A 57,671-nucleotide genomic window follows, 5' to 3' on the forward strand; every position below is an offset into this window, starting at 1 on the left:
GATGCGATAATAAACCGTGCCGCTCTTTTCTTTCAGGATCCACTTGTGAAGCGGCATAAGCAGCAGCTACTTGATCCAGCGGATGGCCAAGATAAGATGTCACAATTTTGCGCTGGTTGCCCTTTTTCCGCCACTCCTGTTCCGGTTGAACAGCAGGCTTAAAAATGAGCACTTTTGCCGCTTCGGGCCGATTAACGGCTGACTGGACTTGCCGATCGCAGGCAAGCGTCCACCCTTCCATTTGTATAGCCTCCCACGGCTTGTTTTGAAAAGGAAACGGATCTTCGATAAAGTCCATAGCAGTCTTTAAGGAAGAAATAAGGGAGAGAAAAGAGCGGAAAGAAGCTTCTGTTAGGCATTCATTGAAATCTAGCCGTAGGGCAAGCGAAGTTCCTTCAAAAAGCCTAACCAGTTGGCCGGCCTCTTGCTTGGGATCCCGTCCCACCTTTATTTTTACATGCGTGTAGCCTTGCAGCTTAATTTCGCTCACCATTTCTTTTGAAGCCGCCGTTATATTTGTCAGCAGATAGTGGCTCAAAGGAATGTGCGCGGCGCGAACTAAAGGCTCTTTTTTTTCTCTTGCCTCAGCATCCAAGCGGGCGAGGGCCAACGTGCAATGCGTCAAGGGAGTCGCTCCTCCCTTTTTTAGCGCTTCTAGCTGAGCCTCCAAAGGCAAATCGCCTAATTCCGGCCAAGGATGACAGTCGGCATAACCGATTTTATTCTTATCAAAATATACGCGCACTAATGCGCCTGACCGGCAAGTTTGCGAGGAGCGCGACTGAAGCGATCCGCTTGCATAAAGCTCATAAAGCGAATAATCGATCTTCATGAGAATAGACAGGCTGCAGTCAAAGCCAATCCGAATGCGACCATGCTCATCACGCTTCCCACAAAAAATTCATTGTATTTTGCACTTGGCTCTGTCGTCCATATGGACTGCACTGTGCGATAGGCTATCGGAAGCGCCGCTAAAGGCAGTAGCGCTAAAAGCAGCTTGCCTTTAAGCGCCCATAGACCTCCCATTGCAAAAGGAGCGAGCAGTAAAAAAGCGATCTCTAGCCGGCCAAATGTTGCGCCAAAACGCACAGCCAACGTGCGTTTATTGATTTTTGCATCGCTTTGAATGTCCCTCAAATTATTAATGGCGCATGGAACAATAGCCAGCAGCCCTAATTGAGTCGCGGCAAGCAAACAATCGATGTCAACGGATTTTGTTTGAAGATAATAAACAGCGGAGGTGCTGACTAATCCATAAAAAATAAAAATAAAGGGTTCAGCCAACCCATGATAGGCAAGCGGCATAGGTCCGCCCGTATAGAGATAGCCGCAAGCTGACGCAATGATTAAAATAAATAAGAAAGGCCAGCCGCCAGCCAGAATCAGCGGGATCCCCATTAGCAGTGCGCAGGCAAAAAAGAAAAAGCCGCCTTTCAATACCTGTTGAAAAGACAGCAAGCCCGCTTGAGTCACCCTCAAGAATCCCACACGTTCAGCCGTATCAGCCCCCTTTTTATAATCCAGCGCATCATTAATGTAGTTAGTTCCCACTTGAAGGCACAAGGAACATAAAAACACAAGCGTGGACAATGTCCAATCAATGCGTTCGACTCGTCCAAAAGCTAATGCGGTGCCCACCAAAACAGGAATCAAGCAAATCGGCAATGTTTTGGGTCGCGAAGCTAACAGCCAAGGCTTAAGACATTCCAGCTCCCTTTTAATCGTTAAGAAAGAAGATTGATTGTCTCTCATAAATCCTTATCCGATTAAGGTAAACGCGTAAATTGGTTAAAATTCGGCTTGCGTTTTTCTAAAAACGCTTGTTTGCCCTCTTGAGCTTCTTCAGTCATGTAATAGAGCATGGTGGCATTTCCGGCTAAATCTAATAATCCTACTTGACCGTCGCAATCGGCATTTAAGCAAGCCTTTAAACAACGGAGAGCGAGCGGTGAATGCTGCAAAATTTCGCGACACCATTTCAGCGTTTCCTTTTCTAAATCCGCCAAAGGAACGACGCAATTTACCAACCCCATTTCTAAAGCTTCCTGGGCATTATACTGCCGGCACAAATACCAAATTTCACGCGCTTTTTTCTGGCCAACAATGCGGGCTAAATAACTACTGCCTAACCCCCCGTCAAAAGAACCAACACGAGGACCGACTTGCCCGAAGCGGGCATTGTCTGCCGCAAGGGTTAAATCGCATACCACATGCAAGACATGTCCTCCCCCAATTGCATAGCCGGCCACCATGGCAATCACAGGCTTGGGCAAAGAACGGATTTGCTTCTGCAAGTCTAAGACATTTAGACGAGGGATGCCGTCACGTCCGAGATAGCCTTCTTCTCCCCTTACTCGCTGGTCGCCGCCCGAACAAAAGGCGTCCGGCCCTTCACCTGTTAAAATAATTACTCCAATGCTCGGATCATTACGGCAAATCTCAAAAGCTTCTTGCATCTCTTCTATTGTTTCAGGGCGAAAAGCATTGCGCACGTGCGGACGATTAATCGTAATTTTGGCGATTCCATCCTCTGTTTTTTCGAATCGGATGTCTTCGTAGGTTTTAATTGCTGTCCATAGAGAAGGAATGGTTTGCATCATATGAATCAAGCCTCGTTATTAAATGCTTTAGAAATTGTCTCCTAGATTATATAGAGAAGCGCTGATTAAAGGTAAAGATTAGAGTATAGCCCCCCTTATAATTGCCTATCCCTGCCTCCTCGTCTCTCTTTTAGAGACTATCGTCGCATTCAAGCCATTAGAAGATTTCTAACAAACTCAACAATTTATTAATAAGAAATAATTTAAAAATCTAAAAAGTTAAGAATATAAAAATGTTTTTACTTTTTAGATGTATAAAAATTAATTTAAAAAAAATGTAAATTATTTTTACAAAAAAAATTAAATTAATGAAACCAACATTTTTTACAAAACAAAATAATTTTTTATAAAAAAATCAAAAATCATTTATTTTCTCTAAAAATCAAATAAAATTTAAGTCAAAAACATAAAAATAGTTTATTAACAACAGATAAAAAACTCATATATTATTGACAAAAAGCCTATTTTTTGGTAAAATATTATTATAAACTTTTAGTAAAAACCATATTAATAAAGCATTAAGAAAAAGGAAATTATGAATACATCAATTCATTCCCATCAAAGTTACCAGGGAATTGAAGGGTTTTCTCTTTCCAAATCTGCATCCGCCAATCCGGGATTGCAGAGCGGTCAAGGAATTCAAGATAAGCAAATTGTGGGATCCCAGATTTGCAATACTATTAAAAATGTGGCTATTGCAGCTGTTGCTCTAAAGAATGCAACTGAGTTTGCCTCTCATAGAGGGATGCGCTTTTTAACAGCAGGAACGACGCTTGCGACGGGCTTAAGCTCCCTCTATACCGGCAATATCATGACTGGTTTGACATTTACAGCCATTGGCGCCAAAGAAATGTATAACATGTTTGGCACCAACTATGACGAGTCTGAAGTCAAGCGTTTGATTGGCGATACGCAAGCGGGCATTAAAATGATCCAAACGCTTGAAGAAGCGAACGGAAAATCCTACGAAATTGTCAACGGCAATTTAGGCATTGTTAATACGAATTTGCAAGAATTGAAATCTCGCATGGAAAACATTCGCTCATTAGCAGTGGAAGGAAGCCAAAAATTAGAAGAGCAAAAAACCAAGACAACCAAGCTGTACCAAGAAGCGGAAGCGCTCTTTTTAAAAGCGCAAGTTTCTTTTGCTGACAGCAAGGAAAGCATTAATCAATCAGATAATCTGTTCGAAAAAGCTTTAAAGCGTTTTTCTAAAGTCATTGACATTGCACAAGAAGAAGTCTCTGAATTAAATGCCGAAGAGAAAGTTAATCTATTTGCCACTGAAGCCAAAGATGCGTACGAAGAATGCTTAGCAGCTAGATCCGTCCTTCAGCAATCGGGCCAGTCATTAGATGAAGGCATGAAGATTCTCGAGCAAGCGATTTCCAAGTATAATGAAGCGTCTATGGAAGCTGGTAAAACAGACGAATTAGCCAAGCATGAATTGGAAGCGATTGCAAGAGAAGCCGATACTCAGAAGATCGAAGAAGAGACCCAAGAGAAAATCGACGAAATGCAAAGCGAGCTTAACCTCATTAAAGCCCGGCATCAAGATAAAGCGCTCTTATTAGAGGCCGCAAGTGAAGACCTAGAAGAAGCCCAGCAATTGCTCGATCAGCAATGGGGAACTTTTAGCATTATAGTTGGCGGCGGACTTGGCGCCCTTGGCGGCGGTGCAATGTTTGGAGGACTTGGAACGGTGGGTGGCATAGCTGTTGGAGCCAAGCTGGTTCACGAACGCCATAAAATTGGCGAGTTCATATTCGGCGCAGATCCAGAACCTGCTCCTCAAGCAACTCCGAAAAACCCCGTTCAATTTGAGTTCAATGCTCACTCGACAGGTTTTTGGGGAAGATTCATTGAAAAACGCCAATCTTATACGGCTGGTAAAGTCAGCGTTGACGTAGGCAATGGCGAGCAGATGTCTGTGAAGTTTAACTTAAATGACAAAAGCAAGATCAGCAAAAAAGATCTCGAGAAAGTGGCTAGTCGCTTACTTAACAATCTTAGAGACAACAAAGTCTCAGCTGAACACTGTTTAAAAGTCATCGATCAATTGCAGAACATGTATGTCGAACGCGATAAGAAGCATAAAGCTTCCATCGGATTTGTTTCTCAGAAGGACGCTGTTTACTTCAACGAGTTGAAGCGCAAATGCGAGAGCCGTTTGCAAAAAGCAAGCAAATAATAGGCGACTACTCGTTCGCCCTTCATTGAAAGGCCAAGGAATTTGATTCCTTGGCCTTTTTCTTTTTCTCGACTCCCACTGTTTGCATAAAAGCTTGAACCACCATCTTAAACGTTTCGGGCTGCGCCCACGGCGTACGATGTCCGGCATCAGGAATAACCAGGCAAACCGATTGCGGATGCTTAAACGTTAAGCTTTGAGCAAGCGCACAATAGCGCGGATCTTTTTCCCCGACAATCCACAAAAGCGGAATGGGCAACGCTTGAATGAGCGCTCTTAAGTCGTCTTGCCTTCCCAGTGAAGCTTTCCTCAGTAAATCGGCTAGGCGCTGCCGCTCGTAGTCTTCTTCCTTTCTATGAAAGTGAACGGCATCCTGCAAAAAAACGTCTTGCTGGTTCCATTGCTTGATCACCTCTTTCCAAGGTTCTTTTTCGAAACGCTGCGCCCATTTTTCGTCATGGGCAAGGCGCTGCTGCTTAAGCGCGGGATCGCCCAACCCCGGATGCGCCGAAATAATCACGCCTGCTGCCCATCGAGTTGGATTTTGAATGAGCGCATGCAAGGCAAGCCTTCCGCCTAGAGAATAGCCCATGAGGATAGCTGGTTCGTTCTCCTTGGACACTCGCGCATTCAATTGCTGAGCCCATTCGGAAAAATCACTCCAAGGAAAAGAAAACAGGTCGATTCCCTTTAAATGGTCTAAGCCCAAGTCAGACCAATCGGAAGGCAACCCCAGAAAACCCGGTATGGCCCAAAGAGAATAGGGGTTTACCATAATGATTTCATCTTTTTGAAAAAACGGTCTGTTGCAGCCTGATCAGGAAGCAGTTCAATCAGCCGGCCGCCTTTGCTAGGAGAGGGCTGATTCGGAATGCGGGTCCACTTTTCATAACGCCATTTCCAAAAATCAGCCAAAGGCTTGAATTCCAACTGATGGGAATTGCGAAAGGCTTCATGGGCAAACATGCGGGCAAAAATTTGGCCTCCGCCGTTGTTGATGACCACTACATTCGCACAAACGTCCGGCATCTGAGAGGAAATCCAAGGTGCAGCCATGTCATAAAGAGCGGTCAGATCGCCTATAATGGCCCAATTATCTTGTTCTGAAGTGCTATAACCAAGGAAAGTCGCCAACTGGCCATCGATGCCGTTGACCCCTCGATTAGCCGCCATCTTGTATTGTTTTGGCTCCCAGATAGCCGCTTGATCCCATTCACGGATAGGCAGACTGTTTCCCAAATAGACCTTAGATCCGACAGGAATAAGGGTGGATAGGCCATGGATCAAGCTTTGTTCAGCCAAAGGCTCTTCATGAAATAGCTGCTGCAAAAACTGCTGGGCCGCGCGATCGGCCTGCAGCCAAGGAAGATAATCGCCTTCCGGCTTCTTTATTCGCTGGATAGCCCATTCGAAAAACGGGTTAAGCGGCGTATAGAGGGTCTCTGCCCAGCTTAATCCCGAAAAGGGAAGCTCGCTGACCGAACACACGTGAATCGCGCCCGCTTTATCCTCTAGATCGCGCCATAAGCGGGCTGTCGGCACGCCGCCAATGCGCAAAATGCCATCGATCGGATAACCATGCGTTTCGGCTAAGCTCCAAATGCGGTCAATGACGGTCACGCGCAAGTGGGCCAGGCGCGGGTCCTCTCTTAAGCCCGAGATTCCCTCTGCATACACAGGCGCCTGTAAAGCAAGGAGAAAAGAGACCGTCCTCTCGATCTGGCTTGGATGCAAGGCCCCTACAACGACTAAAGGGCAATGGACTTTAGCCAAAAATTCTTCAAAAGCATTCCAATGGCGTCTATCCTCTGTTTTGACCGGAGAGGAAAAAGTGGTCCGAGGAAAATTATTGTCTGCTTGGATCTTTTGGCAATCGCTATCTTTGGGCTCTTCAAAGCATACATTGAGATGGGCAGGGCCTTCGCAAGACCACTTATCTAATTGGCAAAGATCGTTTCCTTCCAAATCCTGCATGTAATGCGCATAATAGGTGTATAACCCGACTTGCTCTGCGCTTTGCGGAGCGCCTGATCCTCTATAGCGCCGCGGACGATCGGCTGTGATAAGCAGCAAAGGCAGTCCGGTGTAATACGCTTCCATGGCAGCCGGCAGCAATTCTCCTGCCGCTGTCCCGGAAGTCGTCACCACTGCAACCGGGCGCCCTGTGGCTTTAATCCGTCCTAGCGCAAAGAAAGCAGCCGAACGTTCCTCCGGCCAATAATAAATTTTGATTTGCGAAAGGCTCGCCAACGCATACACAAGCGGGGCATTGCGCGCGGCAGGAGACAAGCAGAATTCCTTCACCCCTTTTTGGATCGCTTCTTTTACTATATGCAGCGCTAAACGATTATTCAAAGGGGTTTCTATTTCTTCTTGAGAGGGCAATAATAATGTATTCATGGTTATTCATTTAATGAGTTATCATATTCAAATCGAGTGATTTAATCCGCAATCGAACGATTCTTTGAAGACCTTTACTATTACCAAAGAGATGCCCATAAGAGGAAAGATGGGATGGATACCCAGGCGTTTCAGCCGAGCAAAATCATTTGTCTGCCCATTCTGAGTAAAAAGATTTCCTGAGGCTCCTTTGACTGCATAGATAAATAAATTTCCTAAATGGCTTATTGCCAACCCATTCAAGGTTGCACAAATGTTAGGATTACCGCTATAAAAACCTAAAGTAGATAAACTCGTTGCATAAATGAGCGACATGAAAGGACCCGCGCCTTGAATGAGGATTTCCCGTGTTCTCTCATTTAGACAGTTTCCTATTTTAGAAGGAAAGCCTTTAACTAGTTCTGTGGCTCCTCCTCCACAAATAGAAAGACGGATATCCGTTTCTGTTCCAGAATATAGAAGTTTGGCAGTTATAGCATGTCCCAATTCATGGAGATAGGCTCCAGGCAGCTGGGAAATGCCCTCTACCGTTTGGACAATTTGTGTCATTTTAGGAGAAGGAGACGCTCCCCATTCTATGCGCGGAATAAAATCTGAAAAATAATTTTTAAAGCTGGTTATCATGGATGATCTCCCCTGCTAACTTCATGCTAACGGACTATTGTCGAATTGCTAATTATAAGCTAGTATGAATTTAATATTTTTTCTTAAAAAGTTATCCTATTATGCTCTAGCGGCCTAATCCATACTCCAAAGCGTCCTTAAAAATCTTTACAGCGACTAATGAGATGCCCATAATGGGAAAAATGGGGTGGATGCCTAATTTCCTTAGCTGAGCAAAGTCATTTGTCTGCCCATTTTCTGTATAGTTATTTCCGATCATTGCTAAGGCCGCATAGCCCAACAGATTGCTTAGATGACCTATCGCCAATCCATTCAAAGAGAGGCAAGTATTTAGATCACCGCTATAAAACCCTAAAGCAGACAAGCCTGTCGCATAAACAACACTGGCTAGCGGGCCTGAGCCTTCAATAATGATTTCCCTTGCTCTCTCGCTCAAGTATTTTCCCATTTTAGAAGGAGAGGTTTAAAAAAAAACTCTTGTTCCGCCTCCGCCATCAATAGATAGATGAATTTCCGTATCCGGGTAGTCCTAAACTGGTAGTGATTTCAAATTATCATTATAATCACAAATAAACATCTTAATAAGCCCTATATGGTTTTCAATTTTCTTGGAAAATGACAGGTTTTTTCGGACTAATCGTGCGCATCGTTGCCTAATGTTGCAGTTAAATCTCTCAATATAGCTTGTCTTTCCGGATTCTTTTCCAACCGGGCTATGTTGTTTCCATGGAATAACTTCGTAGTAAGCTGCAAACTTATCTGTGTAAAAGTGGGCTTTTTTTTAAATTCTATCGAAAGCTTATTCATCAATGCTTCAGCGGAAGCTTTATCGCACTTTCCAACGTGAAAAGCCAAAATTTGTCTTGTTTGTGAATGCATGACAAGCCATAGCCACTGATCATTTTTCTTATTCCCTACAAAGCTCCACATTTCATCTGCCTCAAGAACAAAGACTTCGAAATCATCATTTTCTGCTAATACGCTCGCATTCAAATGATCCGGCAGTTCCGTGAAAGTCTGCTGCATAAATTCAAGCAACCATGGCATGCTTACATCAAAAATTCTGCAAATCCCTTCTAATGAAACTTTTTCTAGAAGCGATCTCCTTATTCTTTCCTTAGTATCTGCCGGTATGATCTTGTTTTGAGGATCTTCCACAAATTGTTTTAAACAAGAGAGACATTGAAATTTTTATTTGCCATTTGAGGTATAACCATTTTTCCGAGCGATAAGCGCACTGCATTGAGGGCAAGCGATGTTCATGTATTTGCTCCTATATTAGAGCAAATACTTTAGCTTACTAACGTCTTAAAATCACTACCAGTTTAGGACTACCGAGAATTTCTTAAAATTCATAATAACCTATGGTTGAGATTATTTTCGCCCTAGAAGGAAAAGGACTCAAATTTAGGTTATTAGCGGTTTTAGGACAGCTTTTTAAAGACTGCCGTTGAATGCACTAGTCTGGATTCTTATAGAGCCAGGCACTGCCGAATAGAGTGAATTTTTAAGAGAATCTCATTCCATTCCTGTTCGCAACGGCTTCCTTTCACCACTCCACAGCCCGCTCCAATTCGCATCCCTTGATCAGACCATTGCACTTGGCGGATCCCCACAAAGCAAGAGGCCCGCTTGTGAATGGGATCGATTACCCCAAAAGGAGCTCCATAGAACTTTCTATCTAATTGCTTCTGGTAATTTTCCAGCCATTTTCCTCCTTCCAAACGAGGAAAAGCGCCAAGAGCTGGGGTGGGATGCAGCGCTTTGACCAGTTGATCAAAGTCAAAAGGCTGCGTAAGAGAAACCTCGATAGGCGTCAGCAAATGATTTAAAGTAGAAAATGGCAATAACTGCCTCTCGCCAACTTGAATGCGTCCAAAAGGCTTTAAAGCTTCGCAAATCCCCTTAACAACAACTTGATGCTCATGCTTTTCCTTATCGTCTTGTTGCAGCTCTTCCTTCTCTTGCTGTTTTTTTGTTCCCGCTAAAGCCATGGTCCGGACAAGATGGCTCTGCCCTTCATCATATAAAAAAAGAGTCTCTGGGGTGACCCCTAAAAGGCCGCCCTCCTCGTTCCAATAGCCATACAAACAGCCGGGACGGGATTGAAGATAGGCTAACGCTTCTTTTAAGGATCTTTGCAACCTTGCCAGTGACATGTAAGAAGAGGAATACGCGAAAGTATAAGGCACAGCCTTTTCTAAAAGGCCATTTTGAAAGGCTTCTTGAAGCCTCTGAAAAGTTTCTTGGAATAATTCGCGATGGCCAACGATCCATTCGAGCGGCTCTTCCCCTGCCATCGCTTTTAGCTCATTGTCCAATTGATGCCAGGTTAAGTTCAGTGACTTTTCATATTGAATCCAAGGAGCAGCGCTCCGCAAAAAGAAATCGGGAAAATAAAAGATCGGTCTACCGGGATCTAGCTCTTGCCGCGACGCGGCAAGGCGGCAAGGACCATATCCAAGCAAAAAGGAACCGTCCCCTGCACTCATCAGGGCACCGGATATCCAATCGGATGCATCAAGAATAGTGGCTGGCATCTTTATACTGCCCTTTAGGAATAAAGGGCAGTCTTATAGCGCAACACAAATTGAATTAGCAATAAAAATTCTAAACTATTGCTTAGTTAAATAAGACGCATTCTCCTTCGGCAAAACGCGATAGAGGCCAGCGATTGTCTGGTAAGGAGATCGGGAGAACCAAGCCAGCAGCATCAATTTAAAATTCTCTAAATTTGAAGATTTAAGCCCTTTGTAATCGGAGACATTGGGATCTTGAAATTCATAATAATCAGCCGAAAGGGATATATAAACGGCATGGCCCGATCCTAAAGCAGGATCAAGCAGAGCAGCCTGCACGCGCCTTTGCACTTCAGGAGGACTGTCTGCACCTAAAATTGCCAGCGCTCTCTCTTCAGCCTGTTCCCAAGATAATTGACTTTCCGGTTCAGGCGCATGCTTTGTCACACTATCTTCGAGATTTAAAATAAAATGAGCCTGTCCATCTTTATTTTGCTCGACAAGCCTATCTAAAGCCTCGGTAATAAACGCTTCCGTAGAAATTTTCTTTTTAATTAAAGCCCCATTAAAGCCGATGATTTCTACGAATTTGATTTCTAGCTGATCAATAAGAGAAGAAGGAAACATGGCTTGCATAGCATTTAGCTCCCTCTCTCTTTCGAATTCAGCAAACCTTGCATCCAGTTCTTCTTTCTGAATGGTTAAAGCCTTTGCTTCGGAATGGGAAGCTTCAGCCAACTGGTGATTTAAAAAAGCTTTTCGCAATACAAAATTCTGCCACTTAGGATTAAGAACATCCAGAAAAGTCAAATTGATGATATGGCAGGCTTGATAAAAGCGCGCCTGTGGAGAAATTTGCATGCCTATCGAATCCTGTTCTTCTCCCTCTAACTGATTTTTGATGTGATTGAGTGTCGCTCCTATGCATATGCCTTGCAAAAGATAAGCCTGGCGGTCTTTTGTCTTCGATTGAGTCCTGGAAAAATTAAAAAAGTTTCTAATATCCCTAAAAGCAGCATCTTTCTTTGCTGCCACTACATACTCATTCAGACCGGTCAAAAGCTTGTCTTCTATCTTCTCATGGCAAACGCTAAATTTTTCCTCTATCTCATAGATAGCCTCGGACATATAGTCTAAAATAAGCTTTTCTTCTTGAAGATGGATTTGCCTAAAGATGGCATACGTGCGTTCCACCACCGACATAACTCTTTTTGCATCCTCATCCTCTAATTGCTCTTTCAATTTAGCATTAAAGTCGCTCCGACATGTCTGCCAGCTTATTCCTTTTTTAATGAGATTTTCATATGCACTAAAGGGCTCTTTTATCCTAAATCCACGGCCCAGGATATTTAGAAAAAATGCCCACTGTTTCTCACGCTGAGCTTGAACGCTTTTAAGACAGCTAAGGGAATTTCCAAAATAAGCCGATTTGCTTTGCAACACTTTCTTTCCAACCAATTCCTCTAATTCAATTAAAGTCAATTGATCGGATGGCTGAGTGTTATGAAGCCTAAGCTGACGAATATTTTGATATAAATAAAAAAGCTCCTGATAACTAGTCGATTCATAACGGATTTCACTAAGCTGGCTAAATTGCTTTTGGAGCTCTTCTTTGAATCTAATTAGTTTAAATTTGGAATTTAAAACTTCATTGGTTTGATTTTGATTAATTAATAAAGACTCAATTTGATGACTAGCAAAACTAATATTCATATTATCCAAATAATTATATATTTCTATGGATAATAAATTTTTACCGTTAATTTTAATTAAAAGAATTGTTAAGAAATTTTGAATTTAAAATAATTGTTTTAATTAATTTTTAAATAAAAACCAAAACCACATCTTAATAATAAATTAATAAAGATATTTTATAATTTTTATAAATAAATTATATTATATAGGTTTTTTATGAATTCTTCTGTTTCTTCTTCTTTATCTCCTTTATTCTCCGCATCTTTATCTTCTTCTGAACAAAAGGTAGAGCTAAAAGATAAAACAACAGAGGCGGGACAAGAGGCATTGAATCAGCTTGCTTTAATGGACGAGGCGTCTTGCTTTTCTTTAGACGAAGCGGAATGGGAGATCATTCCCGATCAACAGAAAGAGCAAGCTGCCGAGATTTTGACCGATCAAGAAAAATTACAGACGCTTATTGAGACGATTGTCAATCTTGACGGGGAAGAATGGATTCTAGTGGAAGATGAGAGAGTCGAGTTTATCCAGGCCGAAGAAGGAAAAAGCAATTGGAAGAAGCAATGGGCGATTACTGGCGGCATTCCCGTTTTAGGCGCCACTGTTGGAACCATACAGCAATTGGCGGGAAGCAAGGCAGGACTTTCCGTTCTGCAAGGACTTAACTTATTGAAGCAAATAGAAATTAAAAATTGTGCGTATATTTTACCAGCTGCCCCTATTTTCGTTGATTTAGCTCAAAGAGTTTATCAAGATTCTTCTTCCGATTCCTTCCAAGTTAAAGTAATAAGAGCCGCTAAATCATTGGATAAAAAAGAACTCGCCTTTAATCTACTTTCCTGTGGGCTTAGCTTAGGAACAGCGGGCATGCATGGAGCCATGATGAAGGCCGGCTTGGTCGCCTTTGATCTTTCGGGGCATATCATGACAAAAGTTGTCAGCAGTGCAATCCTTGCTAAGGGAGTGACAAGCGCTGAAGGGGAAGACAAGCCTTCTCTTTTAAAAAAAGCCGCTCTTTACCTTTACGTTGCTTCTGATGCTTTGATGCTGCATAAAACAGCCCTTCGCTTTCATACGCCGGAAGAAGTTGTTGCAGGAGCGCTGTGGGGATTGATCAATTTGGGCGTTGCGCAAGCCATCGCCAATCGTTTAACCGCTCCTTCAATTCAGCCTGAAACTGAACCTTCTTCCCCTGAAATACTGGAAGAGCAAAATCAAGAACCAACAAACACTCTCTTAACACAAGAAGGCAATCTGACCTCCCATATTCAAAATGAACAGTATTTTGACGATAATGGAGAGAAAGAAGCCAAGGCAGAAGAGCCGGAAGTCCTTATTTCCAAGCATACCGAAGATTTTACCTCTTTAATCCAAGAAGACTATTTCGATAAAGATTAAATTGACTAATCTGAAATTCTAAAAACTAAGGCGTCTTCCTAGATTCAAATCCTTTCTATAAGAGAAAAACTCATTTCGAATTTAGATTGTTATGAATTTAGGGACATGCCCTAGGTCAGACCATTCACTTTAAGCCAGCTTCTGCCAGCCCATCTATGTCCAGAGTCAGGTTCTTTTGCCCGTCAAAGATAGCCCAACTTCAAAAACAAGTTCTCCAGGCAGATCTGTAGGGAAGTCGAGCGTTGAAGAGCCAGTTGGGCTTCGTCGATCATTTTTTGTACCTGCTCGATAGCTGGCAGGTTTCCCCTTTGTCCAATTTGTTCTAGTTCCGGGACATAGTCCGGATTGATTAAATACCCCCTTGCCCCGCCGTGATAAAGAACATGCAAATCGCGGTACCAAGAGAGAAACTGGTTGAATAAGGTTTGGGTTTCTTGAATGAAAGCCATGGTAGACAACCCTTCTAATTCCTTTTCCAAACTATGCTGCTGCAAAGCCGATAACTGGTCTGCTGGAATTTTATATAACTCTTCTTTTGCAGCTTCTTCTGCCTGCTTTCTAGACTTTTCAATTTGCGCCGTCAACTCTCCCACAGCTTCACTTAAGGATTTATAGCAGGAAAAAGCGCCTTGTGCGAGAAGATTGAGAAGCGAGCTTCGCAGTGTATCGCCTCCATGCTCGATCAATTGAATCGCGCGCCCTATTGATCCTTGCGAGAGGTGGGCAGAGTTTTTCGCCGCTTGAGGATCGATCTGATGGCGGTCGATAAGGAATTGCTCTATGGTTGCTTGTGGAATCGTTTGGAATTGCAAGATACGGCAACGCGAAAGAATAGTTGGCAGCAAGGCCGATTGCGAGCGGCTGAGCAAAATGATAAGCGTGCAGGGGGGCGGTTCTTCAAACGTTTTTAATAAGGCATTAGCGCTATAGGTCAGCATGCGATCCGCCTCATGAACAATAAAAACTTTCCATTTGGCCTCATAAGGAGGCAAATAGACCTCTTCGCTCAATTGCCGCATCGTCTGAATGCTATGCAAGCCGAGCTTGCCTTCTGGGCGGTAGACGTGAATATCGGGGTGCTGCCCTTTTTCAATTTTAGCGCGATGCGTTCCTTGCGGATCATCTAAGCCGATTACCATAGCAGCCAAGACTTGGGCGAACAGGCTTTTTCCGATCCCCTCTTGCCCCGTAAATAAAAGAGAGTTTCCAATCGCTCCTTTTTCTACCATATGGGCAAGATAGCGTTTGATCGTCTCATTCCCCACTAAAGCGGAGAAATTGGTTGGGATCATGTCCTTTCTTTCCTGGTTGGAAGAATAATCAACTCGTCGACGGCCCGGACAGCCTCTTTGAATACATCTGCTTGAGACCGATTGGCATTGATGCAATACATTCTAAATGGTTCGCGCCTGGCGGCGGCTCGAAAAGCTTCTTGTACACGTAAGTGGAAGTCCAACTTCTCCGATTCAATTCGATCAAGCTGTCCACTCCCCGCCTGTTCTTTGTCCAGCTTTTGCGTCCTCTTTAGACCTATCTCGGGATCAACATCCAAAAAAAGCGTAAGCTCTGGCTCGATCTCGCCACAGACTAATTGGCAAAATCGTTGGACATACCTGCTATCTAGGCCGCGGGCAGCTCCCTGGTAAGCAATCGTTGAATCATTGAAGCGGTCGCAAATAACAATTTTTCCAGCTTGCAAGGCAGGTTTGATCAACTCTTCTATATGCTGGGAGCGTGCTGCTAAAAAGAGAAGCAGCTCTGCTTGATCTCCGATTTGAAGAGAAGCATCGCGTTGCAAGACCAAGCTGCGAATGGTTTCGCCAAGCTTCGATCCGCCAGGTTCTCTAGTTTTTACCACTTCGTAACCTTGCTGCACAAAATAATCAGCCAATTGATTGAGAAGAGTAGACTTACCGGATCCCTCTCCCCCTTCAATTGTAATAAAATGTCCTCTAGATAAGGATGACATATATTTCTTGGGCTATTCTAATAAATCAGCGGTTTCTTCAGCGGCATCGACATCCGTTGCTTCATCGGCGCTTGGCGTCTCGACAGTCTTTTCTTCAATATCTTGGTTTTCACTTCCCTCTAATTTCTGGATAGCAACCAAATAATCGCCCTCACGCAAGTTAACAAGCTTGACGCCTTGTGTATTACGGCCCATGACGCGCAAGTCAGCCATGCGGATGCGGACCGTTTGCCCAGTTGATGACATCATCACAACGCCATCATTGTCCGTTACACAGATTGCTCCGACCACATTGCCGTTCCTTTCGCTTGTGATGATCGATCTAACGCCTACGCCTCCGCGGTTGGTCTGACGGAAATCTTCGACATGGGACCGCTTGCCAAAACCATTCTCGCAGACAACTAAAATGGATTCATCGCCATTGACGACTTCACAGCCTACAATGAAATCATTCTCATCGCGCAAAGTCGCCCCCTTAACCCCTCGCGCCATACGGCCCATCGGACGGACATTGCTTTCATCAAAGCGGACTGCCATTCCTTTATAGGTAAAGAGCATGATTTGCTGCTGCGGCTTCACAAGGCGTGCTGCCACAACCTCGTCGCCTTCGTCAATATCCAGCGCCCAAATTCCTTTGCGTCGCGGGTTGCTAAAATCAGTCAGCATCGATTTTTTGACTACTGCGCGCTTGGTGGCCATGAGAATGCACGACTCTTCGTCAAAGGCCGAAACGCGTAAGATTGTAGCAATTTTCTCTTCAGGCCTTAAATCTTCCAGCAGATTGATAAGCGGCTTGCCCTTCGATTTTCTTCCCGTTTCAGGAATTTGCCAGACTTTCAGCCAATAGCATCGTCCTAAATTGGTAAAAATCAACAGATGATCATGGGTCGAGGCAACATACAAGCCCTTAATTATATCATCTTCTTTTTTCAGCTGCATCCCTGCCACGCCTTGACCGCCTCGTCGCTGTTCGCGGAATGTATCAACGGGCATTCTCTTGATGTAATCATCTTGAGAAATTGTGATAATAACAGGTTCATTGGCAATTAAGTCTTCCATATTCACTTCGCTTTCAGCGGCAATGATACGCGTTTGACGTTCAGATTTGTGATTCTTCTGAATATCCAGCAGCTCATCTTTAATAATGCCCCTTACCATCGCTTCGCTTGCCAAAACCGCTCGGAAATACTCAATTTTCTTCAGCAAATCTTGGTATTCCTCGTTGATTTTATCCCGCTCCAAGCCTGTGAGTTGGTATAAGCGCAGGTCTAAAATGGCATTTGCTTGACGCTCTGTAAATTGGAACCTTTCCATCAATTGCGAACGTGCTTCATCGCGGTTTTGGCTAGCGCGAATGAGTCTAACCACTTCGTCGAGATGGTCAATCGCTTTTAAATAGCCTTCCAGAATATGCGCTCTCGCTTCGGCCTTGTTCAATTCAAAGCGCGTGCGGCGGCGAACGACATCGATGCGGTGCTCGATCCAAGCGGCGATGAGCTGTTTGACATTCATTATGCGAGGCAGGCCTTTATCCAAAGCCAGCATATTGCAACCAAACGTGATTTGGAGATCGCTGAATTTGTAAAGCTGATTGATGATAACTTCCGGAACCTCGCCGCGCTTGAGTTCAACGACAATACGCATCCCATCCTTATCCGATTCATCGCGCAGGTCCGAAATTCCAGTAATGGTCTTATTGTTAATCAATTCTGCAATTTGCTCGATGAGGCGCGACTTATTGACATTGTAGGGAATCTCGTCGATGGCAAGCCGCTGCTTGTCTGGATTGTCTTCATTTTCTTCTATACGGATCAAGCCCCGTAAAATGAGCTTGCCTCTTCCTGTATGAAAAGCTTCCTTAATGCCTCGGTAGCCGCAAATAATGCCGCCTGTTGGAAAATCAGGACCAGGCATGACCTTCATAATCTCGTCTATGCTCGTTGTCGGATCATCCAATAAGAGCAGCGTCGCCTTAACAAGTTCATTGAGATTATGAGGAGGAATATTGGTCGCCATTCCAACGGCAATACCGGATGATCCGTTGCAAAGCAAATTGGGAAATTTGGAAGGGAAAACTGTTGGCTCTTTTTTCGTCTCGTCATAGTTAGGAGCCATTTCAACAGTATCTTTATCCAAATCGTCCATTAATTGGACAGCCGCTGTCGTTAAACGGGCTTCCGTATAACGCATAGCAGCCGGAGGATCGCCATCGACGGAACCGAAGTTTCCTTGTCCGTCAATCAGGTTGTAGCGCATTATCCATTTTTGGGCCATGCGGACCAGAGTAGGATAAATGACCATCTCGCCATGCGGATGGTAGTCACCGGAAGTATCACCCGAGATTTTGGCGCACTTACGGTGCTTGCCATTTGGACCCAGGTTTAACTGGCGCATGGCGTATAGGATACGTCGTTGGGAGGGCTTTAAACCATCCCTCACATCCGGAAGAGCGCGAGAAATAATTACAGACATGGAATAGCGCAAATAGCTATCCTTTACTTCATCTTCCACATTCCGCGTAACAATGATTTCGTCTTTCGTATAGGACATATTAACCTCTTTTTCCGGATATCCAAGCGTGCAAGTATACCCTAAGCCGCTTTTCTTACTTATTTGTAAACTTTCTTCTCTTTATTGCCTTAGATATCTAAATTTTTAACTGACAATGCATGCTGCTCGATAAACGCTCGTCGGGGAGGCACATCTTCTCCCATTAGCATCGTAAACATATGGTCGGCGGCGATGACATCCGGTAAGGTGACTTGGATCAGCGTTCGTTTAGCCGGATCCATCGTCGTCTCCCATAACTGATCGGCGTTCATCTCGCCCAAACCTTTATAACGCTGGATTTCAATGCCTTTGCGTCCATTTTCTCTCAAGAACTCGATTAATTCGCGCAACGTATGGAAAGGATGGATTTTTCCGCCTTCCTCTGTTACGTCAATTTGATGGCTATTGCCGATTAAGTAATTGTTAAGCTCCAATCCATAAGTATGAAGCCGATTGATCATTTCTTCCAATCCACCTTCTTCATATAATTCGATAAAGTGCAGGCGTCCTGGCTTGAAAGTGCGCATTTCTTCTGTAATTTCTTCTTCAGGAATAGAAGCTAATGTTTCTTGATGGCGCTTTCTTTGGCTTTCTTCTTCCGACTGTCTTAAAGCAACAAACTCGTCTTCAGAATAAGCAAAGCGCGGTCCATCCACCAAATTCATTTGAAAGCGCGGCAGCTGGCCAGCGCCATTTCTAAGGGCCAGAAATTCTCTAAATGGAATGCCTTTGCGTTCAATGCGCGAAATAAAATCTTCAACTTCTAATATCCCTTCAACAAGCTTTTTCACCTCTTCAGGGCTCAAATCGCTTTGCTGGCCCGGCAGCTTGATGCGGATATCGCTTAGCCCAAGCTCAAGCAAATAATCGTCCATTTCACGCTCGGAATGAATATAACGGCTTGTTTTCTTGCGCGTCACACGGTAGAGAGGCGGCTGGGCAATATAAATGAAGTTATTCTCCACCAATGCCGGCATATGGCGATAAAAGAAAGTCAAGAGAAGGGTGCGGATATGCGAGCCGTCCACATCGGCGTCAGTCATGATAATGACTTTATGGTAGCGCAATTTGTCTAGGTTGAAACCATCCTTTCCAATCCCACATCCTAACGCAGCAACCATTGTCCCCACTTCATTATTTTGAAGGATTTTCTCCAGGCGCGCTTTTTCCACATTCAAAATCTTACCGCGAATGGGCAAAATGGCCTGAAAACGCCTGTCACGCCCTGATTTGGCAGAGCCGCCGGCCGAATCCCCCTCGACGATGTAAATCTCGCAAAGCGCAGGATTCTTTTCCTGGCAATCTGTTAGCTTACCTGGCAAACGGGCACTGTCTAAAGCTGATTTCCGCAGCGTCAGCTCACGCGCTTTGCGTGCCGCTTCGCGCGCCTGGGCAGCTATGATTGCCTTATCAGCGATCATTTTTGCCAAAGCTGGATTTTCATCTAAAAAGATGGACAGCTCTTCCCCGACAATCTGTTGAACAACCGATCCCACATCGCTATTGCCTAAACGCTGCTTTGTCTGGCCTTCAAACTGCGGATTGGCTACTTTGACAGAAATAACAGCTGTCAAGCCTTCCCGCATATCCTCTCCGCTAATGGAAATTTTATCGGTTTTGAGAAGATTGTGGTTTTTAATGTAATTATTCAATACTCGCGTTAGTGCCGTTGAAAAACCTGTCAGGTGGGATCCGCCTTGGCGTGTCGGAATGTTGTTGACATATGAAAAAATGGTTTCCGTATAACCATCGTTCCATTGCATGGCGACTTCGAACTCAATTGGCGCATCATCGCCAGGACGTGTTCCTTGAAAATAAATAGGCGCAGGAAAAAGCGGTTCTTTGTTTTCATTCAAATAGCTGACAAAAGAGCTCAAGCCCCCTTCATAACAAAAATTCACATCTTCTTTATCGGAATGCTTTTCATCTCGGAAGAAAATGTTAATTCCCTTATTTAAGAAAGCCAACTCTCGGAAACGCTTAGCTAAAATATCATAGTCAAATTCAGTGACCGCCATGACTGCATCGTCAGGCCAAAACCACACTCTTGTTCCGCGTTTCGTCGTCTCTCCTATGACAGTGACCGGACGGACGACACGACCTTGAGAAAATTCTATCTCGTAGATCTTTCCCTGCTTATAGACCTGTACAGTCATTTTCTTTGACAAGGCATTTACGCAAGATACTCCGACACCATGCAAACCGCCCGACACCTTGTAAGTATCCTTGTCAAACTTGCCTCCCGCATGCAAGATGGTCATGACTACTTCCAAAGCAGAGACTTCCCGTCCTTGCTTAATCGATTCTTTTTCATGGCGTTCAACCGGAATTCCCCGTCCATTATCTTCAATGCTGACAGAATTATCCTTGTGAAGAATGACATCAATGGCAGTACAATAACCAGCCATAGCTTCGTCGATACAATTGTCTACCACTTCGTAAACCAAATGATGGAGTCCATTGACACCTGTATCGCCTATATACATCCCAGGCCTTTCACGGACTGCCTGAAGACCTTCTAGCACCGTAATCGAACTAGCATTGTATTCTTTCGTTTGAGTTTTGGACTCATCTGAGTTTATCTTAGCTTGAGACATTCTAATACCTTAAATAGTGATTTTTTTTCCTCAGCCAATTCGAAAAGAAATGGTTTTAATTTCAACCTGAGGAAACTTTTGTCTAAGTTGATTTAAAATGCGAGGTTTGTCATTTTGACTCAACAAACTATGAAGAGTAGAATTTTTAACTTTCACAACAAGGATTCCATCTGCAAAAGAAACGGCTTGCGTCATAGCCGCAAGCTTAGGACCAATAATTTCTGGCCACATAGCCAAAATCAAATCCGGCCTTTGATGATAGGCCTCTCCAATTTTCGATAAAACCGCTGGCAACACGTCATTAATACAATGAGTCGTCAATTGCGTTCCATCATAATGCCTAGGCGTGCGAGAATAGGATTTACTCACAACGTTTTATCTGCCTTAAATTAAAAGAACTTAGAGAAAAAAATTTAAGCTGGATTATAGCAGAAAAAAGTCTCCCAGACAACATTTTTATGCGCGTTAATTTTAAATATTTTCCGCTTGTCTTTTTAATCAGCTAAAATCCAAATTATCTTAAAATTTAAGCACTTTCCACCATAAAAAGAATAGAGAGCAACCTCTCTTAAAGAGGGGAAAGCAAGCTAACTCCCTTCCCTTAACAGATACATATTCAAATCTTTAAATTTTTTAATCGACTATTAGAATGAATCGTCAATAACCGATGCCCCTATACTTGAAATGATTTTTTCTCTACGGGAAAAGAAGGGGAATTTAGGCCATTCAACCCCAGAGACTATTAGCGATTTTAATTAACAATAGTCCCATTCTGATATTATCCTTAAGCCAATTGACTTCCGTTCTATCTAAATCAGACGAGAGGGTAGATCTCCCTTTAAAAGGGCTTACCCCCTCTATTCTGCCCCCTATCGCTTCGCTTTCTTAAGCCTTCTATTTTCACACCTTTTAAGCGAAGCATTCTCCTTTTCCCAACCAAATCCTCAATCAATTTCATTCCTATTATACCCTATTTTTCAATTAATTTAAACACCTAATAATCAAAAGATTATATAAACAAGACTCGGAATAACCAATTGAAATTAAAATAGATTTTAAGACAATAGAAAGGCCTCTCAACCATAAAATATTTTCAACCGCGAAAAAGATAATTAAGGGAGAAGCCAAGACTGAAAGGCAAATGATAGCCTTTATAGTTCTGCGATGATTTTTTAAAGGAAGAGATCATTAAGATTGACCAAATGTAAAAATGACTCTCGCAGAAATCAGGCTTGCGAGCCTTGTGACAACTGGTTTTTTATGGCAATATTGAAAGAGCCCATAAAGCCTTAAAGGCAGCCGCCATATTGATAAAAGACTAAGTAAACATCAGTTAAATGCAAGATTGCACGGAATTAATACTCAAACGCGGCATGATCTTGCTTATGAACAGAGGCAGTTTTTGGGCTTATCTAAAGAAGTATGGCAGATAGCTTCCCAATTAAGGGATGTCTCCCTATTCAGATTGAGGAAAGAGAAGCATGCAGAGGCTATAGCACAAGCAAGAAAGAATATTTCTACGACTTGACGGTCAATAGGATACAAATTATGAAAAGAAAGAAGAGCTTAAAAACGAGGCATTGGAGTCATAATAGAGTGTAAAACCAACTTCTGCAGGCCTCATTTATTTGAAGATTGGCAGAACCTTAAACGCTTTCGAAGAACAACCAAAACAATGGTTAGCCAAGTGTCAACTCTTCTACCAAAAAAGATTCATGCTGTTACAGATTTAGGCTTTGAACTAAAAGTGATGGGAGTTGTAATAACTTTAGCCATAAATTTGGCTCTTAGTTAGTCATTCCGAACTTAAATTATATAATAAAACAGAATTAAAACGTCCTCATCGGAACAGCCACACATTTGATTCAATGATAGCTTGCAGTTTATATAAAAGATGATTTAACGCGCATGACAAGCTAAATTTTGACGGATATAAAAACAGAAAATTCTTAAAACTTTATTCCTCATGCTTGATTGCAAGCAAGTAAACTAAATAACGATAAATTTATTTTTAATATCACATCTTTTATTAAAAAATAATTAAAAAATATCGATTTAATTTATCTTGTATTTTGCATTGATAATAAACTAAATAAAATAAGAATATAAAAAAGAATAAAGTGATATCTCTACAAAATCAAAGCTTTAAAATGTTAGAGCTCCTACTGTCATTCGGAACACGGATAAAAAAAAAGAGAAGAAGGAAAACCTTCTTCTCTTTAACTTTAACACACTCATGCTAGCTTATTGCTAGCACGGGCTATCTTAGAATACCATTCCTAAATCAACAGAAACGCTTCCAGAACACCATTCGATTTTTCTAAGTGGGATAGAAACGTAGCATTTTGTCTTGACATCGCCAAAGCTATCATCAACAATTAAAGCACGATCGCGTCCACGACGGGCTTCAAAATATTGCCATTTGCCTTTTAAAGCCAATGTCCAGCAATCGCAGAAATCCCACTTCACACCGAAATCAACGACATGACCATAGGCATTTCTAGCACGGTGGTGGAATCCATCTGGAAGATCAGGACGCAAGTTCCAACGAGCTTTTGCATGGTAGCATGCCCAGTGGAATTCATAGTCTAAGAAGAGTGTCCAATCGCACATAAGACGATAGTCAAGATCGAAACCAATAAATGGTCCATTCCAACGTGTATGGTATTTGCTGTGTAAGCGACCGCTGTAGCTGTAGCTGTAGTCGCTATAGCTGCTGTAATCATAGCTATAGTCGCTGTAGGAATAATAGCTGCTGCGAGCTTCGTTAGGCGCTGCAGCAAAAACGATATCATCACTATAGCTGCCATCAGATACGCTGTCTATTCTAAGATGGCGGTCTCTTAAATGCTGCCCTTTCCAAGAATAACCAACTAATGGTGTGATAGATAAGCTATCATCACACATTTTAAATTGGTATCCAACAGCAACATCGGCATCATAGACATGACCACGTGTACGGGCATGAGAACGAGAAAACTCGATAGGAGAGCCGCTCTCAAAACGAACATGATCAGAATCTGTATTTTTGCCGTGATAGATCCAACCGTAATCTCCACTTGCTCTCAAATAGATGTTATCGCAAGTGACGTACTTGCCGCGTCCTTCGATTTGCCAAATTTGAAGATTTTTCCACTTCAAATCCGAGCTTAAACCAAAAGGAACAGAGCCGCTTTCATCTGAAGAATAAGAAGATCCAAAAGTATCTACGTGAGTTTTCCACTTCAAGTGGTCTCTACGATAGCCAACGCCGACTTCCAATGAGGAATCTGTTGCCTCTGGCCAGAAGGCAGAAACAGCAGAACAACTTAGAAGAGACGCCATAAGTGTCAAAATAAATTTGCGCATATGTCCTCTCAATGATTTTTAATGGTTCAGGGATCTTTATAAAATACACTCTAACAATAAATTCTAGAATTAAGCAATACTAAATCGTGCATTCACGATTGGTTTTGGTAATTGGAAGACAACATCCTCATGGGTATAAACAATATCTTCCACTTCATCTACTCCTAACTCAATTAAACGTTGGATGCATTTTTGTACAATCTCTTCTGGAGTAGAAGCCCCTGCTGTCAAACCAATAGTTTGCTTTCCAATCAGCCAGCTCGGCTGGATTTCTTTTTCATCATTAATCAAATACGACTCAATTTCTCTTGTAGAAGCAACCTCTCTTAATCTATTAGAATTAGAGCTTTGCGGATCGCCAACAACTAAAACCAAATCCGTTTGGTCTGTAATTTCTCTTAATGCCATTTGACGATTGGTCGTGGCATAACAAATAGAGGAGCTGGGCAATGTTTCAATATGAGGATACTTAGCCATGAGGGCTTGTGTGATCTCTTTGACATCATCCAAGCTAAGAGTCGTCTGCGTAATATAAAACAATTTTTCATTTTCTGAAAATTGAAGATTTTTCACATCGTCTACAGATTCTACAATGGTGGTCACATCAGGCGCTTCCCCTGCTGTTCCAATAATTTCGACATGGTGACGATGCCCAATTAAGACAATTTGATAGCCTTGCGAAGCAAAACGCTTGACTGCCGAATGGACGCGTGTGACCAACCCGCAAGTGGCATCAATTTCAATTAACTGGCGTGCTTTAGCTTGCTCTCTTACGGCCGGAGACACACCATGGGCAGAATAAATTAAGCGGGCCCCCACAGGGACATCATTCACATCTTCAATAAAAATAGCGCCTTTATCTCTAAGTTCTTGTACCACATGCCGATTATGAACAATTTCATGTTTGACATAAATGGGGGCGCCCCAAAGCAGCAAAGCTTTCTCAACAGTCTCAATGGCTCTTTCAACCCCTGCACAAAAGCCTCGTGGTTTGGATAACAGCAACTTCATTTAATACCTAAACTTTAGATGAATAGAAGAAGAAAAATCATAGCGGAAAAAGGAGTATTTGACAATCACGAAGATCGCTTTTCTTCTAGTTCTTCGATATGATTCAGCAACCCTTCGCAAGAATCTTCTAACATATCCAATACAAGCTCAAACGCGCCTCCTGACTGGTAGTAAGGATCGGGGACTTCCTGCCCTTGATAAGTCGAGCTAAATTCTGTCATTAAATACATTTTCGCTTTTTGCTCGGGTGTTTTAGCGTAATGATAAAGAAATTTCAACACTTCTTTATCTGCAGCTAGAATATAATCGAAGTGGTCCAAAAAAGACTTTTGAAATTGCTGGGCCCGGCTTGTCAGGACAATCCCCCTCGCACGCGAAGCCTCTTGGATACGCCTGTCAGGAGCTTGGCCGATATGCCAATCTCCTATTCCACAACTTTCGGCATAAATATCCAGCGAAGGACGATGGGAAGCTAAATGCTTTAAAATCCCTTCGGCAGCAGGCGAGCGGCAAATATTTCCCATGCAGACAAAAATAATACGAGCTGTTTTTTTCATTTCCGCCTAAAATTACGAGATTTGAACATCTGTTGCACAGCGGAACCCATACGTTCCGTTAACCGTGCCAGGATTATTCCGGTGCCTTCTAGAGCAACGCAAATCCTCTTTTAAGCTCTTCCAACACCCTCCTCTTAATACGCGATACACTCCTTGCAGAGGCCCGGGAGGATTTTCAGGCTCCTGAATCGATACTTCATAATAATTATAACCATACCAATCATGGCACCATTCATAGACATTTCCCGCCATATCGTATAGTCCATATCCATTTGCTGCATAGCTCATGACAGCCGTTGTATCGGAGCTGAAGAAATTAGCTTGTGTTTTCTCAATATCATCCCCTGTCGGATAAAGCACATTCTCGCTCCCTCCACGCGCCGCAATTTCCCACTCAGCCTCGGTTGGGAGCCGTTTTCCTACCCATTTCGCATAGGCGATCGCTCCATACCATGTCACGCCTACGACAGGATGCTTCGCATACCCGGACTCTATACTAAGCTTGCCGCCGCTGCGCTTAATGCGAGAATCGCGCAGCCGGATAATATCGTTATGATTACTATCTTTTTCTCCCCCCATCACCTCTAAGAAACGAACAAACTGTTCGTTTGTAACTGGATGAATATCAATCGCAAAGCTCGGTAAGTTGACTTGATGGCGAGGCATTTCATCGCGATTTCCATCATGGCTTCCCCGATAAAATGATCCTCCCCGAATCACGATCATATCAGTCAGAATCGGTTTGACATTTGTCACATCTTTGCGCTCTGGGCTATATACTTTAACAGACGCAGTCGATTGAAAAATGGCGCCTGGATCTAAATCATGCTGAGGGCGTTCTAGTTGCGGCATCTGCAAGACGGGCGTTAAAGTCTTTTCTGCCACTTCTTCTTCCAGATGGACGCCCTCCTCCGGCTTAGCAAGAGCTGCCACTGGCTGTAAATTCACAGACTCGGCTGCAACAGCATACTTTGCTGCCATTTGGACAGGAAGCTGTTCTTCTTGCGTTTGCTTGGGCTCTTCTTTAAAAATTTTCATGGGTGCCGCGTCAAGATTGCCCGCTCTTTCTTCAACAAAATCTATTCCTACATTAGCCACCGCAATTTTCTCTGGTTGCTTAATAGAGTCTAGGACTTCCATTAAACTGTCGGGGCGTTTGGACGGATGATTCTGCAAACAATGGCGTAATAAACTGTCCCAGTTATAGCGACATCCCCTTCTAGCAGACGGCATCTCAAAAATCCCTTCCGGCAATTCATTGAAAAGCAAGAAATAGGTTAACACGCCAAACGCATAAATATCGGCTTTATGGTCAACAGGATAAGGAGAATCTAAACGCTTCTGTTCCGGAGCGAGAAAGGCATAGTTTTGTAAAAATGAAGTATGCAAAGGAATCAGTTTTTGCTGATCCAGAGGAGGATTAGGATAACGGTCCTGCCCAGCTTTTTGCGCAACAATTTGGAGTCCAATCCCCAAAGCCTCAGCAACATTTTTATATGTTCTAGTTAGAACAGCTCCTGGCCCAATAATCCGCATAAGCCCAAAATCGGACAAGTAAACGTCTAGTCCTTGTTTTCTTTTTCCAATGAGAATATTATTAAGCTTTAGGCTGCGATGGACAAGCTCTCTATTTCCCACCTTCTTGGCATGTGCATAATCAAGCGGATCGGCAATGCGCTTTAATAAATAAAAAATCTCCTCCTCTTCCAGCGGACGGCCAAGTCCCATTATGTATTGGGCCAAGTTGGTCGTCTCGCCCAACTCATCGACAATGCAATCAGTCACAAGAAAATAAATTCCTTGGGCGAAAGAAATATTGTAGACCTTAACGATATTGGGATGATCCAATGCAGCCAATGCTCCCACATCTTCCTCAAAGCGCTGGATAAAGCTCCGGTCGGAAGCCAGTTCTTCAGGCAGAACCTTTAATACATATTGGCGCTTCATGAAACGGTGCTCTGCCAAGAAAACGGTCCCTAAAGTTCCTTGTCCAATTGGCTTGATAATGTTGTAATCCCCTAAAATGCGCGGTTCCATGCTCTTCCTCTATGTCTTATCTTTCTGCCGAAAATAGTTAGTCTAAAAATTATTTTCAAATTTCTTCCCATCTCAACCTTTTTTTTCAAAAGATGGATGAATCACTCTTAAGAGAAAAGCCAAGCTTACCCTTTAATTGCTTTTCCACATCACCCGGGATAGCGTCATCTCCGATCAAGGCCACATTGGAAATGATTGTTAAAAAGGTATTAAACTCCTCTTTAGAGCCTTGTAAAGTAAAGTCTTGATACGTTCGTTCTAGAAAAAAACTTACTTCCCCTATACCCGAATATATTGTATTTCTTTCAACCATGGCTTCTTTTTTATAATGTTCTGCCAATAGATTTTTTAATCGGTCAGCATGGCCTTTTTTGCAACTTAGGCAAAGATAGGTTTTTCTAATATGGGCAAATGCTTCAGGACAAATATACAAAGCTATGCGAGTAATAATCCCTTTTTCCGTTGAATTTTCATAATGAAAAAAATCTAGTTCCGACAAGCTTTGATTAAGGACGCGAACCCAGCCACCAAGCGTTTCAGTAATTTTTTTTTCTTCAATGATACTCCCTTCATCTGTCTGCTGATTGACGTCTTCTGGCTCTAATAATAAATTTTGTTTACCATGATCGATAGTTAGGGAGGAATGTGAAAAACCATTTAAATTCATATTAGCCCCTTCTTTAAGGTTTAAATGACCGTGCTTTAACAAGCGTCCCTAAATTGATCAATATTTGCTTTAAACGCGTTTTTGCTTTTTTGGAAGCCTAAAGCCTGCTTTTAGCAAACACTTATGAATTTTAGAGACATTTTCTTAGAAAATGCCTTAAAACCGCTAATGACCTATATTTCAAATTAGCCTCTCGAATCTAGGCTATTAGCGGTTTTAATACATTTCTTAAACAAAATCGTTAGCATATCAATCTTTTGATCAAATGAGAAGATTTTTTCAAAATAAAGCCAATTAAAAAACTCATTGCTTATTTTTTATAAAAGTCAGCTATTTTTTAAACTTTACCAAATCTTCAGAATGCGCCATTTTTCTTGTCACTTTCATCGTTAATATGGTAATTTATTCCTTTTAATGTTTGATTTTAACACTTTAAAGGTAAATTGGCTCATGGATAAACGCACGATCCTGTTTGTAGTAGCTCTTTCTCTTACTTTATTTGGACTTAATCTCTTTTTTCAACAGCAAAACGCCCAGACAAAACAAGAATGGCTCGCTCAGCAACAAGCTCAAAAAGCCCGGCAAGAGGAGCGAGTTAAAGAAGAAATTGGCCAGCGAACAGCAAATCCTGATATGCTTCCCCTCGTCAAGCTGTATAGCGACGAGCAAAAACAAAACTTTTTAGCAGGGGGGATTGCAGACGGCGATCAAATTCTTACTCTTTCATGGACAGATGATCTCCCTTCCCATATCTATGCACTAGATTCTAATGATGAATTGATCGCCTATACCCTGATTTATCATCAGCCAGGAGTAGGCGCTCCTGCCCTTTACGGAGCCAGTTCAAAAGAGGCTGCTTCTATGCCGATTGGCCACTTACCGGAATTTGGGCGATATGATCTGCAATTAGTCTCGTTCCATCCAGATGCCCGCCATCCTTTTGGCGTGACTTTGGGAGAATATACAGATGGTCATTTTTCTCTTCCTCGCCATGATTTATCTTTTTTTAATGGTCACGCAAAAGAGCATTTTCCTCATTATTTGGCCATTGCTCTTTTAAAAACGAACCGAGGCTATCTGCCAGTCGGACTCTATGAAGCAGAGCAGCAAAAATTCGTACGCCTGCAAGATACAAATGGACTGGCACAGTATATACAGCCTATCCAAACGCCTAGCCAGCCTTCGAACAAAAAAGCAGAAGAGAAATTTTACGTATTGGAAAACGCTTATCAGCAGTTCGTTTTTTCTAGCCGCGGAGGCGCCTTAGCTGAGATCAACCTTCCCTTTGAAACCAAGGATAATCCACAAAGCGTTGTGCGGGAAATTGAATTTGACCGGGATATGGTCAAGAATCATCCTTATAATGCTTACTTTCCGGCCCACCCTTATTATACCCCGTCTTCTTCGAATTCCGATTCTTTTACTTTTCATGAGCAAGGAAAGCTGGGTGGATATTATCCCTTACTACGTCGGGATTTAATTGAGAAACCTCCCTTTAAGAGCGTCAAAATTCCCGCTCAATATTACGCCCTTAATATTGTATCCGAATACCCTGAGCTTGCTGAACTGAATTTTGACGTGAAGCACTTTGATGAACGTTCGATTACTTTTGAAGCCGTCCAAAATCACCGGCGCATTACAAAGACCTACTCTTTTGGCGACTCTAAGGAAGAAGCTCCTTATTGCCTTCATTTAACGATTAAAATTGAAGGCGATGGAAGAGGATTATGGTTGACGTCAGGCATTCCCGAAGTGGAATGGATCTCCGGCGCTCCTACCCCTTCTTTGAAATATCGCATTACCCGTAATCAGAAGGCTGAAGTCGAGAAAATTGATCTGCCTAAAGATGCCTTAACGGTAACGTCCACTTATCCTGATTGGATCTGCAATTCCAATGGTTTCTTAGGTATGATCATGGATCCTATTAAGGAAGTTGATCCTGGCTATCGGGTTCAATTCATTTCAGGCAATGCGGCTCCCTCAAGACTGGTAGAGATTGATGAAGAATACCAACGCTATAAAGCGGCAGATATGCCTGGATACATGACTTTGCTACCCTTGAAGTCGCAAGGCGGAACAATGACCTTCCGCTTTTTTGCCGGGCCTTTCGATAGCGACATCCTCAAAGCGATCGATAAGAAGTATTCTGATCCAGCCACAGGCTATAATCCCGATTACATCGCCTGCCAGACGATGCATGGCTGGTTTACTTTCATTTCGGAGCCGTTTGCCAAATTTTTGCTCGTTCTCATGAACTTTTTCCATTATATAACGGGTTCATGGGCTTTATCGATCATGTTATTGACCATCAGCTTGCGCTTAATGCTTTATCCGCTTAACACGTGGTCGACAAAGTCCATGATCCGCATGCAGCAGATCAGTCCGGAAGTATCGGCCTTGCAGGAAAAGTATAAAAAAGACCCCAAGAAGGCGCAAATGGAAATCATGGCTCTTTATAGAGAACGTGGAGTCAATCCGGCCTCCGGCTGCTTGCCCTTGCTTATCCAAATGCCCTTTTTAATTGGAATGTTCGATCTCTTAAAGTCAAGCTTTGCCCTTCGTGGAGCCTCTTTCATTCCCGGTTGGATTGATGATTTGACAGCCCCTGATGTGTTATTCAGCTGGAGCCGTCCTATTTTCTTTATTGGCACGGAATTCCATCTATTGCCGATCCTATTAGGATTAGTCATGTTTTTGCAGCAACGCTTGATGTCTACAGCTCCCAAAGATCCAAAGCTGATGACAGACCAGCAGCGCCAGCAGCGTACAATGGGAACCATGATGGCCGCCGTATTCGCCGTTATGTTTTATAACTTCCCATCTGGATTGAATATTTATTGGCTATTTTCCATGTTATTAGGCATCCTCCAACAGTGGTATACGACAAAGAAAATGCAAGCCCGCCCTACCGAGGCGGCTTCACCGCAGCCTTCTAAGAAAGCACGAACGAAATAATAGAATGGGCGTATGCAAGTCTCTTTAGCTTTGACTTGCATGCGCCCGTCGATTATACTCAGCTCGGCACTTGTTTGGATAGCCATTGAATCAAGATAGCAAAGTGGGCACGCATGCAAGCTTGGGAACAATTTTTGCAACTGCAAGAAGCTGAATTAGGAACGGAAACGGTACAAAAATGGCTGAGAAGTTTAAAAATCCAGCGCTTTGATGCTTGCAACCTTTATTTAGAAGCCAAAGATTCCTTCCAAGCCCTTTGGTTTGAGGAACATATACGCGGCAAAGCCCAATCGAAGCTTGTCAACGGGAATAACAAGCGGATCAAGATCCACTTATCAATCGCCAATTCTCCTCAAGCCGCTAAGAAAGCGAAGTTAAAAGCCAAAATTAAAGAAAGCACGTCTCCTTTTCAGCTGACTTTTGACGATCTGGATCCTCTTTGCCTCTTTCAATACTTTATTGTCAGCGAAGAAAATACACTGGCACATAAGCTTTTTCTAGAAATTGCCGGTCTTTCCCCTCAAACTCATACAGCCCAGCTAGGCACATTCAATCCTATTTATCTTTATGGAGGAGGGGGAACGGGAAAAACGCATTTGTTAATGAGCCTTGCCCACACCCTGCGCGCGCAAGGCTTAAAAATTATTTATGTCCGTGCAGAAACATTTACAGACCATGTTGTCACGGCAATACGGGCTGGAGAGATGAGCGTATTTCGCCAAGCTTATCGCAATATAGATGTTTTGCTCGTTGACGACGTCCATGTCTTTTCACGCAAAGGAGCTACACAAGAAGAGTTCTTCCACACCTTTAACACTTTGCATCTGGAAGGCAAGCAGATCATTTTGAGCGCCAATTGTGCGCCGCAAGAGCTTCAATTGATAGAGCCTCGCCTGGTCAGCCGTTTTGAATGGGGGATCGTTCTTCCCCTCAAACCTCTTAAAACCGAAGATATGCGGCTTTTATTAAATACGAAAGCGCAAGCTTTACATTTTCCACTCCCCACAAAAATTGCCGATTTCCTTTTGGAGACATTTACCAGCAATCCCAAAACGCTGATCAAAGCCCTTGAAGCGCTAGTCTTGCGTTTGCACTTGGATTCAAAAAACACGCTTTCTTCTTTGACCACTACAGCTGCTAAAACACTTCTGGCGGATTTGGTTGATGAGGAGGTGAAATCGGCAATCACTCCGGCTAAGATCATTCAAGCAGTGGCCGAACAGTATGGCATCCGAACAGAGGATATTTTGGGTAAAGCACAAACAAGGGATTGCGCTCTGCCGCGCCAGTTGGCCATGCATCTATGCCGCGAGCAGCTCAAAATGCCATTCATGAAAATTGGCGATCTTTTTTTTCGCGACCACTCCACTGTCATGTCTAGTGTCAAGCACATTCAAAAAGCGCTCGATCAAGATGACCGGGAAATTACCGGAGCTTGGCATGCCATTCTAAAAAAACTGCAAGCTTAAGCCGGCCATCCTTCTTTCGATTCTTTCTTGCCGCCTTCCTTGTGCTATATTTGAGATTATTTTCTCCTTATAACTTGAATTCAAGCCATTAGAAGAGTTTTTAACAAACTTTTGCCGATCCTTCCTTTTGTGACAATAATCAAAGTATGATATATGAAGCCTCAACCGTACTAATTTATTTTTTAAACCAACTTTATCAACAAAATAAATGCGGAGAAAGACATGCAAGCAAGTTTATCAGGCAGCCGACTAGAATTCTCTCAGCTGAACGCATCAACTCACCAAACTAGAAAGGCACCTGGCAATGAGGATGAGGACGAGCGCAAAATTTTTGTTATAGCCAATACCTGTATTGGCGTAGGGGCGCTTACTATAGGCTCTTGCGCACTTGTCAAGTCTTCGCGCTTCTATAAAATAATTCAGCGCGGAGATGCGTGTTTGCTTGGCCTCATTCTCTTTCATACGGGATTGAGCTTTTATGCTTTTAATCCCAATAAAGCAGCTTCTGCCTGGTTTGCTTGCACAAATTATTTTAGAAAGTCTGATCCTTCAACTCAGAAAATAAAACACTATCTTCGTGTTCTCTGCCTTTTGAATCTTCTAAAAAATAAATTTCCGGATAAAAAAGATATCCCTCGCTCTGCAAGCCCACAGAATGGGCGTCTATTTGTTATCAATCCAGAGCCGCGGCAGACACAAAGGCCCCAACAAGAAAATGAGGACAAAGAGGCCTCCCTCCTTCCTATTGTTTATTTAGCAAAAATGGCCCTTAGATCCCTATTTTCTTCCTAACTAATAAAGTCAGAGGCTTTCTTATGAATAAAAACCATTCCTTTTCCTCCAATCAAAGCAGCAAATCAGCCGGCTCGGATCGTGAAGGAAAGACCTATCAATTCAAACAGCCCAGCTTAGGAGGCGTCATGAAACAGGATTACCGCATTGCCCGCGATTTGGCAATCGACTCTCCTGAAGGAGCGGAACTCGCTCTACTTGGACGCCGCGAAATTGAACTGGCGGAGAAAGAAATGCCGGGCTTAATGGCCCTTCGCCGTGAATTTGCAGACTCCAAACCTTTGGCTGGCGCAAGAATCGCCGGCTGCCTGCATATGACGATCCAAACGGCTGTCCTGATTGAAACGCTTTTGGCTTTAGGGGCAGAGGTGCGTTGGTCGTCTTGCAATATTTATTCTACACAGGACCAAGCCGCCGCGGCCATGGCTGCCAAAGGCGTTCCCGTTTTTGCCTGGAAAGGCATGTCTCTAGAGGAATATGAATGGTGCATTGAGCAAACCCTATTCTTTGGCGACCGTCCCCTTAATATGATCCTAGATGATGGCGGCGACCTCACTCAGATTGTGCATGAAAAGCATTCCGAGCTGCTTGCCGGTATCAAGGGAATTTCCGAAGAAACAACGACAGGCGTGCGCGCCTTGGTGCGCCGCGAAAGGCAAGGATCATTAGGCGCTCCTGCCATTAATGTGAACGATTCGGTAACTAAATCCAAATTTGACAATTTATATGGATGCCGCGAATCCCTCCTCGATGGGATCAAGCGGGCTACCGATGTCATGATAGCAGGCAAAGTCGCTGTCATAGCAGGATATGGAGATGTGGGCAAAGGCTCGGCCGCCTCTTTATCAGCACTGGGCGCTCGCATCATTATTTGCGAAGTAGACCCTATTTGTGCCTACCAAGCCGCCATGGAAGGATTTGAAGTCAAGACAATGGACGAAGCCGCGCCTATCGGCGATATTTTTGTCACGGCCACCGGATGCATCGATATTATTGTCGGCAAACATATGGAACACATGAAGGATGGCGCCATTCTATGCAATATTGGCCATTTCGATTGCGAAATCGATGTCGCCTGGCTCAAGAATAATTCAAATATTGAAGAAATTCCCATTAAACCGCAAGTAGACCGCTTTCAATGGAAAGACGGATCCAAAAGCCTTATCCTGCTGGCTCAAGGTCGCTTAGTCAATCTTGGATGTGCAAAAGGACATCCTTCTTTTGTCATGTCCAATTCCTTTTCCAATCAAGTCCTGGCGCAAATTGAGCTATGGAATAATTATGACCGCTACAAAATTGGCGTCTATCGGCTGCCCAAAATTTTGGATGAGAAGGTCGCTCGCCTGCATCTGGGCCAATTAAGCGTCCACTTAACCACTCTTACACCTGAACAGGCCGCTTATCTAGATGTCAATATAGAAGGCCCTTATAAACCCGATTATTACCTTTATTGATCGCTGTCATTTATGCGACAGAGGTTTAGAAAAAAAATTAATTTTCTGAAACATTTTGTTTGGCGGAAAATTCCTAAATATGGTAATTTTTTATTCTCTTTTCGAGAGAATCGGAGCATAGCGCAGCTTGGCTAGCGCGGCTGCTTTGGGAGCAGTAGGTCGGGGGTTCGAATCCCTCTGCTCCGATCGCCCTATCTTTGGTAACGGAGATAGGGTTTTTTTATTTTATCAGCTAACCAAGGGCTTTCGCATGCAAGGATGGAACTGGCTCGCCTGGCTTTACTGGAACCCACCTCGAGAAGCTTTTACGGTCCCTTTCATTGACCGTCCCGTTGTTTGGTATGGCATTCTCTTTGTGACCGGCTTTATCCTCGGTTATTTCATCATCAATCCCATTCTTGCCCGTTTTCTTCGCCAATCTAAGCATATTTCAGAAATCGACGTCATCAGCTGGCCCTTGCTTCTCAATCATCTGTGCTCCTCTTCTTCAAATACGCTTATTCGACGGCTCATGCAGCAGCTTCCTTCCCAAGCTTGCCGGCAATTAGAGCAATCGGATTCAGCACCTGCAGACAACACGCTTAAAGCCGCCATTTTGCAAAGCATCAATCAGGTTTTGCAAGATGAGCAAATTCAACGAGAAGATCTAGAGCAGGCATTGCCCGGCGCCCTTGCAACGGCAAAACAAACGAGCTACTTCTTAGCCGATCGTCTGTGCTGGTTCATTGTGACAGGCACATTGGTAGGCGCCCGTTTGGGAGCTGTATTTTTTTATGATTGGCCCTATTTCAAAGAGCATCCCTTGGAAATTATCCAAGTCTGGCGAGGCGGACTGGCCAGCCATGGAGGCGTGGCAGGCGTCATGCTCTCCCTTTATTTGTATATTCTCTATATCCGTCGCTGGGTTCCAAGCCTGACTTTCTTGAAATTGCTGGATTTTGTCGCCATTCCAAGCGCGTTGGCAGCCTGCTTTATCCGCTTGGGGAATTTTATGAACCAAGAAATTTTAGGCACTCCCACCACACTTCCCTGGGCAGTCGTATTTGGCCACCCGGCAGACGGCAGCCTACCGACCCCGCGCCATCCCGTTCAAATTTATGAAGCTCTCGTCTATTTGGCGACTTTTTTCCTGCTATATGGATTATGGAAGAAAAAAGGCGATCAATTAGGGACCGGCTTTTTCGTCGGTTCGCTCTTTGTGCTGATTTTTAGCAGCCGATTTATCCTAGAATTTTGGAAGTCTACTCAAGAATCCATTATTCAACAATCGACTTTACAAATGGGCCAATGGCTCAGTATTCCTTTTGTCATCGGCGGCCTTGCCCTTATTTTATGGAGCCGCAGAAAAAGCGCATTTTGCCCTCATTCTTCGCATTCATAAGAATCGGCTTATTTATAAAATGGGCCGTCTCTTATTGAGCCTTTCTAAAAGGGGGCTATTAAAGCCTATCTCTAGCAAACAAGCATTTTTATTATTTCTCATACTTAATCCAGCATGAACTTGAACACAAATTTTCTCTCTTTTAGGCAGCTTCCTCCCCTGTCGAATTTTTTACCCCTTTCCCCTCAACAATCCGCCCGCAAACGGCCTTATGCGGAATTTTCAAAGCAAGATGAACTTGTCCCAGAAATTTCAGCTCGCCTACTTTTATCAAATCCGCAAGAGACACACAGGCCGGCCAAACGGATTTGCTTGCCCATTAGCTTTAATCAAATAAAGGATGTCTTCCATTTCATCTTAGCCTTTAGCGGAACGTCTCAAGAGACGATTTTGCGTCTAAGTAAACAAGATGGGCATCCCCTCAATCAGGCTGCTTTCTATCAAATTTTTGAGGAATTAGAGAAGAGGCAAGACCAAAGTACGCTTTTAAGCGCCTTCATTCAACAAGCCAGAGAGTCCTATCCTGACAGGGTAAATGGAAACAAAATAGCGTTAGATTGGGCTGCCAGAGTTAATTTCATTGTTCAACGCATTGCTGCAGAAGCCAAAAAAATAGGGGGCGGACTAGAAAAATTAAAGGAAACGCGAGTTAAATACGATCATTGCATTTACGCGCCTGACAGATTGCTTGTGATGTGCGAATGGATTGAAACAAGAAAGAATCAAGATCTAGTCACCTTCTTCAAAGCGATTCCCCTAGCGGACAGAGAGGAGTATTTAAATTGTTTGGTGTCTTTAGATCCCGTTCCCCTTACCCAGCAAGCCGATCAAATTAGAAAGTGGATGGAAAAGCATTCTCACTTGTTAAACCAAATTCCCCTGCTCGTCCTGTTTAAGTGCGGCCTAACAAGCTTGCCCCCTGAAATTCGCCTCTTCACTCATCTGGTAGAATTGGAAATATCTGAGAATCACTTGGCAAGCCTTCCTTCTGAGATCGGCAAATTAACTTTTTTACGGCGCTTTTATGCTGCTGATAATCAGCTCGGCAGCTTGCCTCCTGAAATAAGGGGCTTAACTCTTTTGCAAGAATGCGATGTGTCTAATAACCAATTAATGCGCTTGCCTGCTGAAATGGCCGGACTGGCCTGTTTAGAAGAATTGAATATTTACGGTAATCAACTAACAAGCCTACCCTTTGAAATAGGCAGGCTAACGCTTCTGAAACAATTATATGCTTCCGATAATCAACTAAAGGCCATTCCATCGGAAATAGGCGGTTTAGCGCATTTGGAAGAGCTTGATATCGCCAATAATTTAATCACCCGTTTACCTTCTGAAATTAGCCAACTCGCTCTTTTGAGAACGCTAAACGTTTCTCATAATCCCCTCGAGAATTTACCTTCGACAATTACCCAACTTCTTCGCTTAGAAGAACTCCATGTCTCTCACACCAAACTGACAAGCCTATCTGAAGAAATCAGTAAAATGAAGACGCTTCAAAAAATTTATCTGTCTAATGGCCCGGCATTATCGTCTCTCCCCTTAATTTTATTTTTAAAAGTCCTTGTTTAAGGGATTAAAACCTTCGAAAACAGGCAGGTAGATTCCATAGGCTATATCAATGAGATATTGATTTAGCCATCTAATTTATTGCAGTCCTTAAAATTAAATATTATTTTACAAATTTACAAATTAATTTTATTTAATTACAGTTTGTCACCTTCTCTTTAGCTTATGTTATAATTAAACTTATCTAAAATTAAATATAGAGGTGTTTATGCAACCTTCCGTTAATCTATCTGGCCCTTCTTGTCTACCTTATCTTTCAGCACCTATTGCTGTACCATCTAAAAGCATCCTCCAAAGAACACGTCCAAAAGATCGGAAGATCGAAAATATTAGACATGCAAAAATTGCCCATCCTTTTAGCTTAGCGGCAGAGAAACCAATCCGCTTTTCCTCAACGATTCCTCTTGGAAAGAGAGTAGAGCTTATTCTTAACCACCATTTAAGCGAGCGTAAAAATTTGACAGATACGCTCATTAAAGTTGGCGTTAAGAGAAATGAATTACAGATGATCCACGCTAATTTCAAAGAATTTAAAAGAAAATTATTGGAATTGCACAAAAAATTAGAGGATGCCCTTGCTACTGAAGACTTTTCATCTGCCTCACCTTTTTTTCCGGTCTTTGGTTATCCTTCGTTAGAAACTTTTTATTCTCAGGCACAACATATTTATAAATATGTCGATAAAATGGTAAAGAATCCGCGGGATTTAGCTATAACGATCTTACAGCTGATAGAGAGCCATGAACGATTAGAAAAAAAATTGGAGCAAAGACTTCTCAATTTAGAAAAGCAAATTGTTTATAAAAAAGGAGAGATATCTTACCTTCTTTCCATAGAAGAAATCCAAGATCTATTAACAGAAGTTAAGCTTTACAATCAAAAAATGCGCAAAATAGAACCAGAATCTATACCTGTCGGCCGCTCTTCTCCTTTATCGATTGAACAATCAGAAGAAGCGAAAACCATGCATACCCTTCTTGATATGATGACGTCTATCAATTTGCAATCAACACAAGAGCAATAAAAAGCCTTTTAAAGGCCCTTCCTATCAATGAAGGGCCTCTCTATCCCTCATACCTGTTTTTACATCTGTTTGCTTGTTAAGCGTTAGTATTCCCAAGAAATATTCTCTGAATTAACTTAAACTAAAAAGACAAATATATTATCTTATCTATTTCTCAACGAGCCATTTTATAATAGATTATTACCGAATAATCAACTATCTACAGTCAAAATTATTTTCGAATCTAGGCTATAAAATTGGCGACAGCTTCTAATAGAAAAAATTGCCTATTCGCAATAGATCAATCTTTTAAAGGTGAAGATATTTATTCAAATCAAATAAATGACAAAAGTATTAAATGATGGGCGCTATTTTAAATTTATTCTTTTCTTTCCGTTTAGCTATTTCTCCTCATTCGGAGATTCCGTGTCGTTCCCAATCAGAAAACCAAGCTGATACGTTCATTCGCTCTCTTTCTTCTCGTATTTTTTCTAATTTCTCTTCCTCTCCCTCTTCTAGGCCTTTCATGCCTTTTCAAGTCATTCGCCATCTAGCATCGAATCATACTCCCTTATTTTATAAGATCGCTCTGAATAGAATCTATGATCAAAAGGATGCTTTCGATCGCACTCCGGACAAACTCACCACCTCCTGCGTTAATAGTGCTGCTGTTTTAGCTCTTGTTTTCTTGGGAGAACGGAAGGCAAAACAGCTTATGAATCTTTTAAACCGCAATGTAGCTGATTGCATATTTTTTTCCCTGCCTAATAACAGTCAATGGACTTTTCGCATCTCTAATCTCTTTTACAGCGCTATTGTGCATCAGATAAATCAGCTAAAGGATGAAGAGCAGAAACAAAAAGAACAAGAATACACCCATCATAACATGCAAGATTTTGCAGATTATATTCGTCCGATCGTCACCCCCATTTTAGAGAAAAATCATTCTGGCGAGATCATTGCCGATCTTAAAAGCTACCTAGCGAATTGTGATTACGATTTTAATATTAAAACGATAGATTCCCTGCGTGAAGAAATAAGAGAAAATTGTCTAAAGGTAAGCACAGAAAAATCTTTTATTTATTGCATCGGCATTAAAGAGGGCTTAGGCTTTGATCATGTTTTTATTCTTGAACAATTCGTTTGCCAAAAGACGCACCGCCTCCTTTTTAGGCTCTATCAATCGTGGATTCTGCAGGCCACATTAATGGAAGAGATGAATAAGCGGCGCTATGGGGATTCCGGAGAGGGGACATGGACGTCAGAGCAGTTATTGGATTTTTTGACTAATCTAGAAAAGCTTTACTGCAGAACACAAGAGCCGGTCACCTATCAGGAATGCTACGGCTATAAACGCGAAAAAGATGATTATACCCTTCTAAGATTTATCTCCCAAGATAAGAAGGAAAATGTCTTATATGGTAAAAGCTTGCGTTATTGCTCTTCAGAAGTCGATTTAATGCATTTCTGGGAGAATTTTGCTGCCTTTATCTATGCAAATGAAGACTTAAGAGCGCAGTTTGAAGCACCAACAGACTTCCCTCTTTTGTCCGCTTCTTACCCTATTTTGATCGGATGAACCGCCCCTTATCCCATTTTTCTGCATCCCGGCTTTTAATAGGGATAATTATGCGAAAAGATATTGATTAATCTCCAAGCTCAGGTTAAAAAGCGACAAAGGCCTTAAACCATGAATTTTATTTTAAATTTATTTTACTCTCCAAGGGTAGCAACTCCACGTCATCCTTCCCCCCCGTCTTCTCCTTCCCAATCAGAAAAGCAATTGGATTCTTTCATTCGCGCTCTTTCTTCGCAGATTTTTTCTATTCCTCCTTCCCCTCTTTCCAAACCTCTTATGCCTTTTCAAGTGATTCGATACATCGCTTTGAATCATAGTCCATTATTTTATACAGTCGCTTTGAATAAAATTTATGAGCCTAGCTTTCATTTCGATCAAACTCCGGAAAAACTCACGACCTCCTGTATTAATAGTACCGCTGCTTTATCCCTTATTTTTTTGGGAGAAAAAAAGGCAAAAAAAATCATGGCGCTTTTAAATTCCGATGTAGAGTACAAAATTGACTTCCTTCTTCCTGATAAGACTGAATGGACGTTGAGAATCTCCAATCTCTTTCACAGCGCTGTCATTCATCAAATCAATCCATTAAATGATGAAAAAGGACTAAAAAAGGAACAGTATATCCGTTCTAATCCCCATATGCATAGCTTCATAAAGCATATTCAACCCCTCATCAAACCCATTTTAGAGAAACATAATTCCGAAGAGATTATTGCTAATCTTAAAGATTGTTTCGTAAATTGTAATTATGACTTTAATATTAAAACGATGGATTCTCTCCGAAAGGAAATAAAAGAAAATAAAGCAAAAATAAGCGGAAAAAAGTCTTTTGTCTATTGCATAGGGATTAAAGAAGATCGCGCTTATGATCACATTTTTATCATCGAACAATTTCTTTGCCCGAAGACGCATCACATGCTTTTTAGGCGCTATCAATCTTGGATTATGCAAGCCACATTAATAGAAGAGATCAACAAGCGCAGGAACGGGGAATCAGGGGAAGACGCTTGGACTGAAGCGCAGCTACTGCATTTTTTGAATAATCTACAGAATCTTTATTGTAGAACAGGAGAGCCAATCACCTATCAAGACTGCTATGGCTATAACCGCAAACAAGATAATTACACTCTCCTAAAATTAAAAACTCAACATAATGCCGAAGATGTCTTATATGGCAAAAGTTTGCGATATTGCTCTTGCGAAGTTGATTTAGCCCATTTCTGGGAAAACTTTGCTAACTTTATCTATTCAAACGAGGAATTAAGGTCTCAATTTGATGTAACAACTAGAAATCCTCTAGATTTTTCAAAAGACGATCTGCAAGCTCATCAAAGCAAGCAAAACCCATTAGATTTATCTCCTTTGTTCGATTTCGCCTCTCTTCTCATCGGATGAAACAGCGCCTAATGCGTTTCTCTTCAGACACGGATTTTAATCGATTGCATTAAAGGAACAGTCCATAAAGGACTTTTACAAAGAAGCAAGGGACTGCTCTTTTTCTTTCATTAAATAGGAGGCTCTTTCTCTTACTCCAGAGCGAGGAATAATAAAAAACTCTTGATTTTATAATAAAATTAAACGATAATTTATCACAATTAAACTATTCAAAATGAATTCTTTAAGAAACTATTATTGATTGTTAGGAGTTAAGGTTCATGGCTAAATTAATTTTTGATCATAATGAAGAAGAAGTCGAATTACCAGATGATTCTCCCATTGCTGAAGCGTGCGAAGAAGCTGGTGTTCCATTTGCCTGTACGGAAGGTGTATGCGGCACATGCGTCATTGAAGTAAAAGAGGGAAAAGAGAACTTATCTGCTCCGACAAAAGAAGAAGAAGATTTCCTTGGCGAAGGCACTTGCCATGAGCGTTTGGCCTGTCAATGCCGTATTAAGAAAGGGAACGTACGCGTTTCTTTTTAATGAATCTTATCTTAAACTGAATTCCATCAGCCTAAAATTTTACTAGAGGAAAGCATTATGTCTTGTTGTTCACGTCCAAAAAAAGAAGAAGAGCATTCTCATTCTCATTCACACTCTTCTTGCTGCGGCTCTCATAGCCACAAAGACCATTCGCATGAGCATTCTCATTCTCATTCTCATTCACATGGCGATTCTTGCTGTTCGGCTCCAAAAAAATCTAACGAGTCAGCAAAAAAAATTAGCCGTCAAATGACCATCGAAGAAATTTTGGGCATGTTCCCTTACAAAGCTCAGAAGCTTTCTCAAGAAATCACCAATGCAGGCCTGCACTGCGTCGGCTGCCATGCTGCTGTATGGGAAACGCTGGAAGGTGGAATGCTTAGCCACGGCAAAACTGAAGAGCAAATCGATGAGCTCGTCCGCCGTTTGAATGTTTTATTGGAAGAGCCGATCGATCAATCTTCTATCTGCATTACGTCAAGAGGCGCTGCCAAGTTTTTAGAAATTCTAAATGACGAAGGCAAGCAAGGCTGGGGCATGCGTTTTGCCGAAGAAATGGCTGGATGCAATGGATTTGAATATGTCCTGGATTTCTCTGAGAAAGCCGAGGCAGATGATCAAGTATTTGTATCCAATGGCATTGAAATCCATGTCAAGAAAGCGATGGTTCCCCGCCTACTTGGATCTGAAATCGATTTCGTTGACGGTCTTCGCGGATCCGGCTTCAAAATTTCAAATCCAAATGTCCGCTCTTCTTGCGGCTGCGGAAGCTCCCATAACTATTAAAGATGAATAGGCCGTCCCAATGCATGAAGGGCGGCCTCTTTAATGGCTTCACTGAGAGTCGGATGGGCATTTGGCGCCTCTCCGATTTCTTTCAATGTCGCTCGCTTTTGCATGGCCATCATTCCCTCGGCAATCAATTCCGATGCATGCGCGCCGATAATATGCATTCCCACTAGCCTGCCGGATTGCTGATCACCGACAATTTTGACTAATCCTTCTGTCTCGTCACTGCAGCGTGCACGTGGATTGCCTTTAAAAAAGCTTGTTCCAACGAGAACGGCTAATCCAGCCTCGCGCGCGTCTTGTTCCGTCATACCGACAGCCGCCACTTCGGGATCGGTATAAATGACATTTGGAATCGCCATGTAATTGATAAGCGGCTGCCCGCCTTTTAACCATTCGACCACGGCCACGCCTTCTTCCGAGGCGCGATGGGCCAGCATGGAGCCATCGATCAAATCGCCGATAGCAAAAATATGAGAGTGCGCAGTACGCAAATTCGCATCGACCGGCACAAACCCGCGGCGGTCCGGCTGAATGCCAATTTTTTCCAATCCCAATCCGCTGCTATAAGGCCGTCTTCCAACGGCGACCAAGACAACTTGAGCGCTTAGATTACGTAGCTCCTCATTCCCTTCAATAGTCAAAATGACCTCATCTGGTTGGACAACGGCTGTAGCCACTTTAGTGGATAAATGGAATTGGATGCCTTGCTTTTGCAAAACCTGCAAAAGCTGCTTGGACAGAGTCTTGTCCATGGCCGGACAAATATGGTCCAACATTTCGACAACAGTCACAGAAGCGCCTAAACGGCTATAGACAGATGCCAGTTCAACTCCGATAACTCCTCCCCCTATCACAACTAACCGTTCCGGAACTTGGGGCAAGCTTAATGCTCCTGTGGAAGAAACGATCTGCCGCTCATCAAAGGGAAGAAAGGGCAGGGCGATCGGTTCTGAGCCTGTAGCTAAAATAATAGAATCCGCCTCAATTTCTTCCGTTTGCTCTCCTTTTTTTACCTTTAAAAGATGGGGATTGATAAACTCCGCCTCGCCTTGGATAAAATCCACTTGATTCTTCTTAAATAACCCTGCGATACCGTCGACTAAGCTCTTCACGACGTGTTTTTTCCTATCCATCATTTGGCGGAAAGAATAGCGTAAATCCGAGCAATCGATCCCTAATTCTTTGCCATTGCGCTGTACGCGCGCCAAAAGTTCTGTCGATTGCAAGAGGGCTTTAGAAGGAATGCATCCCACGTTTAAGCAAGTCCCGCCCAATGTCTCCCGTTTGTCGATGCAAACCGTTTTAAATCCAAGCTGTGCTGCTCGAATGGCAGCAACATAGCCGCCAGGCCCCGCTCCAATAATTGCCAATTCATAGTGCTTTGCCATCTTGCATTCTCTCTTTTATAAATCTAAAAGCAAGCGGGAAGGATCTTCCAACTGATTTTTAATATGAACAAGAAAAGAAACCGAATCTTTGCCATCAATTAAACGATGATCATAGCTTAAAGCCAAATACATCATGGGCCGAATGACAATTTGATCGTCAACGACAACCGGCCGCTTTTCAATTTTATGCATGCCTAAAATGCCGCATTGGGGTGGATTTAGAATGGGAGTGGATAAAAGAGAACCATAAACTCCGCCATTAGTAATGGTAAATCCCCCTCCCTGCAAATCCTCAATTGCAATGCTGCCCTCTCTAGCTTTCTTGGCAAAGACATCAATAGCCTGTTCGATCTGGAAAAAAGTCAAGCGGTCGCAATTGCGTATGACAGGCACAATGGTTCCACGGTCTGTCCCGACTGCAACACCAATATCGTAATATTCGCGCTGGACGATGTCATCCCCTTCAAGATAAGAATTGACTTGAGGATAGGCCTGCAAAGCCGAAACGACAGCTTTGACAAAAAAAGACATAAAACCCAGCTTCGTTCCATATTTTTTGGTGAATTTTTCCTGATATTTCTCTCTCAATTGGACGATCTGCGACATGTCGACTTCATTAAAAGTCGTCAGCATGGCTGTGGTCTGCTGTGCCTCGACTAGGCGGCTGGCAATGACCTTGCGGATTTTTGATAAAGGCTTGCGCGTTTCCCTTCGCACTTGCTGTTCTTTGCTTGAAGCAGCAGCCTGAGCCTTCCCTTCTTGCCGGCTTGGAGCCGGCCTTTGCTCCTTTTGGGCCGTCTGTAAATCAGCCAAAAAAGCCGCTTTAGTCTGTCGAATGGGAGCTTGCTCTTGTTGAAAGGATTCCGGCCTAGCCTCCGCCTGTTGCTCTGCTACTGGTCTCTTGCGCTCGTCCTTGCCTTCTTTTTCTTTTGGGATTTCTTTTGCCATTGTTTCCGCACTGGAAGGAGCTTGGGATTTTTCCTGAGGAGCCTCTTCTATTGTTCCGATGACCTGGCCGATCTTGACCGTATCCCCTGTTTTGACAGACAGGGCAACCCTTCCAGTCTGAGGAGCATACAGAACCTGATTGACTTTATCCGTTTCCAATTCAAGCAATTCGCCATCGGCTTTGACGATTGTTCCATCAGGAGCAAAAACTTGCCCAATGACCGCTTCGGAAATCGACTCTCCCATAGAGGGAATTTTAATCTCGCTTTTCATAGCTGAAAGACCTGTTGTAAGATATTGGTATGCTCTTGTTCATGACGGGAATGGGATCCCGTGGCAGGAGTTGCGCTGCGCTCTCTTCCTACATAAAAAAGAGGAAGCCCCCTAGGAAGAAGCTCGTTCAAGCAAGGGTAAATATAGGACCATGCCCCCATATTTTGCGGTTCTTCCTGCACCCATAAACAATCCTGCAATCCTGTATAAAGAGAAAGCAAGGCGATTAAACGGCGGGCGTTTAATGGATAGAGCTGTTCTAAGCGAATAAAGGCAACGTCTTTTCTTTGATCCTTTTCCCGTTTAGTCAGCAAATCATAGTAGATGCGCCCGCTGCAAAGAACTAAACGGCGCACGCCTTGCGGCTTTGGCAAGGGATCGCCTAAAATTTCTTGAAAACTTCCCTGCGTCAACTCATCTAAGCGGCTCGTCGCAGCAGGATGGCGTAGAAGCCCTTTTGGAGTAAAAACGATCAGAGGCTTTTCAATGTCGCGATGGATTTGGCGCCGCAGTAAATGAAAGAACTGAGCTGGAGTAGTAGGATTGACAATTTGCATATTGTCGTGACCGGCGAGCGTTAAAAAACGTTCCAGACGACCTGAAGAGTGCTCCGGCCCTTGCCCCTCATAGCCATGCGGTAGAAAAAGCACAAGCTTGGAGCGCTGTCCCCATTTCTGCTCTCCGCTTGCAATATATTGATCAATAATGACTTGAGCGCCATTGCCAAAGTCACCAAATTGGGCTTCCCAGATAGTCAGGCCTTGCGGACAAACCACGCTATAGCCATATTCAAATCCGAGGATGGCCATTTCCGATAAAGGCGAATTAAATACTTCAAAACGCCCCTGCCCATCTTTTAGGTGGTTCAAAGGATAATATTCTATTTCTTCTCTCTGCTGATCTATCCACATGGCATGGCGATGGCTAAAGGTTCCCCGGCAACAATCTTGCCCGGATAAACGCACGGGAGTGCCTTCCCAAAGCAAGGTGGCATAAGCTAAGTATTCAGCCATCCCCCAATCGATAGGTTTATCCTCTTTCACCATTTTTAAGCGTTCTTTGATCAAATGATCAAGCTTCGCATGCAGATGAAATCCATTAGGAACAGCGCAGAAACGCTCTGCCAGGGCAACTAATACATCCTTTGCCACACCCGTTTCGATAGGATCAAAAAGCGCTTGATTGCTTGGAATGGACATGAGATCTTGATTTTGTCCCACAGATGTTAAATGCTCTTTTTGATGAGCGTGCGCCTCTTGCAACCCTAGCTTAAACCGCTCTTCCCATTCGTCCATTTCTCCTTTTTGGACAATTCCCTGTTCGATTAAGCGATTGCGATAAATTTCTCTGATAGGCCTTTTATTTCTAATCACTCGATATTCAATGGGTTGAGTAAAAGCAGGCTCATCGCTTTCATTGTGACCGTATTTGCGATAGCCATTCAAATCAATGAAGACATCGCAGTGGAAGCGTTGGCGGACGAGCAAGGCCAATAGCGCAACTTGAACGCAGCTATCGGGATCTTCTGCATTGACGTGGAAGACGGGCAAACCGAAAGCTTTGGCAATATCCGTGCAATAAACTGTAGAGCGCAAGTCGCGCGGGATTGTTGTAAATCCAATTTGATTGTTGATGACAAGATGGATAGTCCCTCCTGTTGCATAACCAGGCAATTTGGCCAATTGCAGCGTTTCATATACAACACCTTGGCCGGACAAGGCGGCATCGCCATGAATAAGAATAGGAATGACTTTTTTTCTATCCTCTTCATCTTTTTCTAAGAATTGCTTTGCCCTTGTCATCCCCTCGACAACGCTATCGACCGATTCCAAATGACTGGGATTTGGGCTCACCGTCAGGCGTATCTTCTTGGCATTTAACCGCGCATAATGACCTTTAAATCCCTTATGATACTTGACATCTCCCATACCTTCAAAAGATTCCGGAATGTAGTTATCCTCAAATTCATTGAAAACCAATTGAAAGGACTTATTTAAAATATTGGTCAGCACATTCAAGCGGCCGCGATGCGCCATCCCCAGGACAGCCTCTTCCACGCCTTCTTCGGAAGCGGATTCGAGCATAAGGGCCAGCATGGGAATAAGGGTTTCCGTTCCTTCCAGAGAAAAGCGCTTTTGGCCGACATATTTGGTGTGAAGGAATGTTTCAAGTAGTTCGGAACGGTTTAAATATTCTAAAGTCAGCCGTTTTTGTTCAGGAGAAAGTCCCGTTTTAAAAAATTCTTTTTCAATATAATTTTGCAGCCAATTTTCCAAATCGGGATTGGACCCATATTTATATTCAAATCCAATATGGCGGCAATAGAGATTGCGCAAGGCGTCCAGCAAGGAACTAAGCGGCGCTTGCCCTTGCGGAAGGAGGCCGAAGGTGGGAAAAAACCGCTTGAGATCTCTCTCTTCAAATCCCAACCGATCCAATCTTAAGCTTTCCGGTTCTTCAGGAGGCTGCGAAACCAACGGATTGACGTGGGCCATCAAGTGTCCATTTCGGCGATAGGCCTCAATTAACTGAAAAATGCGGCTATCAACGGCAGCTGCAGAGACGTCTTCTTTGCTTGCGGAAATGCCATCTTTGACGGAAAGAGCAGGCTTTAAGCCAATTTTCGCTTCAACTCCTTGCCGATCTAGCGCTTCGAAGTAGCGCTGCCACGACAGGCTAAGTTGAGCCGGATTAGTTTGATATTGCTGGTACAAACTTTCAAGAAGAGCAAGATTGGCCGTCTCTCCTTCTAGTGTTTGATTGACATTCATTGTGCCTTGCCCTAACTTAGCGGGTTATCTATTTGCTTATTGATTATAGGTTTAGCTTAGAAATAAATATTTTTAAAGGGTAAACTCCAGGCTTCTCGCTTATCAAACAAGATTTTATGCTAAAAACTGCCTCACAATTTTCACTGTTATGGATAATGAGCATGTTGGCTTTACTGGTGGAAAGCTGTCAAACTCAATCTGTCCCGTTTTCCGAATGGACTTGGCAAATCTTGAATGGACGAGAAGAAAAGCCTGGCGATCCCCGCCCGTCTCTTTACCGGGCCAAAGTTCCGCTTGCCTGGATACGCAAAGATCCCGCACCGACCGATTCCATTATCGATACGACAAAGCCCATTTGTGAATTTTATATTCCCACCGAAAAAGAGCCTCTCCGCTTAACTATTCACACGTTTCCCGTTATATCCGCAGAATCGAGAATTCCTCCCTCAGCGCAAGTAGCCCGCTGGAAAAATCAATTTGACGCGCTCGACCCGCTGCATGTTTATGTAAAATCCCTTTCTCAGGGAGGTTTTATCGGGCTCCTGCTGGAAGCTCATGGCATCTATCAAGGCCAAAAACAAGTCATGCTGGGATGGAGCGTGCAATTAGCCCCCGAATATGATCGGATGCTTGCAATCAGCAGCTCTTTTGATAAGCAGCGTAGAGCAGATTACACAATTAAAATAGTCGGCGCTCCGGAACTAATAGACAAGCATCGGCACGCTTTATTTTTATTTGCCAACTCCTTTGAACTAATAGAAGAACTTCCTCATCCTTTATGAAATGGATTAAACGCTGTTTTCATTTCCTTGGCAGTATTTACTTCGCCATTATCTTAATTGCGACTGTTGCAACTGCTGTCGCCGTTGGGACGATCCTGGAAAGCCAGGCCGATTCCCATCTATTTGCAGCACAATGGACCTATCACCATCCTTTATTCGCTTTTTTGCTTTGGCTCTTTTTTATCAATATTCTTTTCTCCGCTTTGCGGCGCTGGCCTTTCAAGCCCCACCATATTCCCTTCCTCATCACGCATTTCGGCCTGCTCATGATGATTGGAGGAACGTTAGTTAAAAATCGAAAAGGGCTTCAAGGAAACTTAAGCCTGTGGGAAGGCAGCGGCAGCCAAATGCTCCATCTTCCGCAAACGTATGCCCTTTTGATTGAAAAGAAGAACGCCCCTGCTGACATTACCCGCCACGTCTATCCCGTCTCCTTGGAAGGCAGGCAGATCTATCAAACCGATCCCTTTTCTTCTCTTAAAATCAAAGTCTTAGGCAGTGTGCCTCATGTCAATGAAAGATGGGAAACATGGATCAAAGGCGATCGCTTGCAAATCATCGGCCTTCCCTCTTTGCCCGTTCAAGAGTGGAAGGAAAGAGAAGAGACTTCTACTGGAGCTATTCTTCCTTTAGAAGGCCAGAATTGGCACGTAGAAGCCTTGCGCACCGATCACCTTCAAGAGGCCATCCGCCATATCTACTTAGATAATCTGACTTTGCGCCTTTCCTCAAAGCAAGACGCCGCCCAATCATTTGAAGGCCCTTTAAAAGACATTCTCGCCCATCCTCTTTCTTGGAATGGAGGCACGCTCTCTGCTCAGCTCCTGCTCGCTTATTCGCCCATTTCCGGCTTTGGACAACCGATGCTTGAAATTGAATGGCAAGAAGAAAGCAAAACACGGAAAGAGCGCTTTCAAATCGCACTGAATGGCAGCCAATCCCTTTATGCCGTCTCGGCTGAAGGGGAATGGCCTAAATCGTCGATCTTTCAAATTGATCTTCAACGCCCCACCCCCATTCTTTTAGCGTTGGAAGACTCGCATCGCGATACGTTTTTATTTGCATTTGACCGGCATGGAAGAGTACAAGGCAAAGCCTTTCGTCAAGGTCATTTGGAGACGCTTTATACTTATGACCAAGGATTTGGCGGCTATACGGTCCACGCCTTATTCCCCCATCCCGCGTTTCCTTCCGGAAGAAAAGACAAAGAAGAAGCGGATCGACATTTTTTAGTCCAGCAGCTTCGGCAAGCCTTCGATTCTCCCGCCCGCCTGGCGCCTCCTTTAGAGGTTTTTCAAAAAGCCTGCCAGGCCGCTCAAGTTCCCTTCGCAGAAACCTTGGTCGAATTCCTTGTTGAGTGGAACAATTATCCTGGCTTGCTTTATTCCGCAACGCCCGCTAGTCCGGTGCTTGCCAAGGCCATTCAACACATCAATTGGTCAGCTATTCCGCCAAAAGATTTGGAAGGCTGCCGATGGATCTGCCAATTGTTTCAGCAGCTTGACTATGCTTATCAAGAAGGAAAAGGCCTGTTTCCTTTTCTGCAAGAGCATCGGTGGCCTTTTTTAGCGGATCTCTCGGACCAAAGGGAAAAAGAACCTGAAAAAGACCTTCTCGCGCTTTTGGCCCAGCAAGTGCTCTCGATTGCCGCTTATTTGCCTCCGCTGGATGAAGAAAGCGACTTTTCTTTAAGCGCGCAGGCGCATCTTTTATCCGCTTATCTTAAAGGTTATGATATTACTTATGCCTCGCTTAATCCTTTACCGAAACAAGGCCTGGAGACATTCGATCGCCTGGAGGCGTATTGGAAAAGTGAAAAATTTTTCCAGGCCGATAAGCCTTCTTCTTTGTTCCTTTCGGTTGAGACTCCATTGTCTATCTGCTACCGTACAGAGCCCTCTCAGAAATTAGAAGACAACCGGCCCTGCCTCTTTTTAGAAGTGCAAGAAGGCGAGAAAAAACAGTTTCTGTCTTTAGCGTATGATCCTTCCGGATTCGGATTAAAATGGCCCATGCTGAATGGCGATTATCTGATTCGTTTTCAACCGCAAATCATCGAGCTTCCCTATCGCCTGCGTCTGCGCCAAGCCCGTCAAATTAATTATCCCCACTCGCAACAACCATTTAGCTATGAAGGAGATGTGTTGATAACCGGACAAGATGGCCAATCGGTGGAAAAAACGCTGAGCATGAACCACGTGCACGAAACATGGGATGGATACCGCTTCTACTTAGCCGGGATGAGCGCTCCTTCGGACCAATCGGCCAAGCGCGTTCAGTTGGCAGTCAATCACGATCCAGCTAAATATATTCTCACCTATCCGGGCGCTTTGATTGTCACGATCGGCACCTTTTTACTCTTTTGGCTGCGCCCTTATCGCAAGAAAAGGGATCCTTAACAAAACAGTTAATAACCTGAGTTTTGCTCCTCACAAGCAAGGACATCAGGTTCCATTAAGCCGCTTCTTCCTCCCTTAGGATTTGCTGAGTCAGGATATAATAAGGATTCCATACCGTTTTTTCCTTCTCTTGAAAAGTTTGGTAAAACTGTTCAGCAGCTGAGTCGCTATCTTCTAGCTGGCTAAGCGCCTCTGCCTTCCGCTCTTGGCAGGCTTGGTCGATTTCGGCAAAACCGGCGCATTTTTGAAGGGCTGCTTTCCAAACCGGATGCTTTAGCAAAAGCTCGCCTTGTTTGTCCGGACCTGTTTCAGCTAAGATTTGCGCTTTGGCCGCTTCAATATCTTCCGCTGTCACATCGGCTAAGCGCTCATAGAGCATTTCTTTCGCTTCTAAGGGAAGTTTCAGTTCGTCTTTTAACTTGATTTCATAGAAAAGATGGACTTCAATTTGATCCACAATGTGCATCTGCCGGCATTTTTGTTCGGCGATGCGGTTGAGCCTGTCATAGCGCTCGGCTCCAATAAGGAGCGCTTTGAGCTCTTGCAAGCTAAGATTGCCGCTTTGGCACATTTTGACATGCAGGCAAAGGAGATTATAGCTCAATTCAACCCTATCCCCGCAAGTCCCTGTCGCATCAGCCATGATTTGATAAGCTATTTGCAACTTCCCTTCATCCGCCTCTTCCACCATCCAACTCAATAACTCTTGAACGTTATCTTTGACCGTTTGCATTTGAGTACGATAACTGGCTATTTCAATTAATCGCTTTAGCCAGTCAAATAAAACAGGCTTCTGCATAGAGGACAAGCGCTCTAGTAGCTTTTGTTTGCACTGCTCATCGCACCAATTCACCAAAACAGCTTTTAAGTCCCCTTCTTGTTCTCTTGAAATAATTCTTCTTCGATCTTGCCAAGAGAAAATAATTTGAGGTCCTTGATAATTTTCATTTTGCATTCTAATGAGAGCTTGTTCGATCACCTGCTCGCTAAAAGGATTTCCCTGTAATATCACTCTGCATGATGCAGGAAGACGATAAAGAGTTTCCGGAACTGTTTGAAGCCGATTATGACTAAGATCTAAATAGCTGAGTCTGGTTAAATGACCTAAACTGTCTGGAATTTCCTGAAGCTGATTATTTTGAAAATCTACCTGTTGAAGATTGGTCAACTGACCGATGCTATCTGGAATCTGCCGAAGCCGATTATTACGACTAAACAAATAGTGAAGATTGCCCAAATGACCGATGCTATCTGGAAGCTCCCGGAGCTGATTTCCGTTAATTCTCAATTCTTGAAGACTCTCTAATTGGCCTATAGTCTCCGGAATGGATTGAAGCGAATTGTCCGAAAGAAATAAATTTTGAAGATTGCCCAAATGACCGACAGTGTCCGGAAGCTCCTCAAGCCGATTATTCGAAACATATAAATATTGAAGAGCGGCTAAATCACCTATACTGTCCGGAAGTTTCTGAAGCTGATTGCCATTAAGCCATAATTCTCGAAGATTGCCCAAATGACCGATGCTATCTGGAAGTCCTCGAAGCTCATTACTCATAGATAAACTTTCAAGAGCAGTTAAATGCTCAATGCTATTTGAAAGGGCAGCAAGATGAACCCGTCCAAGATGGAGATTGGTATTATTTCTAGTTAATCGAGAAGCATAATAAATAAAATGACTGAGGTCATATTGGCTGCACTGGATAGGAAAGGTTAAACCGGTTGGATTGGCAACCACAACAATAATTTCCTTTTTTCCGTAGATGCCTTCTCTCCAGTATGCTTTTGTGTCTGAAGATAAAGAAAACGATCCAGTGAACAAATTCGAAATAATCTTGTATACAACAAGGGCTATCTGGCCAATCCGATCTACTAAACAAAGATGACTGTTTTTAATTTGATAATAGCATTTTCTTCCATTCTCGGTTTGATCGACTAATTGAAAAGAATTTGCTGCCCGATCAAATACAAAAGGGTGAAAGTTAGAATGGAAAACTTGCATGATAAATACAATTCCTAATTTTTTGTAAAACCAATTATCGACCCATTAGTTTATAACTATTACTATTGTTTAAAAAAAATTAAAACATTCAAAACCACAAATTTTATCTAACTAGAAATTAACAGGAAATAAATTTCATTTTCAGGCTGGAATTCTTCTTAAAAGAAGAAAATCATAAAGAAAAGACGCGAGGATAAGTGGCAATATAAATATAGGATTTGAGAGAGGGTGGGAGCTAAAAAGAGGGATTAAAACTGCTAAGAGGGGTGTATTAGAAACGCTAATGACCAAGATTCGCGTTCTTTTCCCTAGGAGGCAATCCTCTCAAATATACGATTAGTATGGGTTTTGATCTCCTCTCTAAGAGGCATTTTAAAAAGAAGACATTTAACACCATCTGCAACAGCCTTAAACTGTGCCACTTGCGGGACTTGTTTAGCCTAGCAAGGTTTTCTTTTATTCCTGTCACTCAAATTTTAGGTTTTAGGACAGTCTCTCATGGCTTAACCTCTTTGCTTCAAGCAAAGATCTCTTCGAAGAAGCGTTTCATGGCTGACCAGGAACGCGCATTGGCTTTGGGCTCAAAATACAAGCCGCTTTCTTTATCATGTTGATTGGGAGTTGTGAAAGAATGCCCGGCTAAGCCGTATGTATTGAATTGCCAATCCACTTGAGCATCCGTCATTTCTTTTTCCAAATGAAGAATGTCTGCTTGAGAAACCAGCGGATCATGATAGCCGTGCAGGACTAATAAGGCTCCATGGACAGGAGTGGCGATGGGAACGGTTTTAGCTTGAATATTATCTCTGTGGCTGCCTAAAACTCCATGAAAGCTGACAGCCCCTTTAATGGAAGCGCCGCTGCGCAGCAATTCAATAGAGGCCAAGCCTCCAAAGCAAAAACCAATCACGCCTATTCTTCCCGCATCCACTAAGTCTATCTGGCGCAGCGCTCCTAAGGCTGCTTTCATGCGCGCCTGCAAAAGAGCTCTGTCGGCAAACAAGGGAGCCATTAAAGACATCGCCTCGTCGGCATCTTTAGCCACCTTGCCATTGCCATAAGGATCGAGCGCAAAACCGATATAGCCCAATTCGGCAAGCGCACGCGCCTTTTGACATGCAAACTCATCCCGGCCCATCCAAGTAGGGGCAATAAGTACAGCCGGGCGTTTCTGGTCCGGGGCTTCTTCCCGATAAGCCAAAAAACCTTTAAATGTTTCAACCCCTATATGATAAGTCACCTCTTCGTGGTGGATCATATTAAAACCTTTCCTTCATTCCATACTTGATTTGCCGCATCCTCTTATGAAAATGAGTTTTGAGGCTAGGGCGTGTTCCTTTTCTATTAGCTTAAGTGGCATAAAAGAACAAGAGAACTTACAGGCTTACCGGCGTTTTTTTACATCTGCGCTCTCGCCTTCTCAAGTCTTCTCAGTTGACAAGCGACTTTCCGAAGTGTTAACAAGGTAGACTATAAAAAAATGCCTATCGCGGATGAATTGATGACAAGCGCTCGCCTTTCTTTCTTTTTCAGTTGCCTGCTTTGCTTTTTTTCTTGTTTTTCTCTTTTAGCGTCTTCGTCCCTCTATCCCGTTCTCTATAAGGGACGGTTCCGTCCCCCAGACGCCTATGCCCGTTTATGGCTTCAAGATGTTTACCATGCACAAGCCCTGAAAAAAGAAGATTTAGCCGCTTTTCATTTAGAAACATCTTCTGCTTTGGACTTCTTATGGCAGCTGGAGGCAAAAGGCCACCAGCCTTTTATTCATGCGCCTCTATTTTGGATTCAATCCGCAGACATCAAACGCCTAGCACGCTTAGATCTTTTAAGAAATCGGTTTAGCTACCAAGAGCTCACTCAAGCCCTTTACGTTGATCCAGAATCCAGTCAATCCATTTTTAATTTGTTGGCCACCTATCATTTTCTGCAAAGCTATTTCGATGCATCCAATCGCAGCCGAGCCGAGCGGATAGAACTTGTTAAATTACTACCCGGCTTATGGGTACAATGGAAAGAAAATGATCTTAAGGTTGCCGCCCTGCCCCCTTCAGCTCCCTGGCCCTTTTTGCAAGTTGGACAGCAGCTTGCAGCAAACATCCGTCCCTCTTCTCTTGAATGGCTGAAACAGAATAAAAAAATAGCCGAAGACCTGTCCACCCTTACCGGTTCGCTCCTGCAATTCGAAAGCCTGTCTTCCCCCCCTTTTCAAGCAGAGCAAGCGTATATAAAACTCTTTGACACCCTTCACAGCCAGCAGGTGCCACCTAAACAAATCGCCTCCATTTTAGAAAAAGAGTATCCTCTCCTGCAGAGATTAAAAGCCGCAGGCCCTCTTTTTAAGGCTCTTCCTGCCAGCCAATCGGAAGAGTGGTACTCTTTGCAGGCTTTAAATACCCAGGTCTATAGCAAAGAACAGAATCGCTTACTGCCTATCGGCAATTTCACCTCGTTTTCCAACGAAGATTTTGAGCGCATACGCGATAGCTATTTAGCCTGGGAGCGCGCCTTGCTCGACGGAGCGGATGGAAGCGCTTCTCAGCTCTTCTATGAACGTTTAGCCTCGGCATTGGAAACCGCCTTCACTTCTTTAGCCGGCCAACCCTACCGAGAGGCGGCAAATAAAATGCTCGTCTATCCCTCGCTTAATCAGTTGAAGGCCGAATCTCTTTATTACCACTATCCTTGGATAAAAATTCTCATTCTTTTATACGGGCTGAGCGCTGTCTTATTGATTTTTGCCCATCGCTTTCCCTCTCCCTCCTTTTTCCACATAAGCGGGATTGGCGTTTTAATGACAGCTTTTATCTGCCATTTCTTTCTTCTGCTGTGGCGTTGCTACATTTTAAGCCGTCCTCCCGTTTCGAACATGTTTGAAACTGTCATTTATGTTCCGTGGATAGCTGTTTTAGGCGCTCTTATTCTCAATCAGTGGCGGCGCAATGCCCTTCTTCTTGCAGCGGCATCCCTAACAGCCATTATTCTGCTCACGCTTTTGGATCTTACCGATCTCAATCACAGCTTAGATCAAGTCCAAGCCGTCCTGGATTCCCAATTTTGGCTGATCATCCATGTCTTGATGGTGGTCGGAAGCTATGGAATTTTTATTTTAGGCGCCGTCCTAGGGCATTTTTATCTGGGCTCCTATCTTTATTACCGTCAAGAAACGCCTTTGATGAAGCTTTTGGCCCAGCTCATTCTACAAACCATGTACATGGGAACCGCTCTCTTAATTCCGGGCACGATACTGGGGGGCGTCTGGGCAGCCGAAAGCTGGGGCCGCTTTTGGGATTGGGATCCCAAAGAATCCTGGGCCTTTATTTCTAGCTGCCTTTATTTGATTTGGATCCATGCATACCGCTTCCATTGCATAGCCAATTTTGGGCTCGCTTTTGGAGCAGTCAGCGGCCTGCTGGCCATTAGCTTCACTTGGTATGGAGTGAATTATATCTTAGGAACAGGCCTGCATAGCTACGGATTCGGAATTGGAGGCGAAGGGTATTATTATGCCTTTATTGTGGCTGAAATGCTCTTTTTGCTTTCCGCCCTCGGAGTCTATTTCTTTAATCGGCAGCTTTTCTTTAAAGAAGAGGGGAAATAAATTGAGAGTTTAAATCTTTCATTCTTAAGAAGAAATGAGACGAATAATGATACGCAATAATCTTGTTTTCTGCTATAATGGGCCTTGAAGCGAATCGTTTAGATAAAGATCTGCAAACTTCCTTTTTCGATTATCCTTCTTTTTGTTTCTTTCCCAGGTGCATAGCGAATCCCTCTCTTTAATTTATAAATCTTTATTTTAATTTAATCTTCGCCTATTTAAAAGAGTTGAAAAAAAGTCGTTAAAAACCCTAGTATCGCTCATCGAGCCTTAAATTCTAAAAATAGATTGACAGGGCGATGACAGGGCTAGATTTAACTAAATGGAACTATCATGAAACATATCAAAAGCGAAAGACTAAAAAAGCTTGAAGCCGAATTGAATGATCTCGAGCAATGGCTAAAACTCGGCCTTGTCCCCAAAAAAGATGTCGA

At 43.3% G+C, this 57,671-nt stretch carries 41 protein-coding genes, 1 tRNA gene and 1 pseudogene (2 of these 43 cut by a window edge); 18 read left to right on the plus strand and 25 right to left on the minus strand.

Annotation, left to right across the window (positions count from 1 at the left end; genetic code table 11):
- The 3 genes in view from BN3769_RS00485 to menB are tightly spaced (at most 14 nt apart) and all read right to left on the minus strand, a layout consistent with a single transcriptional unit that may run on beyond the window.
- On the minus strand, window positions 1-832 hold the 5' portion of the coding sequence (locus tag BN3769_RS00485) for an enolase-like domain-containing protein (protein WP_068466475.1). 116 nt of this gene lie to the left of the window's left edge; the window shows 832 of its 948 coding nt (coding positions 1-832); it begins with the start codon at window positions 830-832; its stop codon lies beyond the left edge, outside the window.
- A complete protein-coding gene (gene menA / locus BN3769_RS00490; protein WP_068466477.1) occupies window positions 829-1,752 on the minus strand; it encodes a 1,4-dihydroxy-2-naphthoate octaprenyltransferase in 924 nt (307 codons plus the stop codon). Before menA ends, BN3769_RS00485 begins: the two co-directional genes overlap by 4 nt.
- A gap of 14 nt (window positions 1,753-1,766) precedes the next feature.
- Window positions 1,767-2,600: a 1,4-dihydroxy-2-naphthoyl-CoA synthase gene (gene menB / locus BN3769_RS00495; RefSeq protein ID WP_228840576.1), complete on the minus strand. Its 834-nt coding sequence runs from the start codon at window positions 2,598-2,600 to the stop codon at window positions 1,767-1,769.
- 535 nt (window positions 2,601-3,135) lie between these two features.
- On the opposite strand from menB, the gene BN3769_RS00500 reads away from it, so the two are divergent.
- Window positions 3,136-4,791, plus strand: a complete 1,656-nt coding sequence (locus BN3769_RS00500) for a coiled-coil domain-containing protein (protein WP_068466479.1) — start codon at window positions 3,136-3,138, stop codon at window positions 4,789-4,791.
- 22 nt (window positions 4,792-4,813) lie between these two features.
- On the opposite strand, the gene BN3769_RS00505 is transcribed toward BN3769_RS00500, so the two are convergent.
- The 7 genes and pseudogenes from BN3769_RS00505 to BN3769_RS00535 form a co-directional block, all read right to left on the minus strand.
- A complete protein-coding gene (locus BN3769_RS00505) occupies window positions 4,814-5,566 on the minus strand; it encodes an alpha/beta fold hydrolase (RefSeq protein WP_068466481.1) in 753 nt (250 codons plus the stop codon).
- A complete protein-coding gene (menD, locus tag BN3769_RS00510; protein WP_068466483.1) occupies window positions 5,560-7,191 on the minus strand; it encodes a 2-succinyl-5-enolpyruvyl-6-hydroxy-3-cyclohexene-1-carboxylic-acid synthase in 1,632 nt (543 codons plus the stop codon). The genes BN3769_RS00505 and menD overlap by 7 nt, the downstream gene beginning before the upstream one ends.
- A 27-nt stretch (window positions 7,192-7,218) precedes the next feature.
- Complete coding sequence (locus BN3769_RS00515) at window positions 7,219-7,815, minus strand: hypothetical protein (RefSeq protein ID WP_068466485.1); 597 nt, start codon at window positions 7,813-7,815, stop codon at window positions 7,219-7,221.
- Window positions 7,816-7,921: 106 nt separating this feature from the next.
- Window positions 7,922-8,251, minus strand: coding sequence for a hypothetical protein (locus BN3769_RS00520; protein WP_154017758.1), 330 nt, complete (start codon window positions 8,249-8,251; stop codon window positions 7,922-7,924).
- A gap of 93 nt (window positions 8,252-8,344) precedes the next feature.
- Window positions 8,345-9,072: pseudogene (locus BN3769_RS00525) on the minus strand (IS1 family transposase).
- A gap of 215 nt (window positions 9,073-9,287) precedes the next feature.
- Entirely contained in the window at window positions 9,288-10,355 is a 1,068-nt protein-coding gene (locus tag BN3769_RS00530) for a chorismate-binding protein (RefSeq protein ID WP_068466489.1), read from the minus strand.
- A 75-nt stretch (window positions 10,356-10,430) separates the two neighbouring features.
- Window positions 10,431-12,047: a hypothetical protein gene (locus BN3769_RS00535; RefSeq protein WP_068466491.1), complete on the minus strand. Its 1,617-nt coding sequence runs from the start codon at window positions 12,045-12,047 to the stop codon at window positions 10,431-10,433.
- Between the two features lie 198 nt (window positions 12,048-12,245).
- Here BN3769_RS00535 and BN3769_RS00540 point away from each other — a divergent pair, with 198 nt between their 5' ends.
- Window positions 12,246-13,427 carry a hypothetical protein gene (locus BN3769_RS00540; protein WP_068466492.1) on the plus strand — a complete coding sequence of 394 codons (1,182 nt, stop codon included), beginning with the start codon at window positions 12,246-12,248 and terminating at the stop codon, window positions 13,425-13,427.
- 182 nt (window positions 13,428-13,609) lie between these two features.
- Here BN3769_RS00540 and BN3769_RS00545 read toward each other — a convergent pair whose 3' ends face one another.
- The 10 genes from BN3769_RS00545 to BN3769_RS00590 all read right to left on the minus strand — a co-directional run bounded on the left by BN3769_RS00545 (window position 13,610) and on the right by BN3769_RS00590 (window position 28,163).
- Complete coding sequence (locus tag BN3769_RS00545; protein WP_068466494.1) at window positions 13,610-14,719, minus strand: DNA polymerase III subunit; 1,110 nt, start codon at window positions 14,717-14,719, stop codon at window positions 13,610-13,612.
- Entirely contained in the window at window positions 14,716-15,396 is a 681-nt protein-coding gene (tmk, locus tag BN3769_RS00550; protein ID WP_068466497.1) for a dTMP kinase, read from the minus strand. Before tmk ends, BN3769_RS00545 begins: the two co-directional genes overlap by 4 nt.
- A 12-nt stretch (window positions 15,397-15,408) precedes the next feature.
- On the minus strand, window positions 15,409-17,946 hold the full coding sequence (gyrA, locus tag BN3769_RS00555; protein ID WP_068466498.1) for a DNA topoisomerase (ATP-hydrolyzing) subunit A: 2,538 nt from the start codon (window positions 17,944-17,946) through the stop codon (window positions 15,409-15,411).
- An 89-nt stretch (window positions 17,947-18,035) separates the two neighbouring features.
- Window positions 18,036-20,543, minus strand: a complete 2,508-nt coding sequence (gene gyrB, locus BN3769_RS00560; RefSeq protein WP_068466499.1) for a DNA topoisomerase (ATP-hydrolyzing) subunit B — start codon at window positions 20,541-20,543, stop codon at window positions 18,036-18,038.
- Between the two features lie 30 nt (window positions 20,544-20,573).
- Window positions 20,574-20,912 (minus strand): DciA family protein, encoded by a 339-nt coding sequence (locus tag BN3769_RS00565; RefSeq protein WP_068466501.1) that lies wholly within the window; start codon window positions 20,910-20,912, stop codon window positions 20,574-20,576.
- A 1,896-nt stretch (window positions 20,913-22,808) separates the two neighbouring features.
- Window positions 22,809-23,891 carry a hypothetical protein gene (locus BN3769_RS00570; RefSeq protein WP_068466503.1) on the minus strand — a complete coding sequence of 361 codons (1,083 nt, stop codon included), beginning with the start codon at window positions 23,889-23,891 and terminating at the stop codon, window positions 22,809-22,811.
- Between the two features lie 69 nt (window positions 23,892-23,960).
- The gene (gene ispH / locus BN3769_RS00575; RefSeq protein ID WP_068466504.1) at window positions 23,961-24,902 is read right to left on the minus strand and encodes a 4-hydroxy-3-methylbut-2-enyl diphosphate reductase; all 942 of its coding nucleotides are present in this window, start codon (window positions 24,900-24,902) and stop codon (window positions 23,961-23,963) included.
- 65 nt (window positions 24,903-24,967) lie between these two features.
- Window positions 24,968-25,459 (minus strand): low molecular weight protein-tyrosine-phosphatase, encoded by a 492-nt coding sequence (locus BN3769_RS00580; protein WP_068466506.1) that lies wholly within the window; start codon window positions 25,457-25,459, stop codon window positions 24,968-24,970.
- A gap of 12 nt (window positions 25,460-25,471) precedes the next feature.
- Window positions 25,472-27,496, minus strand: a complete 2,025-nt coding sequence (locus BN3769_RS00585) for a bifunctional serine/threonine-protein kinase/formylglycine-generating enzyme family protein (RefSeq protein ID WP_068466508.1) — start codon at window positions 27,494-27,496, stop codon at window positions 25,472-25,474.
- Between the two features lie 85 nt (window positions 27,497-27,581).
- Window positions 27,582-28,163 (minus strand): hypothetical protein, encoded by a 582-nt coding sequence (locus tag BN3769_RS00590; protein WP_068466510.1) that lies wholly within the window; start codon window positions 28,161-28,163, stop codon window positions 27,582-27,584.
- A 450-nt stretch (window positions 28,164-28,613) separates the two neighbouring features.
- Between BN3769_RS00590 and yidC the strand changes: the two genes are divergently transcribed.
- From yidC to BN3769_RS00650, 12 genes are all read left to right on the plus strand, one after another.
- Complete coding sequence (gene yidC / locus BN3769_RS00595; RefSeq protein ID WP_068466513.1) at window positions 28,614-31,118, plus strand: membrane protein insertase YidC; 2,505 nt, start codon at window positions 28,614-28,616, stop codon at window positions 31,116-31,118.
- Window positions 31,119-31,231: 113 nt separating this feature from the next.
- The gene (dnaA, locus tag BN3769_RS00600; RefSeq protein WP_068466515.1) at window positions 31,232-32,587 is read left to right on the plus strand and encodes a chromosomal replication initiator protein DnaA; all 1,356 of its coding nucleotides are present in this window, start codon (window positions 31,232-31,234) and stop codon (window positions 32,585-32,587) included.
- Between the two features lie 222 nt (window positions 32,588-32,809).
- Window positions 32,810-33,379 (plus strand): hypothetical protein, encoded by a 570-nt coding sequence (locus BN3769_RS00605; RefSeq protein ID WP_068466517.1) that lies wholly within the window; start codon window positions 32,810-32,812, stop codon window positions 33,377-33,379.
- A gap of 128 nt (window positions 33,380-33,507) precedes the next feature.
- On the plus strand, window positions 33,508-34,833 hold the full coding sequence (gene ahcY, locus BN3769_RS00610) for an adenosylhomocysteinase (protein ID WP_068466597.1): 1,326 nt from the start codon (window positions 33,508-33,510) through the stop codon (window positions 34,831-34,833).
- Between the two features lie 111 nt (window positions 34,834-34,944).
- Window positions 34,945-35,019: transfer RNA gene (locus tag BN3769_RS00615), tRNA-Pro, on the plus strand.
- 64 nt (window positions 35,020-35,083) lie between these two features.
- On the plus strand, window positions 35,084-36,214 hold the full coding sequence (lgt, locus tag BN3769_RS00620; protein ID WP_068466519.1) for a prolipoprotein diacylglyceryl transferase: 1,131 nt from the start codon (window positions 35,084-35,086) through the stop codon (window positions 36,212-36,214).
- A gap of 120 nt (window positions 36,215-36,334) precedes the next feature.
- Window positions 36,335-37,786 carry a leucine-rich repeat domain-containing protein gene (locus BN3769_RS00625; RefSeq protein ID WP_195155517.1) on the plus strand — a complete coding sequence of 484 codons (1,452 nt, stop codon included), beginning with the start codon at window positions 36,335-36,337 and terminating at the stop codon, window positions 37,784-37,786.
- Between the two features lie 205 nt (window positions 37,787-37,991).
- Window positions 37,992-38,807 (plus strand): hypothetical protein, encoded by an 816-nt coding sequence (locus BN3769_RS00630; RefSeq protein WP_068466523.1) that lies wholly within the window; start codon window positions 37,992-37,994, stop codon window positions 38,805-38,807.
- Between the two features lie 337 nt (window positions 38,808-39,144).
- Window positions 39,145-40,365, plus strand: a complete 1,221-nt coding sequence (locus tag BN3769_RS00635; protein WP_154017759.1) for a hypothetical protein — start codon at window positions 39,145-39,147, stop codon at window positions 40,363-40,365.
- 111 nt (window positions 40,366-40,476) lie between these two features.
- Complete coding sequence (locus BN3769_RS00640; RefSeq protein ID WP_068466528.1) at window positions 40,477-41,760, plus strand: hypothetical protein; 1,284 nt, start codon at window positions 40,477-40,479, stop codon at window positions 41,758-41,760.
- Window positions 41,761-42,020: 260 nt separating this feature from the next.
- Window positions 42,021-42,287, plus strand: a complete 267-nt coding sequence (locus BN3769_RS00645) for a 2Fe-2S iron-sulfur cluster-binding protein (RefSeq protein ID WP_068466529.1) — start codon at window positions 42,021-42,023, stop codon at window positions 42,285-42,287.
- Between the two features lie 57 nt (window positions 42,288-42,344).
- Window positions 42,345-43,073, plus strand: coding sequence for an iron-sulfur cluster assembly accessory protein (locus BN3769_RS00650; RefSeq protein WP_079989346.1), 729 nt, complete (start codon window positions 42,345-42,347; stop codon window positions 43,071-43,073).
- Here BN3769_RS00650 and lpdA read toward each other — a convergent pair.
- Genes lpdA through BN3769_RS00665 form a run of 3 tightly spaced genes read right to left on the minus strand, consistent with a single transcriptional unit; the run spans window position 43,070 to window position 48,459 of the window.
- Window positions 43,070-44,467, minus strand: a complete 1,398-nt coding sequence (gene lpdA / locus BN3769_RS00655) for a dihydrolipoyl dehydrogenase (protein ID WP_068466532.1) — start codon at window positions 44,465-44,467, stop codon at window positions 43,070-43,072. The two genes, BN3769_RS00650 and lpdA, sit on opposite strands and share 4 nt — an antisense overlap.
- A 15-nt stretch (window positions 44,468-44,482) precedes the next feature.
- Window positions 44,483-45,688 carry a 2-oxoglutarate dehydrogenase complex dihydrolipoyllysine-residue succinyltransferase gene (odhB, locus tag BN3769_RS00660; RefSeq protein ID WP_068466533.1) on the minus strand — a complete coding sequence of 402 codons (1,206 nt, stop codon included), beginning with the start codon at window positions 45,686-45,688 and terminating at the stop codon, window positions 44,483-44,485.
- Window positions 45,685-48,459, minus strand: a complete 2,775-nt coding sequence (locus tag BN3769_RS00665; protein ID WP_068466535.1) for a 2-oxoglutarate dehydrogenase E1 component — start codon at window positions 48,457-48,459, stop codon at window positions 45,685-45,687. The genes odhB and BN3769_RS00665 overlap by 4 nt, the downstream gene beginning before the upstream one ends.
- Window positions 48,460-48,620: 161 nt before the next feature.
- Between BN3769_RS00665 and BN3769_RS00670 the strand changes: the two genes are divergently transcribed.
- Together BN3769_RS00670 and BN3769_RS00675 are read left to right on the plus strand one after the other, a co-directional pair.
- Window positions 48,621-49,241: a hypothetical protein gene (locus tag BN3769_RS00670; RefSeq protein ID WP_068466537.1), complete on the plus strand. Its 621-nt coding sequence runs from the start codon at window positions 48,621-48,623 to the stop codon at window positions 49,239-49,241.
- Window positions 49,238-51,640 carry a hypothetical protein gene (locus tag BN3769_RS00675; RefSeq protein WP_068466539.1) on the plus strand — a complete coding sequence of 801 codons (2,403 nt, stop codon included), beginning with the start codon at window positions 49,238-49,240 and terminating at the stop codon, window positions 51,638-51,640. Before BN3769_RS00670 ends, BN3769_RS00675 begins: the two co-directional genes overlap by 4 nt.
- Before the next feature lie 55 nt (window positions 51,641-51,695).
- Here BN3769_RS00675 and BN3769_RS00680 read toward each other — a convergent pair whose 3' ends face one another.
- The gene (locus BN3769_RS00680; protein WP_068466541.1) at window positions 51,696-53,639 is read right to left on the minus strand and encodes a leucine-rich repeat domain-containing protein; all 1,944 of its coding nucleotides are present in this window, start codon (window positions 53,637-53,639) and stop codon (window positions 51,696-51,698) included.
- 517 nt (window positions 53,640-54,156) lie between these two features.
- Window positions 54,157-54,897, minus strand: coding sequence for a dienelactone hydrolase family protein (locus BN3769_RS00685; protein ID WP_068466543.1), 741 nt, complete (start codon window positions 54,895-54,897; stop codon window positions 54,157-54,159).
- Window positions 54,898-55,119: 222 nt separating this feature from the next.
- On the opposite strand from BN3769_RS00685, the gene BN3769_RS00690 reads away from it, so the two are divergent.
- Window positions 55,120-57,237, plus strand: coding sequence for a cytochrome c biogenesis protein (locus BN3769_RS00690; protein ID WP_068466546.1), 2,118 nt, complete (start codon window positions 55,120-55,122; stop codon window positions 57,235-57,237).
- A gap of 342 nt (window positions 57,238-57,579) precedes the next feature.
- A protein-coding gene (locus BN3769_RS00695; protein ID WP_068466601.1) for a hypothetical protein crosses the window boundary here: on the plus strand, window positions 57,580-57,671 show its start. The gene runs 373 nt beyond the window's last position; the window shows 92 of its 465 coding nt (coding positions 1-92); it begins with the start codon at window positions 57,580-57,582; the stop codon falls past the right edge of the window.

Origin of the sequence: Candidatus Protochlamydia phocaeensis, assembly GCF_001545115.1 — a bacterium.
In the GTDB taxonomy this organism is placed as follows: Bacteria; Chlamydiota; Chlamydiia; order Chlamydiales; family Parachlamydiaceae; genus Protochlamydia_A; species Protochlamydia_A phocaeensis.

Coding starts and splice junctions, on each gene's coding strand:
- menA (WP_068466477.1), bottom strand. CDS start 1,752: ATGAGAGACAATCAATCTTCTTTCTTAACGATTAAAAGGGAGCTGGAA.
- menB (WP_228840576.1), bottom strand. CDS start 2,600: ATGATGCAAACCATTCCTTCTCTATGGACAGCAATTAAAACCTACGAA.
- BN3769_RS00500 (WP_068466479.1), top strand. CDS start 3,136: ATGAATACATCAATTCATTCCCATCAAAGTTACCAGGGAATTGAAGGG.
- BN3769_RS00505 (WP_068466481.1), bottom strand. CDS start 5,566: ATGGTAAACCCCTATTCTCTTTGGGCCATACCGGGTTTTCTGGGGTTG.
- menD (WP_068466483.1), bottom strand. CDS start 7,191: ATGAATACATTATTATTGCCCTCTCAAGAAGAAATAGAAACCCCTTTG.
- BN3769_RS00515 (WP_068466485.1), bottom strand. CDS start 7,815: ATGATAACCAGCTTTAAAAATTATTTTTCAGATTTTATTCCGCGCATA.
- BN3769_RS00530 (WP_068466489.1), bottom strand. CDS start 10,355: ATGCCAGCCACTATTCTTGATGCATCCGATTGGATATCCGGTGCCCTG.
- BN3769_RS00535 (WP_068466491.1), bottom strand. CDS start 12,047: ATGAATATTAGTTTTGCTAGTCATCAAATTGAGTCTTTATTAATTAAT.
- BN3769_RS00540 (WP_068466492.1), top strand. CDS start 12,246: ATGAATTCTTCTGTTTCTTCTTCTTTATCTCCTTTATTCTCCGCATCT.
- BN3769_RS00545 (WP_068466494.1), bottom strand. CDS start 14,719: ATGATCCCAACCAATTTCTCCGCTTTAGTGGGGAATGAGACGATCAAA.
- tmk (WP_068466497.1), bottom strand. CDS start 15,396: ATGTCATCCTTATCTAGAGGACATTTTATTACAATTGAAGGGGGAGAG.
- gyrA (WP_068466498.1), bottom strand. CDS start 17,946: ATGTCCTATACGAAAGACGAAATCATTGTTACGCGGAATGTGGAAGAT.
- gyrB (WP_068466499.1), bottom strand. CDS start 20,543: ATGTCTCAAGCTAAGATAAACTCAGATGAGTCCAAAACTCAAACGAAA.
- BN3769_RS00570 (WP_068466503.1), bottom strand. CDS start 23,891: ATGCGCAAATTTATTTTGACACTTATGGCGTCTCTTCTAAGTTGTTCT.
- ispH (WP_068466504.1), bottom strand. CDS start 24,902: ATGAAGTTGCTGTTATCCAAACCACGAGGCTTTTGTGCAGGGGTTGAA.
- BN3769_RS00580 (WP_068466506.1), bottom strand. CDS start 25,459: ATGAAAAAAACAGCTCGTATTATTTTTGTCTGCATGGGAAATATTTGC.
- BN3769_RS00585 (WP_068466508.1), bottom strand. CDS start 27,496: ATGGAACCGCGCATTTTAGGGGATTACAACATTATCAAGCCAATTGGA.
- BN3769_RS00590 (WP_068466510.1), bottom strand. CDS start 28,163: ATGAATTTAAATGGTTTTTCACATTCCTCCCTAACTATCGATCATGGT.
- yidC (WP_068466513.1), top strand. CDS start 28,614: ATGGATAAACGCACGATCCTGTTTGTAGTAGCTCTTTCTCTTACTTTA.
- dnaA (WP_068466515.1), top strand. CDS start 31,232: ATGCAAGCTTGGGAACAATTTTTGCAACTGCAAGAAGCTGAATTAGGA.
- BN3769_RS00605 (WP_068466517.1), top strand. CDS start 32,810: ATGCAAGCAAGTTTATCAGGCAGCCGACTAGAATTCTCTCAGCTGAAC.
- ahcY (WP_068466597.1), top strand. CDS start 33,508: ATGAAACAGGATTACCGCATTGCCCGCGATTTGGCAATCGACTCTCCT.
- lgt (WP_068466519.1), top strand. CDS start 35,084: ATGCAAGGATGGAACTGGCTCGCCTGGCTTTACTGGAACCCACCTCGA.
- BN3769_RS00630 (WP_068466523.1), top strand. CDS start 37,992: ATGCAACCTTCCGTTAATCTATCTGGCCCTTCTTGTCTACCTTATCTT.
- BN3769_RS00635 (WP_154017759.1), top strand. CDS start 39,145: ATGATGGGCGCTATTTTAAATTTATTCTTTTCTTTCCGTTTAGCTATT.
- BN3769_RS00640 (WP_068466528.1), top strand. CDS start 40,477: ATGAATTTTATTTTAAATTTATTTTACTCTCCAAGGGTAGCAACTCCA.
- BN3769_RS00645 (WP_068466529.1), top strand. CDS start 42,021: ATGGCTAAATTAATTTTTGATCATAATGAAGAAGAAGTCGAATTACCA.
- BN3769_RS00650 (WP_079989346.1), top strand. CDS start 42,345: ATGTCTTGTTGTTCACGTCCAAAAAAAGAAGAAGAGCATTCTCATTCT.
- lpdA (WP_068466532.1), bottom strand. CDS start 44,467: ATGGCAAAGCACTATGAATTGGCAATTATTGGAGCGGGGCCTGGCGGC.
- odhB (WP_068466533.1), bottom strand. CDS start 45,688: ATGAAAAGCGAGATTAAAATTCCCTCTATGGGAGAGTCGATTTCCGAA.
- BN3769_RS00665 (WP_068466535.1), bottom strand. CDS start 48,459: ATGAATGTCAATCAAACACTAGAAGGAGAGACGGCCAATCTTGCTCTT.
- BN3769_RS00670 (WP_068466537.1), top strand. CDS start 48,621: ATGTTGGCTTTACTGGTGGAAAGCTGTCAAACTCAATCTGTCCCGTTT.
- BN3769_RS00675 (WP_068466539.1), top strand. CDS start 49,238: ATGAAATGGATTAAACGCTGTTTTCATTTCCTTGGCAGTATTTACTTC.
- BN3769_RS00680 (WP_068466541.1), bottom strand. CDS start 53,639: ATGCAAGTTTTCCATTCTAACTTTCACCCTTTTGTATTTGATCGGGCA.
- BN3769_RS00685 (WP_068466543.1), bottom strand. CDS start 54,897: ATGATCCACCACGAAGAGGTGACTTATCATATAGGGGTTGAAACATTT.
- BN3769_RS00690 (WP_068466546.1), top strand. CDS start 55,120: ATGCCTATCGCGGATGAATTGATGACAAGCGCTCGCCTTTCTTTCTTT.